The 41,030-nt window shown below is 61.3% G+C and carries 35 protein-coding genes (1 of these 35 cut by a window edge); 18 read left to right on the top strand and 17 right to left on the bottom strand.

What is annotated here, in order from left to right; genetic code table 11:
* Positions 1–195 precede the first annotated feature (195 nt).
* Entirely contained in the window at positions 196–1,128 is a 933-nt protein-coding gene (locus PspCFBP13528_RS21950; RefSeq protein ID WP_137201489.1) for an iron-sulfur-binding ferredoxin reductase, read from the bottom strand.
* Between the two features lie 214 nt (positions 1,129–1,342).
* On the opposite strand from PspCFBP13528_RS21950, the gene PspCFBP13528_RS21945 reads away from it, so the two are divergent.
* The 5 genes from PspCFBP13528_RS21945 to PspCFBP13528_RS21925 all read left to right on the top strand — a co-directional run bounded on the left by PspCFBP13528_RS21945 (position 1,343) and on the right by PspCFBP13528_RS21925 (position 8,545).
* Positions 1,343–2,866: a fumarate hydratase gene (locus tag PspCFBP13528_RS21945; RefSeq protein WP_065951345.1), complete on the top strand. Its 1,524-nt coding sequence runs from the start codon at positions 1,343–1,345 to the stop codon at positions 2,864–2,866.
* A 236-nt stretch (positions 2,867–3,102) separates the two neighbouring features.
* Positions 3,103–4,869 carry an ATP-binding protein gene (locus tag PspCFBP13528_RS21940; protein ID WP_065951344.1) on the top strand — a complete coding sequence of 589 codons (1,767 nt, stop codon included), beginning with the start codon at positions 3,103–3,105 and terminating at the stop codon, positions 4,867–4,869.
* Positions 4,863–6,188, top strand: a complete 1,326-nt coding sequence (locus PspCFBP13528_RS21935; RefSeq protein ID WP_065951343.1) for a sigma-54 dependent transcriptional regulator — start codon at positions 4,863–4,865, stop codon at positions 6,186–6,188. Before PspCFBP13528_RS21940 ends, PspCFBP13528_RS21935 begins: the two co-directional genes overlap by 7 nt.
* A gap of 272 nt (positions 6,189–6,460) precedes the next feature.
* Entirely contained in the window at positions 6,461–7,780 is a 1,320-nt protein-coding gene (locus PspCFBP13528_RS21930) for an MFS transporter (RefSeq protein WP_065951342.1), read from the top strand.
* Between the two features lie 132 nt (positions 7,781–7,912).
* Positions 7,913–8,545, top strand: a complete 633-nt coding sequence (locus tag PspCFBP13528_RS21925) for a flavin reductase family protein (RefSeq protein ID WP_065951341.1) — start codon at positions 7,913–7,915, stop codon at positions 8,543–8,545.
* Positions 8,546–8,651: 106 nt separating this feature from the next.
* On the opposite strand, the gene PspCFBP13528_RS21920 is transcribed toward PspCFBP13528_RS21925, so the two are convergent.
* Together PspCFBP13528_RS21920 and PspCFBP13528_RS21915 are read right to left on the bottom strand one after the other, a co-directional pair.
* Positions 8,652–8,897: a hypothetical protein gene (locus tag PspCFBP13528_RS21920; protein ID WP_065951340.1), complete on the bottom strand. Its 246-nt coding sequence runs from the start codon at positions 8,895–8,897 to the stop codon at positions 8,652–8,654.
* A 41-nt stretch (positions 8,898–8,938) separates the two neighbouring features.
* Positions 8,939–9,280 (bottom strand): antibiotic biosynthesis monooxygenase family protein, encoded by a 342-nt coding sequence (locus tag PspCFBP13528_RS21915; protein ID WP_137201488.1) that lies wholly within the window; start codon positions 9,278–9,280, stop codon positions 8,939–8,941.
* A gap of 328 nt (positions 9,281–9,608) precedes the next feature.
* Here PspCFBP13528_RS21915 and PspCFBP13528_RS21910 point away from each other — a divergent pair, with 328 nt between their 5' ends.
* Positions 9,609–10,538: an AraC family transcriptional regulator gene (locus PspCFBP13528_RS21910; RefSeq protein WP_065951338.1), complete on the top strand. Its 930-nt coding sequence runs from the start codon at positions 9,609–9,611 to the stop codon at positions 10,536–10,538.
* Between the two features lie 122 nt (positions 10,539–10,660).
* Here PspCFBP13528_RS21910 and PspCFBP13528_RS21905 read toward each other — a convergent pair whose 3' ends face one another.
* The 4 genes from PspCFBP13528_RS21905 to edd all read right to left on the bottom strand — a co-directional run bounded on the left by PspCFBP13528_RS21905 (position 10,661) and on the right by edd (position 15,758).
* The gene (locus PspCFBP13528_RS21905) at positions 10,661–12,130 is read right to left on the bottom strand and encodes an ATP-binding protein (RefSeq protein ID WP_137201487.1); all 1,470 of its coding nucleotides are present in this window, start codon (positions 12,128–12,130) and stop codon (positions 10,661–10,663) included.
* A complete protein-coding gene (locus PspCFBP13528_RS21900; protein WP_101219743.1) occupies positions 12,120–12,854 on the bottom strand; it encodes a response regulator transcription factor in 735 nt (244 codons plus the stop codon). The genes PspCFBP13528_RS21905 and PspCFBP13528_RS21900 overlap by 11 nt, the downstream gene beginning before the upstream one ends.
* 124 nt (positions 12,855–12,978) lie before the next feature.
* Positions 12,979–13,935, bottom strand: a complete 957-nt coding sequence (locus tag PspCFBP13528_RS21895; RefSeq protein ID WP_101219742.1) for a glucokinase — start codon at positions 13,933–13,935, stop codon at positions 12,979–12,981.
* Positions 13,932–15,758 carry a phosphogluconate dehydratase gene (gene edd, locus PspCFBP13528_RS21890; protein WP_137201486.1) on the bottom strand — a complete coding sequence of 609 codons (1,827 nt, stop codon included), beginning with the start codon at positions 15,756–15,758 and terminating at the stop codon, positions 13,932–13,934. Before edd ends, PspCFBP13528_RS21895 begins: the two co-directional genes overlap by 4 nt.
* Positions 15,759–15,980: 222 nt before the next feature.
* Here edd and gap point away from each other — a divergent pair, with 222 nt between their 5' ends.
* The 7 genes from gap (at position 15,981) to PspCFBP13528_RS21850 (ending at position 25,001) form a co-directional block, all read left to right on the top strand.
* Entirely contained in the window at positions 15,981–16,982 is a 1,002-nt protein-coding gene (gap, locus tag PspCFBP13528_RS21885) for a type I glyceraldehyde-3-phosphate dehydrogenase (RefSeq protein ID WP_057704386.1), read from the top strand.
* 192 nt (positions 16,983–17,174) lie between these two features.
* Positions 17,175–17,693, top strand: coding sequence for a sigma-70 family RNA polymerase sigma factor (locus PspCFBP13528_RS21875; protein WP_065951333.1), 519 nt, complete (start codon positions 17,175–17,177; stop codon positions 17,691–17,693).
* 76 nt (positions 17,694–17,769) lie between these two features.
* Positions 17,770–18,738 carry a FecR domain-containing protein gene (locus tag PspCFBP13528_RS21870; protein WP_065951332.1) on the top strand — a complete coding sequence of 323 codons (969 nt, stop codon included), beginning with the start codon at positions 17,770–17,772 and terminating at the stop codon, positions 18,736–18,738.
* A 117-nt stretch (positions 18,739–18,855) separates the two neighbouring features.
* Positions 18,856–21,423: a TonB-dependent receptor gene (locus PspCFBP13528_RS21865; protein ID WP_137201485.1), complete on the top strand. Its 2,568-nt coding sequence runs from the start codon at positions 18,856–18,858 to the stop codon at positions 21,421–21,423.
* A 135-nt stretch (positions 21,424–21,558) separates the two neighbouring features.
* Positions 21,559–22,167, top strand: a complete 609-nt coding sequence (locus PspCFBP13528_RS21860) for a biliverdin-producing heme oxygenase (protein ID WP_101219739.1) — start codon at positions 21,559–21,561, stop codon at positions 22,165–22,167.
* Between the two features lie 155 nt (positions 22,168–22,322).
* On the top strand, positions 22,323–22,724 hold the full coding sequence (locus PspCFBP13528_RS21855) for a YbaN family protein (RefSeq protein WP_065951329.1): 402 nt from the start codon (positions 22,323–22,325) through the stop codon (positions 22,722–22,724).
* A gap of 138 nt (positions 22,725–22,862) precedes the next feature.
* Entirely contained in the window at positions 22,863–25,001 is a 2,139-nt protein-coding gene (locus PspCFBP13528_RS21850) for a methyl-accepting chemotaxis protein (RefSeq protein ID WP_065951328.1), read from the top strand.
* A 124-nt stretch (positions 25,002–25,125) separates the two neighbouring features.
* On the opposite strand, the gene PspCFBP13528_RS21845 is transcribed toward PspCFBP13528_RS21850, so the two are convergent.
* Positions 25,126–25,689, bottom strand: a complete 564-nt coding sequence (locus tag PspCFBP13528_RS21845) for an NAD(P)H nitroreductase (RefSeq protein WP_065951327.1) — start codon at positions 25,687–25,689, stop codon at positions 25,126–25,128.
* Between the two features lie 139 nt (positions 25,690–25,828).
* On the opposite strand from PspCFBP13528_RS21845, the gene PspCFBP13528_RS21840 reads away from it, so the two are divergent.
* The 5 genes from PspCFBP13528_RS21840 to PspCFBP13528_RS21820 all read left to right on the top strand — a co-directional run bounded on the left by PspCFBP13528_RS21840 (position 25,829) and on the right by PspCFBP13528_RS21820 (position 33,929).
* On the top strand, positions 25,829–27,268 hold the full coding sequence (locus tag PspCFBP13528_RS21840) for a di-heme oxidoredictase family protein (RefSeq protein WP_137201484.1): 1,440 nt from the start codon (positions 25,829–25,831) through the stop codon (positions 27,266–27,268).
* A gap of 31 nt (positions 27,269–27,299) precedes the next feature.
* The gene (locus PspCFBP13528_RS21835) at positions 27,300–28,364 is read left to right on the top strand and encodes an imelysin family protein (RefSeq protein WP_137201483.1); all 1,065 of its coding nucleotides are present in this window, start codon (positions 27,300–27,302) and stop codon (positions 28,362–28,364) included.
* A gap of 2 nt (positions 28,365–28,366) precedes the next feature.
* On the top strand, positions 28,367–29,467 hold the full coding sequence (locus PspCFBP13528_RS21830; protein WP_101219736.1) for a DUF1513 domain-containing protein: 1,101 nt from the start codon (positions 28,367–28,369) through the stop codon (positions 29,465–29,467).
* Positions 29,468–29,727: 260 nt separating this feature from the next.
* Positions 29,728–30,885 carry an efflux RND transporter periplasmic adaptor subunit gene (locus tag PspCFBP13528_RS21825; RefSeq protein ID WP_137201491.1) on the top strand — a complete coding sequence of 386 codons (1,158 nt, stop codon included), beginning with the start codon at positions 29,728–29,730 and terminating at the stop codon, positions 30,883–30,885.
* Positions 30,882–33,929 (top strand): multidrug efflux RND transporter permease subunit, encoded by a 3,048-nt coding sequence (locus tag PspCFBP13528_RS21820; RefSeq protein WP_137201482.1) that lies wholly within the window; start codon positions 30,882–30,884, stop codon positions 33,927–33,929. The genes PspCFBP13528_RS21825 and PspCFBP13528_RS21820 overlap by 4 nt, the downstream gene beginning before the upstream one ends.
* A 52-nt stretch (positions 33,930–33,981) precedes the next feature.
* Here the strand turns inward: PspCFBP13528_RS21820 and PspCFBP13528_RS21815 are convergent, their stop codons facing one another.
* The 9 genes from PspCFBP13528_RS21815 to PspCFBP13528_RS21775 form a co-directional block, all read right to left on the bottom strand.
* A complete protein-coding gene (locus PspCFBP13528_RS21815; RefSeq protein WP_101219734.1) occupies positions 33,982–34,209 on the bottom strand; it encodes a hypothetical protein in 228 nt (75 codons plus the stop codon).
* Positions 34,206–34,925, bottom strand: a complete 720-nt coding sequence (locus PspCFBP13528_RS21810; protein WP_065951322.1) for a lipopolysaccharide kinase InaA family protein — start codon at positions 34,923–34,925, stop codon at positions 34,206–34,208. The genes PspCFBP13528_RS21815 and PspCFBP13528_RS21810 overlap by 4 nt, the downstream gene beginning before the upstream one ends.
* Before the next feature lie 4 nt (positions 34,926–34,929).
* Positions 34,930–35,610, bottom strand: coding sequence for a class I SAM-dependent methyltransferase (locus PspCFBP13528_RS21805; RefSeq protein WP_065951321.1), 681 nt, complete (start codon positions 35,608–35,610; stop codon positions 34,930–34,932).
* Between the two features lie 188 nt (positions 35,611–35,798).
* Positions 35,799–37,079, bottom strand: coding sequence for a HAMP domain-containing sensor histidine kinase (locus PspCFBP13528_RS21800; protein WP_065951320.1), 1,281 nt, complete (start codon positions 37,077–37,079; stop codon positions 35,799–35,801).
* Positions 37,069–37,752, bottom strand: a complete 684-nt coding sequence (gene colR, locus PspCFBP13528_RS21795) for a two-component system response regulator ColR (protein ID WP_003208587.1) — start codon at positions 37,750–37,752, stop codon at positions 37,069–37,071. Before colR ends, PspCFBP13528_RS21800 begins: the two co-directional genes overlap by 11 nt.
* Positions 37,753–38,074: 322 nt before the next feature.
* Positions 38,075–39,721, bottom strand: coding sequence for a chaperonin GroEL (groL, locus tag PspCFBP13528_RS21790; RefSeq protein WP_065951319.1), 1,647 nt, complete (start codon positions 39,719–39,721; stop codon positions 38,075–38,077).
* Between the two features lie 50 nt (positions 39,722–39,771).
* Positions 39,772–40,068 (bottom strand): co-chaperone GroES, encoded by a 297-nt coding sequence (locus tag PspCFBP13528_RS21785; protein WP_017846112.1) that lies wholly within the window; start codon positions 40,066–40,068, stop codon positions 39,772–39,774.
* Positions 40,069–40,317: 249 nt separating this feature from the next.
* Positions 40,318–40,794, bottom strand: coding sequence for an FxsA family protein (locus tag PspCFBP13528_RS21780; RefSeq protein WP_065951318.1), 477 nt, complete (start codon positions 40,792–40,794; stop codon positions 40,318–40,320).
* A gap of 66 nt (positions 40,795–40,860) precedes the next feature.
* Positions 40,861–41,030 carry the 3' end of a HugZ family protein gene (locus PspCFBP13528_RS21775; protein ID WP_065951317.1) on the bottom strand. It continues 562 nt past the right edge of the window, so only the last 170 of its 732 coding nucleotides appear in the window; its start codon lies off the right edge, out of view — the gene reads right to left on this strand; the stop codon is at positions 40,861–40,863.

Below are 41,030 nucleotides of genomic sequence, written 5' to 3'. Positions count from 1 at the left end.
CCCATGTGGGTGAGTCATACCGGCAAGAGCGTTTTGCTTACTTTTGCGCTTTTCAAAAGTGAGCCGCCGTCAGGGCGGAACCCTAAGTGGCCGTTACCGCAGAAACGGATATGTACTCGGTCCAATCCAACATCCTGGTCGGCCCAGAGGCCGCCATCGGGAGCAAGCCCCCTCCCACAGTCAATCGCGCCCCCCTCAACCACGAGGCACAAACACATCAGCCAGCAGCTGATTACGCGGCAGCCCCGCCAAAAACAAACGCTTGGCGAACACCTCGACGCTGCCAGGGTGCCCGCACAGTAAAGCCAGCGTTTGCCGCGAAACAAGCCGCAGTTGTGCCAATGCCTGGTCCAACTGCGCCGCCGTCCACAGCTCCACCGTCAGGTTGGAATGCTGCGCGGCGAGCTCTGCCAAGGGCCCGGCCAGATAATGCCCGTCAGCATCATGGGCCAGGTGAATCACGCGAATGGCGCCTTGGTGATCCTGGCGCAACGCTTCACGCAATACCCCCCACAACGGCCCCAGCCCAGTGCCGGATGCGAGCAGCCACAGCGGTCGCATCTGCCAGTCCGGATCGTAATGCAGCGCCCCGCCCCGCAACTCGCCCAGGCGCAGACAATCACCCCTGTTCAACTGTCGCGCCGCATCGCTGAATTCGCCGGGTAAACGGCAATCCAGATGAAACTCCAGGTATGGCTCCTCCTGCGGCAAACTCGCCAGGGAATACGGCCGCGCCACCTGCCCCGCCCATAACACCAGGTGCTGCCCCGCCCTGTACCGCAGGCCGCGCTCCGGTTGCAGGCGCAGACGCAACACCGATGCCGTCAGCCAATCGGCCCCCACCACCTGCGCCGCCAAACCGTCGCGCACAGGATCAAAGGCTTCGACCTGCAGATCGCCAACCACCTGGCACTGGCACGCCAGGCGCCAACCGTGCTGGCGTTGCTCCGGGCTCAACGCGTCAGGTTGGCGGTCCTGAACCTCGCCCTGGCAACGTACCAGGCAGGCATGGCAACTGCCGGCGCGGCAACTGTAGGGCACGGCCACACCTGCCTGGTTCAAGGCATCCAGCAGGTTGCTGCCGGTGGCGACCGACCAGTGGCGTTCGCCGACGTGCAGTTCAGGCATATAAAGGCTCTATCAGAAGGGACGTGCACAGGGAATCATGCCTGCGACAGTTTGACCATAGTCGGGTGTATCGGCCACCGCCACGGGTTATACTGCCGCGCCTTTTTAGCGTCGCGCCTGCACCAATGGCGTGCCTGTGGAAGGTGGCTTCAGCCGACCGATGCAACACTGAAGCCACCTTTATTGAATGTTCCCTTATAGAGGAGCGCGACTCATGACCGTGATCAAGCAAGACGACCTGATTCAGAGCGTTGCCGACGCCCTGCAATTCATTTCCTACTACCACCCGGTTGATTTCATCCAGGCGATGCACGAAGCCTACCTGCGCGAAGAATCGCCGGCCGCCCGTGATTCCATCGCCCAGATCCTGATCAACTCGCGCATGTGCGCCACCGGCCATCGCCCGATCTGCCAGGACACCGGTATCGTCACCGTGTTCGTGCGCGTGGGTATGGATGTCCGTTGGGATGGCGCCACCATGGGCCTGGACGACATGATCAACGAAGGCGTGCGTCGCGCCTACAACCTGCCGGAAAACGTACTGCGCGCCTCCATCCTCGCCGATCCGGCAGGCGCGCGCAAAAACACCAAGGACAACACCCCGGCCGTGATCCACTACTCCATCGTGCCGGGTAACACCGTGGAAGTGGACGTCGCCGCCAAGGGCGGTGGTTCCGAAAACAAGTCGAAAATGGCCATGCTCAACCCGTCCGACTCGATCGTCGACTGGGTGCTCAAGACCGTTCCGACCATGGGTGCCGGCTGGTGCCCACCGGGCATGCTGGGTATCGGCATCGGCGGCACCGCCGAGAAGGCCGCGGTGATGGCCAAGGAAGTGTTGATGGAATCCATCGACATCCATGAGCTGAAGAAGCGCGGCCCGCAGAACCGTATCGAAGAGATGCGCCTGGAGCTGTTCGAGAAGGTCAACCAACTGGGCATCGGCGCCCAGGGCCTGGGTGGCCTGACCACCGTACTCGACGTGAAGATCATGGACTACCCGACTCACGCCGCTTCCCTGCCGGTGTGCATGATCCCCAACTGCGCCGCCACCCGCCATGCGCATTTCGTGCTCGACGGTTCGGGCCCGGCATCGCTGGAAGCGCCACCGCTGGACGCCTACCCGGAAATCGTCTGGGAAGCCGGCCCATCGGCCCGTCGCGTCAACCTCGACACCTTGACTCCGCAAGAAGTGCAGAGCTGGAAGCCGGGCGAAACCGTGTTGCTCAACGGCAAGATGCTCACCGGTCGCGACGCCGCGCACAAGCGCATGGTCGAGATGCTGAACAAGGGCGAAACCCTGCCGGTAGACCTCAAGGGTCGCTTCATCTACTACGTCGGCCCGGTTGATCCGGTGCGTGAAGAAGTGGTGGGCCCGGCAGGCCCGACCACCGCGACGCGGATGGACAAGTTCACCCGTCAGATCCTCGAACAAACCGGCCTGTTGGGCATGATCGGCAAATCCGAGCGCGGCCCCACCGCCATCGAAGCGATCAAGGACCACAAGGCCGTGTACCTGATGGCCGTGGGCGGCGCCGCGTACCTGGTGGCGCAAGCCATCAAGCAATCGCGCGTCGTCGCTTTCGCCGAACTGGGCATGGAAGCGATCTACGAGTTCGACGTGAAGGACATGCCGGTCACCGTTGCGGTGGACAGCAACGGCGAGTCGGTACACATCACCGGTCCAGCCATCTGGCAGAAGAAGATCAGTGAGAGCCTCGCGGTGGAAGTGCAGTAAGCACCTCCCTCCAAGGATAAAGGCGACTGCGGCCCCACGGCCCAGTCGCCTTTTTTCATGATGAGTGCAGTCAAATGTGGGAGGGGGCTTGCTCCCGATAGCGGTTAGTCAGTTCCAGATAGGCTGACTGGCATACCTCTATCGAGAGCAAGCCCCCTCCCACACCAGTCCTCTGACTGCACTACCCAATGGCTCATGGTATGGTGCTCGCCCCTTACCGGCCTGTTGATCATCGTATGATCGCGATCCCTCGCTCCCTGCGCCTGACCTTCTATTCGCTGCTGATCATCGCCGGTGCAGTACTGGCTGCCGCCCTGGCTACGCGCCATGCCGAACGCCAGGCTTTGGTGGACGATGCCGCCCGCGCCAACCAGCAGCTCGCGCTGTATGCCAACTCGCTGCACACCCTGATCGAACGCTACCGCGCCCTGCCCGCCGTGCTGGCCCTGGACTCGGAGATGATCAACGCCTTGAAAGGCCCGCTGGATGCCAGCACCCAGGACCTGCTCAACCGCAAGCTGGAACGCATCAACAGCGCCGCGCAGTCGTCCACCCTGGAACTGATGGACCGCACCGGCCTGGCCGTGGCCGCCAGCAACTGGAAGCTGCCCAGCAGTTACGTGGGGCACAACTACGCCTTTCGCCCCTATTTCAGCCAGACCTTGAGCCAGGGCACCGGGCGCTTTTATGCCGTGGGGGTAACCACCGGCATCCCCGGCTACTTCCTTTCCAGCGCAGTGGTCGATGAACACGAGCAGTTCCTCGGCGCCATGGTGGTCAAGCTGGAGTTTCCCGAACTGGAACGCGAATGGGCCCAGGGCAATGACTTGCTGCTGGTCAGCGATGCACGCGGCATTGTGTTCATCGCCAACCAGCCGGGCTGGCGCTATCGCAACCTGCGGCCGCTGTCAGGGAGCGACCTGGCTGAACTCAAGGCCACTCGTCAATACGACAAGAAGCAACTGCAGCCGCTGGAGACCAGCACCCTGCAACGCTTTGACGACAACAGCCACTTGATGCGCGTCAACGGCCCCGACGGCAGTGCCAACTACATCTGGGAGTCGCTGCCGCTCAAAGCCGAAGGCTGGACCCTGCACCTGCTGCGCAAACCCCAGTTCCCGTTTGAAGACCAGCGCAATGCCGGCCTGGCCGCCGCCGGGTCCTGGCTGGCCCTGGTGTTCCTTGTGCTGTTCCTGAGCCAACGCTGGCGTCTGGCGCGCCTGCGTCAACGCAGCCGCGAAGAGCTCGAACAATTGGTGGAGGAGCGCACCCGGGCCCTGCGCACCGCTCAGGATGGCCTGGTGCAGTCGGCCAAACTGGCGGCACTGGGGCAGATGTCCGCCGCCCTTGCCCACGAAATCAACCAACCACTGACCGCGCAACGCATGCAATTGGCGACGCTGCGACTGTTGCTCGACCACGGCCGCGTGGACGATGCCTACAAGGCACTCACACCGCTGGATGACATGCTCACGCGCATGGCGGCGCTGACGGGCCACCTCAAGACCTTCGCCCGAAAAAGCCCCAGCGGCCTGCGCGAACGCCTGGACCTGGCCACCGTGGTCGACCAGTCCCTGCATCTGCTCGATGCGCGCCTGCGCGATGAACACATCGGCGTAGCGCTGGACCTGACCCGCCCTGCCTGGGTAAGGGGCGACGCGATTCGCCTCGAACAAGTGTTGATCAACCTGCTGCGTAACGCCCTGGATGCCATGGCCGACAAACCGCGCAAACGCCTGGAGATCCGTTTGCACGCCGACCAGCAGCTCTGGCAGTTAAGCGTCAGCGACAGCGGCGGCGGGATTGCCGAAGAACACTTGAACAACGTATTCGACCCCTTCTTCACCACCAAGCCAGTGGGTGACGGGCTCGGCTTGGGGTTGGCGGTGTCCTACGCTATCGTGCATGAACTGGGCGGACGCCTGATCGCCGGCAACCGAGGCGACGGCGCAGTGTTTACCTTGACCTTACCCGTCGCGCTGGAGACGCCCGACCTATGTTGAACGCGGTGATTGTGGTGGATGACGAAGCCAGCATTCGCACGGCCGTCGAACAATGGTTGAGCCTGTCGGGTTTCGCGGTGCAATTGTTCAGCCGTGCCGAAGAATGCCTGGCGCAGTTGCCCAGGGACTTCCCCGGCGTGATCCTGAGCGACGTGCGCATGCCCGGGCTCAGCGGCCTGGAGTTGCTGGCCGAAGTGCAGCGTCGTGATGCCGACTTGCCAGTGATTTTACTCACCGGCCATGGCGACGTGCCAATGGCCGTCGAAGCCATGCGCGACGGCGCCTATGACTTTCTGGAAAAACCTTTCAGCCCGGATACCCTGCTCAATAGCCTGCGTCGAGCGCTCGACAAACGCGGCCTGGTCCTGGAAAACCGCCGCCTGCATCAGCAGGCCGATCACCGCGCCCAACTGGAATCCAGCCTGCTGGGGGTGTCCCGCAGTTTGCAGCACCTGCGCCGCCAGGTGCTGGACCTGGCAGCGCTGCCGGTCAATGTGTTGATCCGTGGCGAAACCGGCAGCGGCAAGGAACTGGTGGCCCGCTGCCTGCATGATTTCGGCCTGCGGGCGAAGAAACCGTTTGTCGCGCTCAATTGCGCGGCCATTCCCGAACAGCTGTTCGAGGCCGAGTTGTTCGGCCATGAAAGCGGCGCGTTCACCGGCGCCCAGGGCAAGCGTATCGGCAAGCTGGAATATGCCCACGGCGGCACGCTGTTCCTTGATGAAATCGAAAGCATGCCCCTGGCCCAACAGGTGAAATTGTTGCGGGTGCTGCAGGAGCAGAAGCTTGAGCGGTTGGGCTCCAATCAAAGTATCCAGGTGGATTTACGCATCATTGCCGCCACCAAGCCGGACCTGCTGGAAGAGGCCCGTGCCGGGCGTTTTCGCGAAGACCTGGCGTATCGCCTGAATGTCGCGCAACTGCGCTTGCCACCGTTGCGCGAGCGGCGCGAAGACATCCCGTTGCTGTACGAGCATTTTGCACAAAGCGCCGCCGAGCGTTTGGGCCGCCAGGTCGAACCCTTGAGCGGGCCGCAGTTGGGGCGCCTGCTCAGCCATGACTGGCCGGGCAATGTGCGTGAACTGGCCAACGTCGCTGAACGCCAGGTACTGGGGCTTGGAGAGCCTGAACCTGAGGGTGTCGAGGTCGGGCAATCGTTGGCGGCGCAACAGGAAGCCTTCGAGGCGCATTGCCTGAAAGCTGCGCTGACCCGACATAAAGGCGATATCAAGGCGGTGCTGGCGGAACTGCAACTGCCCCGCCGCACCTTCAATGAAAAGATGCAGCGGCATGGGTTGGCAAGGGAGATGTTTCTCTAGCGGCCTTCCGGTCGCTATCGGGGGCAAGCCCCCTCCCACACTTGGATGTGTTCACAAATCAAAATGTGGGAGGGGGCTTGCCCCCGATGACGCCCGCAGCCATAAGCGGATTTCCGCTCATCGCTCCAGAACCATCAGCAACTTTCCGCTCAAAAAAACCTTGAAACCCTTCTACCCCGGGCCTTCATCCACCTGGCACAGCTTCTGCTATAGCCCAAGTCAGGCAGTGCTCAAGCACGCTCCATAAAAACAACTAGATGAAGGATCCTTCAATGGATAACTCCAATACCTTGCCTCTGGGGTCGGCAGCTGCGCCGGCGAAAGAACGCACGACCTCCAGCCGGATCAAATCGATCTTCAGCGGCTCCGTCGGCAACATGGTCGAGTGGTATGACTGGTACGTCTATGCCGCATTCTCGCTGTACTTCGCCAAAACCTTCTTCCCCAAAGGCGACACCACCGCCCAATTGCTCAACACCGCCGCGATCTTCGCCGTGGGCTTTTTGATGCGTCCTATCGGCGGCTGGCTGATGGGCCTTTACGCCGACAAAGTCGGGCGTAAAAAAGCCCTGATGGCCTCGGTCTACCTGATGTGCTTCGGCTCACTGTTGATTGCCCTGAGCCCAAGCTATGAACTCATCGGTATCGGTGCCCCCATCCTGCTGGTGTTTGCCCGGTTGCTGCAGGGGCTGTCGGTCGGTGGCGAATACGGCACCTCCGCCACGTACCTCAGCGAGATGGCGACCAAGGAACGTCGCGGTTTCTACTCCAGCTTCCAGTACGTGACCCTGATCTCCGGCCAGCTCATCGCGCTGGCGGTGCTGATCGTGCTGCAACAACTGCTGACCACCGAGCAACTGTACGCCTGGGGCTGGCGCATTCCGTTCGCCATCGGCGCCCTGTGCGCAGTGGTTGCGCTCTATCTGCGTCGCGGCATGGAAGAAACCGAGTCGTTCACCAAAAAGGAAAAAGCCAAGGAAAGCGCGATGCGCACCTTGATGCGCCACCCCAAGGAACTGCTCACCGTGGTGGGCCTGACCATGGGCGGCACCCTGGCCTTCTACACCTACACCACTTACATGCAGAAATACCTGGTGAACACCGTCGGCATGAGCATCTCCGACTCCACCACCATCTCGGCGGCGACGCTGTTTCTGTTCATGTGCCTGCAACCCCTGGTGGGCGGCCTGTCGGACAAGATTGGTCGGCGCCCGATCCTGATCGCCTTCGGCGTCCTCGGCACGCTGTTTACCGTGCCGATCCTCACCACCCTGCACACCATCCAGACCTGGTGGGGCGCGTTCTTCCTGATCATGGCCGCGCTGATCATCGTCAGCGGCTATACCTCGATCAATGCGGTGGTCAAAGCCGAGCTGTTCCCGACTGAAATCCGCGCCCTCGGCGTGGGCCTGCCGTATGCCCTGACCGTGTCGATCTTCGGCGGCACCGCTGAATACATTGCCCTGTGGTTCAAGAGCATCGGCATGGAGACCGGTTATTACTGGTACGTGACCGCGTGTATCGCGGTGTCGTTGCTGGTCTATGTGACCATGAAGGACACCCGCAAGCATTCGCGGATTACCACCGACTAAAAATGTGGGAGGGGCTTGCCCCCGATAGCGGTGTATCCGTCATCTATACAGTGACTGAACCACCGATATCGGGGGCAAGCCCCCTCCCACATTGGATATGATGTGGGCTCCAGAATTGAGAGCAGACAGGCTATGTCCGACGATATCCACTTCTACGAACCCGCCAACGGCCACGGCCTGCCCCATGATCCGTTCAATGCCATCGTCGGCCCGCGCCCGATCGGCTGGATCTCGTCACACGACCGCGAAGGTCGCCTGAACCTGGCGCCCTACAGCTTCTTCAACGCGTTCAACTACATTCCGCCGATCATTGGGTTTTCCAGCGTCGGGCGCAAAGACAGCCTGAACAATATTGAACAGACCGGCGAGTTCGTGTGGAACCTGGCGACCCGCCCGCTGGCCGAGCAGATGAACCAGAGTTGCGCGGCTGTTTCGCCGGACGTGAATGAATTCGAGTTGGCCGGCCTGACGCCGATGGCTTCGAAAATCGTCGGCGTCCCGCGGGTGGGCGAGAGCCCGGTGTCGTTCGAATGCAAGGTGACGCAGATTATCCAGCTGCAACGCGCCGACCAGCAGTTGGTCCCCAGCTGGCTGGTGCTGGGCGAAGTGGTCGCGGTGCACATCGCCAAATGGCTGCTCAAGGATGGGATCTACGACACGGCCGCCGCCGAGCCGATTCTGCGCGGTGGCGGCCCGGCGGATTATTTCCAGTTAGGCCCTGAAGCGCTGTTCAAGATGTACCGGCCAGGCGCCACAAAACCCTGACTGAAATGCAATCAAACATGTGGGAGGGGGCTTGCCCCCGATCACTGTGCATCAGCTGCAAATTTGCTGGCTGACCCACCGCTATCGGTCAAGCCCCCTCCCGCATTTAGTCAGCGGCAGGCGCCCAAACCAGTTGGCCGTCTGCATCCACATCAACCAGGCACTCAAGCTGCACAGCCGCCGCATCATCGGCATCGGACGCGGTCTTGAACGTCTGACCGTCCAGGATCTTGTGAAATCGCGGAGCGCCCATGCCATCGAGTGCCTTGACGGCAACGGCGGCGCTGTAGCCACTCTCTCCCGGTACGACGGCGGAAACGGCTTCGTGGTGGGCAAATTGTTTACGTGCCATGTTGCAGGTCCTGGCCAATGAAAAGTCGGCCATTCTAACCCCTAACCGGCCAGTTGCAGGTACTCGCCGTAGGCGTTGACGGCGGATGCGTCGGTGAAGGTCTGGAAATCCATGCTGCGCACGACCCTGTCGTTCAACAACTCGGTGAAGATGATCAGGGCCGGGGAATTGAAGTAGGCGCTCATCGCCTGCTCACTGCTCCATAAACCCGTGACCAACCACACATCGGGGTCGACCTGGGAATGCTGCAACGAAAATTGCAGGCAACCCTGAGCCTGTCGGCCCGGTTCGATCAAACTGCTCAAGCGTGCACCCAGCTCGGTGCTGCACCCGGTACGGGCACGGATAAAGGCCATATGGCTCGCGGGAATGGGGGTGGACATGTTCGACTCTCCCGTTGAGAAGTGATGCTCGGCAACCACGGTGAGGGCGTGTTGCCACAGGATCAAAGATAGCCGCGCAGGGTTGGGCGCGGTTAGTCGATTCCTGCAGGCTTCTTGCACAATCCTGCCAGAAGCGTAGGCAGGACGTTCGCGCAGCCGTTTTATTCCACGCCCGAGCGGCGTGTTTCAGGGAGATGACAGCGGCTTTGCTTGCCTGATTCACGACAGGGCGCAGGATCAGGCAAGGATTGTGCAGAATTGACGTAACACTGTTTGAAACTCCACCGCTAAGCTGAGCCCCATCAAACTCGCGTGTAGAGGACGCCTCATGTCGTCGCCTGACCTCAAGCCCACTCCCCTCGATGCCGAGATGGAAAAGCAGCGTGCCGAACTGGCCAGCATCGTGCACCGCCATACCTGGGAAGACGGTTCCTACGGTACGGCGATCACTTCGCTGTACCTGAACCGCCATAACACGCCGCGCGACTTCATGCCGGTGCTGGTGGAGCCGGCATTGTGCATCCTCGCCAGTGGCAGCAAGGAAGTGCGCCTGGCCGACGAAATCTTCGCCTACGACCCGCTCAACTATTTAGTGTTCTCGGTGGCCATGCCGGTGGCCGGGCGGATTATCGACGCCACCCCGGAAGACCCCAACCTGTCGGTGCGCATCAATATCGACCCGGCCCAACTCACCGCACTGATTGCCGAAGCCGGCCCGATGGGCGTGCCGTCGCGTCCTACGTCCCGTGGCATGTACGTCGACCGCATCGACAATCAACTGCTCGATGCCGTGCTGCGCTTGAGCCGCCTGCTGGACACGCCCAAAGACATCGCGATGCTTGCGCCGCTGATCAACCGCGAAATTCTCTACCGCTTGTTGCGTGGTCCCCAAGGCTATCGCCTGTATGAAATCGCCGTCGCCAACAGCCAGAGTCACCGGGTGAGCCAGGCGATCAAGTGGTTGAACGGCAACTACGAACAGCCGCTGCGCATCGATGACCTGGCCCGGGAAGTGAACCTGAGCGTGTCGACCTTGCATCACCGCTTCAAGGCGATCACCGCCATGAGCCCGCTGCAGTACCAGAAACAACTGCGCCTGCAGGAAGCGCGGCGGCTGATGATTGCCGAAGGGCTGGAGGCCTCGGCGGCGGGGTATCGGGTGGGGTATGAAAGCCCGTCGCAGTTCAGCCGGGAGTACAGCCGGTTGTTCGGCGCGCCGCCCTTGCGCGACTTGGCCCGCTTGCGCCAAAGCATCTGACTCAATGAGTTTCAAAATGTGGGAGGGGGCTTGCCCCCGATTGCGGTGTATCAGTCAGCTCATTTGCAACTGACCCACCGCTATCGGGGGCAAGCCCCCTCCCACATTAGATCCGAGTTCAGTCAGTCTAGTCCGCGCGGCAGCTGCAAGGTAACGCGCAGGCCGCCTTCGCGCAGGTTCTGCAAACTCACTTCGCCCCCATGGCTATGGGCGATATTGCGCGCAATGCCCAATCCCAAACCGTAGCCCTGCTGCTGCCCGGCCAGGCGAAAGTGTGGCTCGAACACCTGCTCCAGGCGCTGTTCCGGCACGCCGGGGCCTTCGTCGTCCACGTGCAGGATGAACTCGGCGCCATCGTCCTCGATGTGCAAATGCGCGTTCTGTCCGTATTTCAACGCATTGTCGATCAGGTTGCCGATGCAGCGCTTGAGCGCCAGCGGCTTGCCCGGATAGGTGGTCAGGGCCTGCCCATGCTGGGTCACTCGTCCGTTGCCGTTGGGCGCAAGGTAGGGTTCCACCAGGCATTCGAGCACGTGGTTGAGGTCCACCGGCTGAATGTTTTCGTGGATATCGGTGTCTTTCACGCACTGCAGCGCGCCCTTGACCAGCAATTCCAGCTCATCCAGGTCACGCCCGAATTTGTTTTGCAGGTTCTCATCGTCGAGCAATTCCACGCGCAGGCGCAGGCGCGTGATGGGGGTGCGCAGGTCGTGGGAGATCGCGCTGAACAGCTGGCTGCGCTCGGTCAGGTAGCGGCTGATGCGCTCACGCATGGCATTGAACGCACGCCCCACTTCCACCACTTCACTGCCGCCGCCTTCGGCCACCGGCTCCACGTCCGCCCCCAGGGACATGTCCCGCGCCGCCCGGGCCAGGCGCTTGAGCGGTCGGCTTTGCCAATGCACCAGCAGGCCGATAAACAGCAGCAGGAAGCCGCTGGTCAACACGATAAACCACACCTGCTGGGCCGGCAGGCCCTGCTCTTCAAGGCTGGTGTAGGGTTCGGGCAACAGCGAGGCGATGTACAGCCATTCACCCGGCGCCAGCTGAATCTGGGTGACCAGTACCGGTGGGTTGACCGGCTCCAGGGTCAACGCGTAGTGGGCCCAGGAGCGCGGCAGTTCGTCGAGCTTGAGGCCGGCATTGAAGATGCGCAGGTCTTCGGCGCTGACGAACTCCACCGAGATATGCACATCGGCGCCGAGGGTCTGGCGCAACACGTCGTCCACAGCCACCAGCACCGCCTGCTTGCGCGGGGTTTCGGGCAATACCTGCATGTCCAGCGGACGATCATTGAGGGTCACCACAAAACGCGTGCCGCCCATGCTGCGCAACTGGTCGAGCACCAGTGGGCGATAGGCCACCGGCAATGAACGGAAGTAACTCACGCTGGCGGTCATCGAATGCGCCAGGCTACGGGCGCTGGTGACCAGGCCTTCCAACTGCGTGGCGCGCAGCTGCGAGACCCAGATCACGCTGGACAGCGCCTGGGCGAACAACACGGCGAGCAAGGTCAGCAGCAACATGCGCCCCAGCAGCGAGCGTGGCACGGGAAAACGGCGGCGGCGTTCGCTCAGGTGTTCAGTGGGCATTGCCGGCAACCACGCTGGCTGCCAGTTGATAGCCGCTGCCGCGCACGGTGCGGATCAGCCGCGGAGGTTTCTCGGTATCGCGCAGGCGTTGGCGCAAGCGGCTGACGGCCATGTCGACGATGCGGTCCAGCGGCATCAGGTCGCGGCCACGGGTGGCATTGCCGATGGTGTCGCGGTCGAGGATCTGTTGCGGGTGGTCGAGAAACAGCTTGAGCAAGGCAAAGTCGGCACCGGAGAGGATCACCTCTTCGCCGTCCACATGAAACAGACGGTGGCTGACCGTATCCAGGCGCCATTCGTCGAACACCAGCACCTCGCCGGCACCGCTACGCTCCTGGCCGAACTGACAACGACGCAACAGCGCCTTGATCCGCGCCTGCAATTCGCGGGGGCTGAACGGCTTGCCGATATAGTCATCGGCGCCCAGCTCCAGGCCGATCACGCGGTCGGCTTCGTCGGAACTGGCGGTGAGCATGATGATCGGCACCTGCGCCTGGCGCGGGTGCTGGCGAACCCAGCGGCAGAGGCTGAAACCGTCTTCGTCCGGCAACATCACATCGAGGATCACCAGGTCGCACGGCGCCTCGCTCATCGCCTGGCGGAACCCCGCGCCATCGGCCACGCCACGCACCTGGAAGCCGGCGCGACTGAGGTAGGTCTGCAGCAATTCGCGGATTTCCTGGTCGTCGTCGACGAGGAGAATGGATTTACTGATTACGCTCACGGGGCCTCCTTGTTGTTGTGGGGTGTTCTTGATGGCCTCATCGGGGGCAAGCCCCCTCCCACATTTGAAGGTATTCACAAATCGATAGGTGGGAGGGGCTTGCCCCCGATGAGGCCATCACAGCCTAAGCAAATGCCTGCTCAAGCGCCACACCCGCCCCGGTCAAGCCGGAGTACGGCGCCGTCACCAACCACACCGGGATGCCCTTGAAGTAGTCGCTCATGCAGCCTTTATCGGCAAAGCTCTTGGCAAAACCGCTGTTGATAAAAAAGTCGGCAAACCTCGGTATCACCCCGCCCACGATGTACACGCCACCACGCCCGCCGGTGGTCAGCACATTGTTGCCCGCCACCCGGCCCAGCCAGATGCTGAACTGGTCCAGGACTTCCATCGCCACCGGATCGCCCGCCAGGCCCGCTGCCGTGATGGCCTCGGGCGTGTCCAGCACCGGTGTGTGCCCGTCCACCGCGCAGATCGCCCGGTACAGGCGCGGCAAGCCGCCGCCGCTCAAGGCGGTTTCGGCGCTGACATGGCCGATCTCGCTGTGGATGTGCTGCCACAACTGGGTTTCGCGCGGGCTGCCCAGGGGCAGGTCAACATGGCCACCCTCCCCCGGCAATGCCGCAAAGCGCCCTGCGCCAAGGTCCAGCAGGGTACCGACGCCGAGGCCGGTGCCGGGGCCGATCACCACTGCCGGGCGCAACGGCTCCGGGGTGCCTTCGCAGACTACCCGGAATTCGTCGGGCTGCAGGCGGGTCATGCCCAGGGCCATGGCCGAAAAATCGTTGACCAGCAGCAGTTCGTCCACCTGCAACGCCTGGCAAAACGCCGTCTTGCTCAGGCGCCAGTGATTATTGGTGAACTTGAATTCATCGCCGCTCACCGGCCCGGCAACCGACAGGCAAACTGCCCCGATATCGCCGATATTCAAGCCTTCTTCCGCCAGATAGAACCTGATCGCGTCTTCAGGGCTGGGGTAGTCCGCCGTGGCATGCACACGAATAGAGTGCAGTGCCTGATCCCGCCACAACGCAAAACGGGCGTTGGTACCCCCGATATCACCGACCAGCGCTAACTTCACTTAAGCGTCTCCAAGGCAGAGGTAAAGGCGCTGGCGCCCTGCTCTGCGGAGCTTGCGGCCAAGCGCATGAATGCAAACAACTCGCGACCAGCGCCCACGTTATTGCCCAACAGGCCAGTGGCAGGCGTGCGCGCTGCAAATACGTCGGCGTCCACCTTAAGCTCCAGGGTGCCGGTCACGCCATCGACGCGGATGATATCGCCATCCTGGACCCGTGCCAGCGGCCCGCCGCTCTGGGCTTCGGGGTTGACGTGGATCGCGGCGGGAATCTTACCCGAGGCGCCGGACATGCGCCCGTCTGTTACCAACGCGACTTTGAAACCACGGTCCTGCAATACGCCGAGAAACGGGGTCATCTTGTGCAATTCGGGCATGCCGTTGGAACGCGGGCCCTGGAAGCGCATCACCGCAACGAAGTCTTTTTCCAGCAGGCCCGCCTTGAAGGCATCGGCCAGGTCCTGTTGATCCTGGAACACCACCGCCGGCGCTTCGACCACCTGATGTTCCGGTGCGACCGCAGACACTTTCATCACGCCACGGCCAAGGTTGCCTTCCATCACACGCAAGCCGCCTTCCGGCGAAAACGCACGGGCCACGGGGCGCAGGATGGTTTCGTCGAGGCTTTCGATGGGGCCGTCGCGCCAGATCAGTTCGCCATCGACCAGGAACGGCTCCTGGGTGTAGCGGCTCAAGCCTTTACCCGCCACGGTGTTGACGTCTTCGTGGAGCAGGCCGGCTTCGAGCAGTTCACGGATCAGGAACGACATGCCGCCCGCCGCCTGGAAGTGGTTGATGTCAGCCTTGCCGTTCGGGTACACGTGAGACAGGGTCGGCACCACCTCGGAGAGGTCGGCCATGTCCTGCCAGGTCAGGATGATACCCGCCGACATGGCGATGGCCGGCATGTGCAGGGTGTGGTTGGTGGACCCGCCCGTGGCGTTGAGGGCGACGATGGAGTTGACGATGGATTTTTCGTCGACGATCTCGCCGATGGGCGTGAAGTTGCCGTTGGCCTTGGTCAGGCGCGTGACCTGGTGCGCGGCCTCGCGGGTCAATGCGTCACGCAGCGGCGTGTACGGGTTGACGAACGAAGCGCCCGGCAGGTGCAGGCCCATGACTTCCATCAACAGTTGGTTGGTGTTGGCGGTGCCGTAGAAGGTGCAGGTGCCGGGGCTGTGATAGGACTTCATCTCCGACTCCAGCAACTCTTCGCGGCTGGCCTTGCCTTCGGCGTAGCGCTGGCGCACATCGGCCTTCTGCTTGTTGGAGATACCCGACGGCATCGGCCCGCCGGGCACGAAGATCATTGGCAGGTGACCATAGCGCAGCGCGCCCATCATCAGGCCGGGAACAATCTTGTCGCAGATGCCCAGCATCAACGCGGCGTCGAACATGTTGTGGGACAGCGCTACCGCCGTGGACATGGCGATGACTTCACGGCTGAGCAGGCTCAGCTCCATGCCCGGCTCGCCCTGGGTGACGCCGTCGCACATGGCGGGCGTGCCGCCGGCGAACTGGCCGACCGAGCCGACTTCGCGCAGGGCTTTCTTGATTTGTTCAGGGAAATGTTCGTACGGCTGATGCGCCGAGAGCATGTCGTTATATGAAGAAACAATTGCCACGTTGGCGGCATTCATCATGCGCAGGCTGTTTTTGTCCTCGGTGCCGCAACCGGCCACGCCATGGGCGAAGTTGGCGCATTGCAGCTTGCCGCGCATCGGACCGTCGCTGGCGGCGCCGCGAATGAGCGCAAGGTAGGCCTCGCGGGTGGCGCGGCTGCGGACGATAAGCCGTTCGGTGACCTCAAGAACGCGGGGATGCATGTATAGAACTCCAGGCTAACGGATGTGGCGACCTGAGAGTCTATGCTGATCAAACGCCCACGGCTCATGGGATGGCAGGGGGTCGTTTGAATCATCGGACCAGTTGATTCAGGTCACTCGTTGTAGATTGAACAAAATATTGCCACTAAAAAGGCTTGTTTTCTATTTTTATGCGAATAATCTTGTAATTCTTACAACAAATCGACGACAGGCACTTTTCCAATGACTCTACGTATCGCAATCAATGGTTTTGGCCGTATCGGCCGTAATGTCCTGCGCGCACTGTATACCCAAGGCTATCGCCAGGATCTGCAGATCGTCGCCATTAACGACCTGGGCGACAGTTCGATCAATGCCCACCTGCTCAAATACGACACCGTACATGGCACATTCGACGCAGAGGTCGCCCACGATCAGGAAAGCCTGACCGTCAACGGTGACCGGATTGCCGTGAGTGCCATTCGCAACCCGGCCGACCTGCCGTGGGCCGCGCACAAGATTGACGTGGTGTTCGAATGCACCGGCCTGTTCACCGACCGTGACAAGGCTGCCGCGCATATCAGCGCCGGCGCGCGCAAGGTGATCATCTCCGCGCCGGCCAAGGGCGCGGACGCGACCGTGGTCTATGGCGTAAACCATGACATTCTGCGTCAATCGCACCAGATCATCTCCAACGCTTCGTGCACCACCAACTGCCTGGCACCCGTCGCCCAGGTGCTGCACCGGGAGCTGGGCATCGAAAGCGGCCTGATGACCACCATTCACGCCTATACCAACGACCAGAACCTGACCGACGTCTACCACACCGACCCGTACCGCGCGCGTTCGGCCACCCAGAACATGATCCCGAGCAAGACCGGCGCCGCCGAAGCCGTCGGCCTGGTATTGCCGGAGCTGGCGGGCAAGCTGACCGGCATGGCCGTGCGCGTGCCGGTGATCAACGTGTCGCTGGTGGACCTCACCGTACAGCTGAAAAAAGAAGCCACCGCCGACGAAGTCAACGCACTGTTGAAGCAGGCCAGCCAGCACTCGAAAATCCTCGGCTACAACACCCTGCCGCTGGTTTCCAGTGACTTCAACCATAACCCGCTGTCGTCGATCTTCGATGCCAACCACACCAAGGTCAGCGGTAAGCTGCTCAAGGTACTGGCGTGGTATGACAACGAGTGGGGCTTCTCCAACCGGATGCTGGATAACTGCCTGGCGCTGTGTAACGCCGAGTAATCCTCGGACTGTAGGAGCGAGCTTGCTCGCGAAGAACGCATAAACACCGCGTTCATTCAGGCTGCCAGCGTTATCGTTGACGACCTTCGCGAGCGAGCTCGCTCCTACAGGATTAACGCTTAGCAAAGTGCCACTTGCCATTTCAGTTGATGATAAGCATTATCATTAACTGCATGTCGGTCTGGTATCACTGTGAGCCTATCTCGCTTCAACCACGTCTTTCTCGCCCAACGGGTGATCCTGCTGCGCACGCTGCAGCGCATGGTGAATAACCACAGCACCGCCGAGGACCTGTTGCAGGAAACCTACCTGCGGGTGACTCGGGCCTTGAGTGAGCGGCCGATCGACCACCTTGAACCCTTCGTCTACCAGACCGCGCGCAACCTGGCGCTGGACCATTTGCGTTCGCGCAGGATCCAGGCCCGCACCCTGCAGGAAGATGTCCCGCTGGATATCCTGCAAAGCGTCGCCGCCCCCATCAGCACGCCCGAAGACGCCACCCAGGCCGAGCAATTGCTTGAGCACCTGAGCGTCAGCCTGGGCCAGTTGAGCGCGCGCCAGCAACGGATCTTCATCCTCAGCCGCCTGCACGGTTGCAGCTACCAGGAGATTGCCGATCAGTTGCAAGTGTCCTTGAGCACGGTGCAGAAGGAACTGAAATTGATCATGGCCATCTGTGTAGGTGTAGCCGAGCGGTTGGATCAGCCTTAAGCTCCATCAGACAGAGGTTATCGATCCAGCCTGTAGGAAATAATGAATAAAACGTGGCGAAGACCCGAGGAACACCGTGACGGACCCGAATAGACTGCGCCCCCATGAGCTGGCTCATGAGGTGCTGCAAGACACGGCCATGGACCAAGCGCTCGATTGGCTGATCGCCTTGCAGTGCCCGCAACCCGGCCAACAAGCCGCCTTCCAGGCCTGGCTGGCGCAGGACCCGGCGCATGCCCACGCGTTCAGCAAGGCCCAGTCCGCCTGGGGTGGCGCGCCGGTGCACAGCGCCGCCGTGGCGTTGGCCGCGCCGCGCAGACCGAGCGCCTGGCGCCGGGTCAAACCGCATTGGAAACCCCTGGCCACCGCTGCCGTGCTGCTGCTCGGTCTGTTCAGCTTCAGCGACCTGCCGGTACGCCTGCAGGCCGACCACCTCACTGTGGTCGGTGAGCGCCAGCGTCTGCAACTGGATGACGGCTCCCATGTCCTGCTGAACACCCATTCGGCGTTTTCCAGCCGCATCCAAGACCACCAGCGCATCGCCCGCCTCTACCAGGGCGAAGCGTTTTTCGACATCGCCCCCGCCCGTGGCCTGCCGCTGGAAATCGACGCTGGCCCGGTGCGCGCCAGCGTGCGCGACACTGCGTTTGCCGTGCGCTATCTCAACGGCGAAGCCCAGGTGCAAGTGCAACGCGGTGATGTCGACCTGAGCAATACCTTCGACGACGCCCGGGTGCGCCTGAGTGCCGGCGAAAGCATCCGCATCGGCCCCAGGGGCTTCGGCCAGCCGGCCAAGCTGGACGCCGGCAAGGACCTGGCCTGGGTCCAGGGCCGGCTGGTGTTCGAAAACTGCCCGATGAGCGAAGTGCTGGCGGAGTTGCGCCGCTATTATCCGGGCTGGATCGTCAACACCAACGACAAGCTCGCCAGCGTCGCCGTCACCGGTAACTACCGCCTCGACCAACCATTGGACGTGGTGCGTTCCCTGGCCCACATCACCTCGGCCAAGCTGTCGGAATACCCGGCGCTGGTGATTTTGAACTGAATGAGAAATATTTTTACTCGATATTAACCGGCGATACGTCTCGTTATAGCCAATGCAACTGATTCCTATTTGATTTCGGTTCGCAACTATAAGATTCGTATTTCCGGAGCGCTCTCGATGTCCTCTCGTTTCAACCGCCGGTCTTGTTCGCCCGTTCTGTCCTTGCTGACCGCTGCCATACTGATGGCCGGCGTGCCGGCGGCAATGGCCGCAACCGCCGCGGAACCCGCGCCGCGCAGCCACGGCAACTACAACTTCAGCATCGAACAGCAGCCGCTGGTGGCGGCGCTGAACGCGTTCACCGGCGTGACCGGCTGGCAAGTCGGCCTGCCGGCCGAGCTGGGCCAGGGTGTGTCGTCGCCGGGCGTGCGCGGGGCGTTGTCGCCGGAGAAGGCGCTGGAGCGGCTGTTGGTGGGGACCAACCTGAGCTACCGCAAACTGGGCAACAACACCATCGTCCTGGAGAAACGTGCCGCCGGCAGCGCCCTCAACCTGCAGCCAGTGACCATCAGCGCCACCCGCACCGAGCAGGCTGTCGACAGCGTACCGAGCATGGTCAGCGTGCACGACCGCCAGGAACTGGACCGCCAGAACGTCAACAACACCCGTGAGCTGGTGCGTTACGAACCGGGCGTGTCCGTGGGCGGCGCCGGCACCCGCTCGGGCAACGCGGGCTATAACATTCGCGGGATCGACGGCGACCGCATTCTTACCCAGGTCGATGGCGTGGAAGTGCCGGACAATTTCTTCAACGGCCCCTACGCCAAGACCCGGCGCAACTACGTCGACCCGGAAATCGTCAAGCGCGTGGAGATCCTGCGCGGCCCGGCCTCGGCCCTGTACGGCAGCAGCGCCATCGGTGGCGCGGTGAGTTACTTCACCCTCGACCCGGATGACATCATCAAGCCCGGCCAGGACGTTGGCGCACGCCTGAAAACCGGCTACAGCTCCGCCGACGAAAGCTGGCTGACCTCCGCCACCGTCGCCGGCCGCGTGCAGGATGTCGACGGCTTGCTGCACCTGAGCCAGCGCAACGGCCACGAAACCGAATCCTATGATGGCAACAACGCCACCGGCCTCGCCCGCACCGGCGCCAACCCGGAAGACGCCCGCACCACCAACGTGCTGGCCAAACTGGGTTGGAATTACGGGGACGACAACCGTCTGGGCCTGACCTACGAGAAGTACAAGGATGATCGCGACGTCAACCTCAAGAATGCGGTGGGCGGCCCGTTCATCGGTGGCCGTGGTTTCAACCTGTACCGTGACCGTCGCGGCAACGACACCATTACCCGTGAACGCTTCGGCCTGGAAAACAGCTTTGCCCTCGAGTCGCCGATCGCCGACCGCATCAAGACCAGCCTCAATTACCAGATCGCCAAGACCGACCAGACGACCGCCGAAATCTATCAGTCCGGCCGCCGTGTGCTGCGCACCCGCGACACGCTGTACGAAGAAAAACAGTGGGTCTTCGATGCACAGCTGGACAAGGCCTTCAGCCTCGGTGCCACCGATCACCAGGTGACCTACGGCACCACCCTCAAGCAGCAGAAAGTCACCGGCTCGCGTGAAGGCGGCGCCACCTGCCTGGCGGTCGGCAGCGGCTGCACCGCCATCGGCGCGCCCAGCCCATCGGCCAGCGACAGCGTGAAGAAATCCAGCGACTTCCCCGACCCGACCCTCAACACCTATTCGCTGTTCGCCCAGGACCAGATCACCTGGGACAACTGGACCTTCCTGCCCGCCGTGCGCTACGACTACACCCGGCTCAAGCCCAAGCTGACCGAGGAATTCCTCAGCACCGTGAACCCCACCGGAGAGTACGCGGTCGACGGCAAGGACAAAACCTGGCACCGCGTCACGCCCAAGTTCGGCCTGACCTATGCCCTGACCGATCAATACACCTGGTTCGGCCAGTACGCCGAGGGTTTCCGCACACCGTCCGCCAAAGCGCTGTATGGCCGCTTCGAAAACCTCAACCTGGGCTACACCGTGGAGCCCAACCCCGACCTCAAGCCGGAAACCAGCAAGGGCATCGAAACCGGGCTGCGCGGCAAGTTCGACGAAGGCTCGTTCGAAATCGCCGTGTTCTACAACAAATACCGCGACTTCATCGACGAGGACAACGCAGTGGTCGGTGGCACCGTCGAGCAGTTCCAGGCGGTGAATATCAAACGCGCCACCATCAAGGGCGCCGAGGCCAAGGGCCGGCTGAACCTGGATGCGTTCGGCGCGCCGCAAGGTCTCTATACCCAAGGCGCGGTCTCCTACGCCCATGGCCGCAACGACGACAACGGCGAGCCGCTCAACAGCGTCAACCCGCTCAAGGGCGTATTCGGCCTGGGCTACGACCAGGACAACTACGGGGGCCTGGTGAGCTGGACCCTGGTGAAGAAACAGAACCGCGTCGACAGCAGCACCTTCCACGCCCCCGACGGCGACACCCGCGGCCCGTTCAAGACGCCGGGCTTCGGCATTCTTGATCTGACCGCCTACTACAAGGTCACCCACGACGTGACCGTCAACGGCGGCCTCTACAACCTCACCGACAAAAAGTACTGGAACTGGGATGACGTGCGCAGCTACGACAGCGTCGGCGAAGCCGCAGTGACCGGCCCGGCCAACCTCGATCGACTGACCCAGCCGGGGCGCAACTTCGCGATCAACCTGATCTGGGACATCTGACGCGCCCTGCCGCACCTCGCCGCAATGATCGTGCGGCGAGGTGAGGATTTTTTACTGTGCCGCGTCTTCCTGTTCGTCTAGTTGATAACGGCTCCCTTTAGAGCCACAAGGCGCTCCCCCCTCAAGGATTTTGTCATGACCGCTTCTCCTACTGCAGAACGTCCAGGCCTGCGCTCCCAGCGCCTGAACCAGATCACCAACGAGCCGCACACCAAGCTCGACGCACTGGTCAAGGCGCACGCCCCGTTTGAGACCCAGGCCAACTTCGCCCGCTTCGTGGTGGCGCAGTACCTGTTCCAATCGGAGTTGGTCGCGCTGTACAACGATGCCGAACTGAACCGGATCATCCCGGACCTGGCCGAGCGCTGCCGCGCAGAAGCAGCCAGGCTCGATCTGGGCGACCTCGACACCGACGTACCCGCGCCGGTCGCCGGTGCCGTGAGCAACCCGGGCCAGGCCGAAGCCCTGGGCTGGCTGTTCGTCTCGGAAGGCTCCAAACTGGGCGCTGCCTTCCTGATCAAACGGGCCGTGGGCCTGGGCCTGAGCGAGACCTTCGGCGCGCGCCACCTGGCCGAGCCGGTCGGTGGACGCGCCGAAGGCTGGAAGCGCTTCACCCGCATTCTCGACGGCCTGCCGTTCAGCGCCGAAGAAGAAGCCGCGGTAGAAAAAGGCGCAATCGATGCGTTTGTACGCTTCACCGTATTGCTGGAACAGGCGTACGCTACGGCCCCTGAACTGGCCTGACCTACTGATTGAAATGCAATCAAATGTGGGAGGCGGCTTGCCCCCGATGCGGTGTGTCAGCAAAGAATTTATTGACTGATACACCGCTATCGGGGGCAAGCCCCCCCCCACAGTTGGAACGCATTTCACATTGTTTTTCTGTGATAACCCTACCTATGACCGGCAAAACCCAATCCACCTCCAGAATCGCGCAGATCCTCTACGGTCTGCTGGCCTACGTCAGCCTGGGGATCGGCCTGGTGGCGATTGTCATACCGGGTTTACCCACCACCGAATTCATCCTGCTGGCCGCCTGGGCCGCGACTAAAAGCTCGCCGCGCCTGAGCGCCTGGCTGGAAAACCACCGCCTGTTCGGGCCGATCCTGTTCAACTGGCGCAATGGCAAGATCATCGCGCGGCGGGCCAAAGTCAGCGCCACCGTCAGCATGCTGCTGTGCGCCGTCCTGATGCTGGTGATGCTCGATCACGGCTGGCCGATCTACCTGGCAATCGCCGGCATGGGCCTGGGCAATCTGTGGATCTGGTCTCGCCCCGAGCAGCTTGCACCGCCCGTATAACACTGCGCGTAGGCGTTTTCCTACCGCTCATCGTCTGTCGCTCATGAATTGATTTGTTACGCCGATGTTTCAGACATGGCGCCGAATGGACTTGGCTCTGCTGCGCGCATCTCAACAAGTCCATTCGTGAGTGAACCTATGTTCGACACCCTCTCCATCCGCCTGAAAATCGTGCTGCTGTCCGGCCTCTGCCTGGTAGGGGTCATTGCACTGGTGGTCGGCATCAACATCTACAACACCAACCAGAACGATCAACTGGTCAGTGACTCAAGCTCACGCATGCTGACTGCCGGCGTGGAACAGTTGCTGCAAGCCAAGGCGGCCGAACAGGCCGTGCAGTTGCAGAAAACCTTCAACGAAAACCTGCTGGCGGTCACCGCCCTCGCCGACCAGATCAAAGACCTGCGCAACCTCGGGGCCAAGCGTTCCCTGGAAGCCGGCGCCCTGCGCGAAGAACTCAACCAGAGCGTCAAAACCGCTTTCGACCGTAACACCAAGGTGCTGGGCATCTGGCTGTCGTTCGAACCCAACGCACTGGACGGCAAGGACAGCGAGTTCATCGACGACAAGGCCCGCGTCTCCAACGAAAAAGGCCGTTTCTCCAGCTACTGGAGCCGGGCCGGCGGCGAAGGCCTGAACACGGTCATGGTCGAGGCTGACCTGACCAAGACCACCCTCAACCTCAGCGGTACGCCCTACAACATTTGGTACACCTGCCCGCGCGACACGCGCACCACGTGCCTGCTGGACCCGTACGAAGACACCGTGGCCGGCAAGCCCGTGCTGATGACCACCATCTCCCTGCCTTTGATCGTCGATAACAAGGTGATCGGCGTCGTCGGTGTCGATATCGCCCTCAACGCCCTGCAAGCCGACACCGATGCGGCGCAGAAGGGCGTGTTCAACGGCGCCGCACACGTGGAGGTTCTGTCCAGCACCGGGGTGATCGCCGCCTACAGCGGTGAGCCGGCCAAAGTGGGCAAGAACCTGATCGACACGCTTGGCGCCGAGGGCAAAGAGATCGTGCAACTGCTCGCCGATGATCGCCCGATGATCCGCGAACAGGGCGAGACCATTCGTGCCGTATACCCCGTCAAGCCGATTGCCGACGCCAAATCCTGGGGCGTGGTGATCAAGCTGCCCAAATCGGTGATGCTGGCCGATAACGTGAAACTGCAAGCTGTGCTTGACCAAGCCCAGGCGACAGGCACCCTCAAAGCCTTGCTGGTCGCCGCCGCCGCGGCCCTGCTGGGCCTGCTGCTGATCTGGCTGACCGCCACCGGAGTAACGCGTCCGATCAACAGTGTGGCCGCCATGCTCAAGGACATCGCCAGCGGCGACGGCGACCTCACCCAGCGCCTGGCCTATGCCAAAAAAGACGAACTGGGCGAGCTGGTGAACTGGTTCAACCGCTTCCTCGACAAACTGCAACCGACCATCGCGCAGATCAAGCAAAGCATCACCGAGGCGCGCGGCACGGCCGACCAGTCCTCGGCCATCGCGCGCCAGACCAGCGAAGGCATGCAGGTGCAATTTCGCGAGATCGACCAGGTGGCCACCGCGTCCAATGAAATGAGCGCCACCGCCCATGACGTCGCCAACAGCGCCTCCAATGCCGCCAGCGCGGCACGCGGCGCGGATCAGTCGGCGCGCGAAGGCATGTCGATCATCGAGCAAAGCACCCGCGATATCACCTCGCTTGCCCAGGAAGTCAGCAAGGCCGTCGGCGAAGTCGAGGCGTTGGCCGTCAATAGCGAACAGATCGGTTCAGTCCTGGAAGTGATTCGCAGCATTGCCGAACAGACCAACCTGCTGGCGTTGAACGCGGCGATCGAAGCGGCACGTGCCGGGGAAAGCGGACGCGGTTTTGCGGTGGTGGCCGATGAGGTGCGCAACCTGGCCAAACGCACCCAGGATTCGGTAGAGGAAATTCGTCTGGTGATCGAACGGATCCAGAGCGGCACCCGGGACGTGGTGGCGACCATGCATTCCAGCCAACAACAGGCCCAAAGCAATGCCGGGCAGATCCATCAAGCGGTGCAGGCCCTGGGCAAGATCAGCGACGCCGTGACCGTGATCAGCGACATGAACCTGCAGATCGCCAGCGCCGCCGAAGAGCAGAGCGCGGTGGCCGAAGAGGTCAATCGCAACGTCTCGGCGATCCGCACCGTGACCGAAACCCTCACCGGCCAGGCCACCGAGTCGGCGGCCATCAGCAGCCAGCTCAATGCCCTGGCCAGCCAGCAGATGAAGTTGATGGATCAGTTCAGGGTTTAAGACACACTGCAGGTCCAATATGGGAGGGGGCCTGCCCCCGATGGCAGAGTGTCAGTCACTTATCTGTAGCTGACTTTACCGCTATCGGGGGCAAGCCCCCTCCCGCATTTTGACCGTGCACCGCTTAAAGACCGGTCCAGGCCTGGACGAACGCCGCAACATCTTCCTTGGGCGCCGTACGCGGCGGGTTCTGCGGCGTGCCCAGGTACAGGAAGCCGATCACTTCTTCATCTGCGGTCAGCCCCAGCCCTTTGGCCACATGAGCCGAGTAAGACAACTCGCCCGTGCGCCACACCGCGCCGATCCCTTGCGCATAAGCCGCCAACAGAATGCCATGGGCCGCGCAGGCGGCTGCCAGCAATTGTTCGGACTTCGGCACTTTGAAATGCTCCTGCAGGCGGGCGATCACCACCACCACCAGCGGCGCCCGCAACGGGCCGTTCTGGGCCTTGTCGATAGCGGCTTGCGGGGCATCCGCATCCTGCAAACGCGCCGCTTCGGCCAACAGCGTGCCCATGCGCTCACGGGCCGGGCCTTCCACGGTGAGGAAACGCCACGGGCGTAACTGGCCGTGGTCGGGCGCGCGCATGGCGGCGGCGAACAGCACGTCGCGCTGCTCCTGGGTCGGTGCCGGTTCCAGCAAGCGCGGCACGGAAACACGGTTGAGCAAAGCGTCGAGAGCCTGCATTGGCCACCTCCAGAAAAAAATGTGCGGTCATTCTAGCGGAATGCATCGGGATGCCACCAAACGATAATTGCTCTTATTCAAACTGCCCTGCCCTGTTAGACTTTGCCACCGGATTTTTCGCCTTCGTTCAGGAAACCCGATGTTCCGTTCGCTACTACGCCTGTGCGCAGCATTGATGGCCCTGGGCCTGACTGCCTGCGACGACGCCCCAAGGTTTACCCATGCTGAGCCGGGTGAAGCGCGGGCCGGCGGCGCGGCGACCGTGAACAAGCGCGACCAGAACGCGTTTTCCCTGCCCTCGGCCAACCTGGCGCCTACCCGCCGCCTGGACTTCAGCGTCGGCAACAGTTTCTTTCGCAGCCCCTGGGTGATCGCGCCCTCGACCACCACTGCGCGTGACGGCCTGGGCCCGCTGTTCAATACCAACGCCTGCCAGAACTGTCATATCAAGGACGGCCGGGGCCACCCACCGCTGGCCGATGCACCCAATGCCGTGTCGATGCTGGTGCGCCTGTCCATCTCCCCCCCAGATGCAGAGCTGGCGCCTTACGCCAAACTCATCGAACAGCTTGGCGTGGTGCCCGAGCCGGTGTACGGCGGCCAACTGCAGGACATGGCCGTGCCGAGCGTGGCACCGGAGGGCAAGGTGCGCGTCGACTACACGCCGGTCAACGTCAGGTTCACGGACGGCACGGTGGTCGAGTTGCGCAAGCCCGCGCTGCAGATTACCCAGCTTGGCTATGGCCCGATGCACCCCGACACCCGCTTTTCTGCGCGCGTCGCACCGCCGATGATTGGCCTGGGTTTGCTTGAAGCCATCAGCGACGCCGACATCCTGCGCAACACCGACCCGAAAACCGCCGACAGCGAAGCCATCATCGGCCGGGCGAACCAGGTATGGGATGACGCCGAGCAAAAGACCGTTTTAGGGCGCTTTGGCTGGAAAGCCGGGCAACCCAACCTCAATCAACAAAATGTTCACGCATTTTCGGGTGATATGGGCCTCACCACTTCCCTGAGACCCTTCGATGACTGCACCGACGCCCAGGTGGCCTGCAAACAGGCACCCAACGGCAACGGCCCCGAGGGCGAGCCGGAAGTCAGCGACAACATTCTGCGCCTGGTGCTGTTCTATACGCGTAACCTCGCCGTGCCGCTGCGCCGCGACGTCAACGCGCCACAGGTGCTGGCCGGCAAGAACCTGTTCTACCAGGCCGGTTGCCAGGGCTGTCACAAGCCAACGTTCACCACGGTCGCCAACGCCTCCGAACCCGAACTGGCCAATCAGGTGATCCGCCCCTACAGCGACTTGCTGCTGCACGACATGGGCGAAGGCCTCGCCGACAACCGTACTGAATTCAAGGCCGGTGGCCGCGACTGGCGTACCCCGCCGTTGTGGGGCATCGGCCTGACGCAAACCGTGAGTGGTCACACCCAGTTTCTGCATGACGGCCGCGCCCGCAACCTGCTTGAAGCCGTGCTCTGGCATGGCGGGCAAGCGCAGGCGGCGCAGCAGCATGTGTTGTCGTTCAACGCCGAGCAGCGTGCCGCGTTGCTGGCATTCCTGAATTCTCTATAAGCTTTGCCCCAATTACAGAAGGGAGCTCGACATGTTCCGTCCCAAGTTGTTGTTCACCAGCCTGGCCGCCCTTGCCCTCGGCGCCTGCTCGCCCCAGGACCCGCAAGCGGTGACCTCGGCGGCCATCGCCAAGCAAGTCATCCTGCCGACCTACAGCCGGTGGGTCGAGGCCGACCGTCAGTTGGCCGTCAGCGCCCTCGCCTATTGCCAGGATAAAGAAAGCCTGGACACCGCCCGTGCCGACTTCCTCCACGCGCAAAAAGCCTGGGCCGAGTTGCAACCGCTGCTGATCGGCCCGCTGGCCGAAGGCAACCGCGCCTGGCAGATCCAGTTCTGGCCGGACAAGAAAAACCTGGTGGGTCGTCAGGTCGAGCAACTGGTCAGCGCCCAGCCGCAGATCGATGCGGCCGCCCTCGCCAAATCCAGCGTGGTGGTGCAAGGCCTGTCGGCCTACGAATATATCCTCTACGACGCCAGGCCCGACGTTGCCGACGCGGCCCAGAAAGCCCGTTACTGCCCGCTGTTGATGGCCATCGGCGAACGCCAGAAAGCCCTGGCCGAAGAGATCCTGGCGAGCTGGAACAGCACCGACGGCATGCTTGCGCAGATGACCAAGTTCCCGAACCAGCGTTACGCCGACTCCCACGAAGCCATCGCTGATCTGCTGCGCGTGCAAGTGACCGCCCTGGATACCCTGAAGAAAAAACTCGGCACGCCGATGGGTCGCCAGACCAAGGGCATCCCGCAGCCGTTCCAGGCCGATGCATGGCGCAGCCAGTCGTCCCTGCAAAGCCTGGAAGCCAGCCTCGCGGCGGCCCAGACCGTGTGGGTGGGCGTTGACAACAAAGGCCTGCGCGGGCTGTTGCCGGCCGATCAGAAAGCCCTGGCCGACAAGATCGACGCCGCCTATGCCGCGTCACTCAAACTGTTTGCCAGCAACCAGCGTACCCTCAACGAACTGTTGAACGACGACGCCGGGCGCCAGCAGCTCAACGACCTCTACGACAGCCTCAACGTGGTCCATCGCCTGCACGAAGGCGAGCTGGCCAAGGCGCTGGGCATCCAGCTGGGCTTCAACGCCAACGACGGTGACTGATGATGCTCAGGCGACAGGCTTTGGCGGTTGGCAGCGTACTGCTCAGCGCACTCACCTTGGGCGGCTGGACGCTGTTCAAGCACAAGGACAAGAGCCCGCTGCTGCTGTCGGCGCGCGATGACGCAGACGGCAGGCACTACGCCGTCGGTTATCGCCTGGACGGCAAGCAGGTGTTCGCCACCCAGGTCGGCCAGCGCTGCCACGACATCATCAACCACCCGACGCTGCCGATTGCGTTGTTCGTCGCCCGCCGCCCGGGCACCGAGAGCTACCTGATCGACCTGCGTGACGGCGCGCTCCTGCAAACCATCACCTCGAACGCCAATCGCCACTTCTATGGCCACGCGGTGATCCACAAGAGCGGCGACTGGCTGTATGCCACCGAGAACGACACCTCCGACCCCGGCCGTGGCCTGTTGGGTGTGTATAAGTTCGAAGGCGAGCGGCTGGTGCACAGCGGCGAGATCTCCACCCACGGCATCGGCCCGCACCAGGTGTCCTGGATGCCCGATGGCGAAACCCTGGTGGTGGCCAACGGCGGCATCCGCACCGAAGCCGAAAGCCGCGTGGAGATGAACCTCAACGCCATGGAGCCGAGCCTGGTGCTGATGCACCGCGACGGCAGCCTGATCAGCAAGGAAACCCTGGGCCAGCAGATGAACAGCGTGCGCCACATGGGGATCGCCAGCGATGGCACCATCCTCACCGGGCAACAGTTCATGGGACCGTCACAGGAGCGTTCCGAATTGCTCGCCATCAAGCGTCCGGGTCAGCCTTTCGTGGCGTTCCCGGTGGCCGATGAACAATGGCAGGCAATGGGGCACTACACCGCCAGTGTCGCGGTACACAGCGAGCTGCGGCTGGTGGCGCTGACGGCGCCGCGGGGTAATCGCTTCTTTATCTGGGACATGGACAATGGCGAGTTGCGCCTGGACGGCCCGCTGCCCGATTGCGCCGGAGTGGGCGCGGTGGCGGACGGGTTTGTCGTGACCTCGGGCCAGGGTCGCTGCCGCCTCTACGATTGCCGCCAGAAACAGCCAGTAGCGACGCCGCTGACCTTGCCCGCAGGATTGTGGGATAACCACCTGCATCTGATGACGTAACCTCCCGCTTCGATCTCAACGCTCCTGGGCTGACACCCAGGAGCCTATTCGCCGACAGCTGCTTGGCACATTCCCCCACACAATCTGTAGAACTGTCTCTCAATCGCCTTCCAGTATTCTCACAACAACTTGCGAAACGACTACTTATCCCCGTCCTTGTCCTGATCAAGACTGCGGCGCTCCGTGCCGCGCCGCTTGCTCCTGCGTGCTCGCGCGCCGTTCACAATCTGCACACGTCTCACAAGGACCCCACTATGACCATGCCGGCCCGCCGGATGATTATCATGCTCAGCCTCGTTCTTTCAGTCGTCCTGATGCTTGCCGGCTACAAGACGTACTGGATTTATCAGCAGTTGCAGCTTTTGCATGGGCCCAAACCACCGGTCAGCGTGGCGACGTCCAATGCCTTTGAAATACCCTGGCAGCGCCAAATGCCGGCGGCGGGCACGCTCAAGGCAGTGCAAGGTATCGACCTGAGCACTGAGGTGCCCGGCGTTGTGACACAGCTGCACTTTGAGTCCGGGCAAATGGTCGAAGCTGGACAGCCCTTGCTGCAGCTTGAGCACCAGACCGAGCAGGCCGAGCTGGACGTGGCAAAGGCCGACCAACGCCTGGCCCGTCAGAACTTCGAGCGCGGCCAGAAACTGGTGGAGATCAGCGCCATCTCCAAAGGCGAATTCGATCGGCTCGGCGCTGAATTCAATCGAAACACTGCCGTCGTTGCACAGCGCACTACAGCGCTGGAAAAGAAGCACATCGTTGCCCCCTTCACCGGCACCATTGGCATCCGCCAGGTCAATGTGGGCGATTACCTGCAAAGTACCCAGGTCATCGCCAGCTTGCAGGACAGACGCCAGCTTTATGTTGACTTTTATGTGCCCGAGCAAGCCGTTCAGCTGATCAGGATCGGGCAGTCGGTTCAGGTTGAAGTCTCGGCACGCCCCGGCAACTTCAGCCTCGCCAAAGTGAGCGCCATCAACCCGATCGTCGATGACAGCACGCGAAACGTGCTGGTACGTGCGACGCTGCCCAACCCTCGCGACGATCTGCTACCGGGAATGTTCGCCAATCTACGGGTGCTGCTGGACGAACCGACGGCACAAACCGTCATCCAGGAAAGTGCGATCGCCTTCAGCCCCTATGGTCAGTACGTTTTCGTAATAACACCTGATAACAACGGTGAGCCGCAGACCGCCGATGCCAGCGATACGCCGCCACTGATCGCCGAGCAGCGCCTGATCGAAACGGGTGAGCGTCGCCATGGCCTGGTGGTGGTTTCCAAGGGGCTGAACAAGGGCGAACAGGTGGTCACTGCCGGCCAGCTCAAACTGAAACACGGCACCCCTGTGCGCATCAGTATCGACCGAAGCCAGGCGGATGGGCCGCGGCCGATGCCTGATCGGGAGGGCACGCAATGACCTTCACCGACCTGTTCATTCGTCGCCCGGTACTGGCGGTGGTCGTCAGCCTGCTGATCGTGCTGCTTGGATGCCAGGCTTACAAAAAACTGCAACTGCGCCAGTTTCCACAAATGGAAAACGCGCTGATCACGGTCACCACGGTCGCCCCGGGCCTGAGTGCGCAAACCATCCAGAGTTACATCACCCAACCGTTGCAACAAAGCCTGGCCAGCGCGCAAGGCATCGACTATATGACGTCGTCCAGTCGTCAGAATATATCGATCATCTCCATCTATAGTCGGGTCGGCGCCGACAGCAACCGCTTGTTCACCGAACTGCTGGCCAAGTCCAATGAAGTCAGAAACCAGTTGCCCAGCGGCATCGAAGAACCGGTACTGAGCAAGGTTGCAGTGGATAGCACTGCGCTGATGTACCTGAGTTTTTCCAGCAACACCATGAACAATGCGCAGATCACCGACTATCTGCAGCGGGTCGTCCAGCCTCGGCTGGTGACACTGCCGGGCATGGCGCAAGCGCAGATTATCGGCAGTCAGAACTTCGCCATGCGCCTGTGGCTCGACCCGATAAAACTCGCGGGGTTTGGCCTGAGCGCCAGTGACGTAACCCAGGCCATCAGGCGCTACAACGTACAACCTGTCGCGGGGGACCTGACCGGCGAATATGTCGTCACCAGCGCGACCACCAACACCGAACTCCAATCGGCCGAGGGATTCAGTGCGATCCCGGTGAAAACCGACGGCGACAACCAGGTACGTCTGGGAGACGTGGCGCGCGTGGAATTGGGCTCGCGAAATTACGACAGTTTCAGCACGTTCAACGGTATCCCGGCGGTTTATATCAGCATTCAAGCCACGCCCGATGCCAACCCACTGGAGTTGGGCAAGCGCGTCCGCCAATTGATGCCCCAATTGCAGACGCAGGTGCCACCCGACCTGCACACGGATATTGCTTACGATTCGACGCTGTATATCAACGCTTCGATCGACCAGGTGCTGTCCAGCCTGCTCGAAGCCGTACTGATTGTGGTGTTGGTGGTGTTTTTGTTCCTGGGTTCCTTACGCTCAGTGATCATTCCAGTCATCACCATTCCACTGTCGCTGCTAGGCACGTTGTTCCTCATGCAACTGCTGGGCTATTCCATCAACGTGCTGACGCTGCTGGCCATGGTCCTGGCTATCGGCCTGGTGGTCGACGACGCCATCGTGATGATGGAAAACATTCACCGGCACATCGAAAAAGGCAAATCCCCGCTTGAAGCCGCGATCAAGGGGGCAAGAGAGGTTTGCATTCCGGTGGTGTCCATGACCATCACGCTGGCCGCGGTTTTTGCACCCATCGGCTTCATGCAGGGCTTGACCGGGGCGTTGTTCAAGGAGTTTGCCCTGACACTGGCTGGTGCTGTAGTGATTTCCGGGATCGTGGCGTTGACGCTGTCACCGATGATGTGCGCCATTCTGCTGCTGCCTGAAGAACAGCCAAAGGGCCTGTCGCGGGTTCTGGAGCGCTTCTTCAATGCCTTGAAAAAACGCTATCAGCGCCGCCTGCGCCAGATCATGCAAGCGCAGTCGGTGGTAATGGTTTTCGCCACGCTGGTGCTCTGCCTGATCCCGGCCATGCTCACGTTCACCCTCTCGGAATTGGCGCCCGACGAGGACAAAGGCCTGATTTTCATCCTGTCCAATGCCCCCCAGGCAACAAACCTGGCCTACCTGAACCGCTACACCCAGGACTTTATCGAACCGTTCAAAACCCTGCCCGAATACCAGGCATCCTTCCAGATCAATGGCCTGGATGGCGTACACTCAGGCGTCGGCGGCTTCCTGCTCAAAACCTGGGGGGAACGTGAGCGCACACAGATGCAAGTGCTGGAGCCACTGCGCGAAAAACTCGACAACAACCCCGGCCTGCAAGTTTTCGCATTCAACTTGCCCTCCCTGCCGGGTACCGGTGAAGGCCTGCCCTTTGGCTTTGTCATCAGTTCACAGCAGGACCACAGTTCGATGATGAGCGTAGCCGAGCGCATCAAACAACGCGCGATCGACTCGGGAAAGTTTGCCTACGTGGATATCGACCTGGCATTCGACCGCCCTGAAGTCATGGTCGAAATTGACCGGACCAAGGCCGCCCAGATGGGCGTATCCATGGAGGATCTGGACCTGACCCTGACCACCCTCCTGGCTGAAGCGGAAATCAATCGATTCAGTATCGACGGTCATCTCTACAAAGTGATTGCGCAAGTCGAGCGCGACTACCGAGACAACCCCGACTGGCTGAACCAGTACGCGGTAAAAAACGCCAAGGGCCAATTATTACCCTTGTCGACGCTGGTCACCGTGTCCAGCCCTCAGGTTCGGCCACAGCGGTTGAATCAGTTCCAGCAGCTCAATTCAGTCACGGTATCGGCGTTTCCGATCGTCGGCATGAGCAACGCATTGCAGACCTTGCAAAACATCGCACAGGAGGAAGCGCCAGCGGATTACACCTTCGATTACCGCAACGCTACACGCCAGTTTGTGCAGGAGGGCAATACGCTATGGGGCACGTTCGGCCTGGCACTTGCCATCATCGCGCTGGTGTTGGCGGCGCAGTTTGAAAGCCTGCGTGATTCCCTGGTGATACTGGTGACGGTGCCGCTGTCGATAGGCGGCGCATTGATCGCGCTGTTTCTGGGGTGGTCCACCCTGAATATCTACACGCAGATCGGCCTGGTCACGTTAATCGGTTTGATCAGCAAACACGGGATTCTGATCGTCGAGTTCGCCAATCAACTGCGCAAGCAACAAGGCCTGTCCGCGCGGGCTGCGGTCGAGCAAGCTGCCGCGATCCGTCTGCGGCCGATTCTGATGACCACGCTGGCCACCGTCATGGGTGTCGTGCCGTTGATTTTCTCCAGCGGCGCGGGCGCGGTCAGTCGGTTCGATATCGGCATGGTGATCGCCACCGGCATGTCGATCGGTACCTTGTTCACCCTATTCGTCCTGCCCACGGTGTACACGACACTGACCAAAGCGGACACCCCAGCCAGGGCACTGACCCGATAGCGCAAAAAAAAGGCCTCGCATCGCGAGGCCTTTTCCGGGGGTTTCAATCGTTTCAACTCTGCGGCCTCATCGCTTGAGACATCCCGAACATGAATAACAGCAACTCATGATCGGGTTTGGCCGCCACACTGACCTTGGCCACACGTGGCAGCAGGCATTGCCCACCGCCTTGGGTCGCACTGAGTACCTGTGTGCGAGGCTGTTCCCAGGCAGCCAGGGCCAGGGCTGTAACCCCTAGCGCCCCGACCAGGAACAAACCTCGTGCTATTTCTAGCTTCATCTGGTTAAACCCTTGATAGCGCTGCCAAACGCCGTCTCGTAAAAGTAGCTGAGTTTTTTCCAGTCGGTATCATTCCACGACGAATGGCGGCGCAATTGCAGCATGTCATGGGAGGCGGCTCGATAAGCGGTCAAACGCTGGCGACATTTTTCAAAGTCCAGCAGTGCCACTTCAACGTTCACCGCATCGCCCTCGCCGGTTACCCGGACGAAGATGTGCTTGATATACAGGCAACCATGCTGCCAGCGGCCTTTGTGCATACGCGCCAGGGTAGCGGCCAATTCCTCGAGCAAGCGCTCGTGGACCGCCTCGCCATATTGCTCACGGCCACCGGCGGCGTACCAGTTTTCGATTTCATCGAAACCGTCCAGCGAAGCGGTGACCAGCAATGCTTTCCACTGATGCTCGGGGTCGCGTCGCGCCTCGCAGAACACCAACTCCGGCACCCGTACATCCAGCAAGCGCAGGCCCTTGAGGGCATCACGCTCACGCAACACGGTCGGACGTCCAAACGGATGCAACCAACTGCGGTAGATATGACCCGTCTGGCGTTTGCAATAGAGCAATCGCCCGTTGGGACTGATCACCCGCTGTACGCCACTTTCACCGCCACGCCGACGGTTGGGCTCTTCCACCCACTCACCCTGCTGACGCCAGAAAAAATCAAATCGTTCTTCGGGAGCTATATGACTGCCGACTACGCACTCAACTGCCATCCTGTTACCTCTTACGCAATACATAGACTCGCCACATGGCGTAGAGCGGCATGAAGTCCAGGGATTCCTGAACTCGGAAACCGGCCTGCTCGAATTCTGCCTCGACAGTAGCAGCCGGTAACACAAACCGGTTTTGGTAACCTTCCTGCTCACCTTTCTTACGACGCCGCACCTCGGCGCGCCTGCGCTTCCAGGCCTTGAAATTGCCATCCACCCACAGCGAGATAATCACGCTGTCACGGCTAACCCGCTGAAACTCCCGAAGTATTGTCATCCTGTGCGCCGGGTCACCGATGTGGTGCATCAAGCGCATGCAGAAAATACTGTCGACCGAGTTGTCTGGCAAATCGATATCAAAGGCGGAAGTCTGCAAAGGGCGTACCCGTTTTACCACTTCCGCCGGCTGGGCCGCCGTGGCGACCTTCAGCATCGACGCCGAATTGTCGGCCCCGATGATCACACGATTGGGTTTCTCGGCCAGCAATGGCCAAAAGCGTCCGGCACCACACGGCAAGTCCAACACCAGGCCCGGCTCACCGGCCATGGCCAGCGCACCACGCGCCAGTTGCTCATCGCGCTTGTGGGACAACCGGCGAGCCAGATTGTCCCGATGCTTGAGCAGATATTGCCGCGCGTGTTGATCGTCGTACTTTTCTGAAAATTCCAACTTGATCGGGGAAGGCATCTTGAGTCTCCGGTAACTGATGCCTACAACCCTAAGCAGCGAACTGTGATCAAGAGGTCAACTCGTTGTGAAAAACTTGTCCTGTCCAATCCCATACATTTCAAGACTTTACAGAAACATTCAGTAGCATCGGGCCATCTTCGCCGAAAAGCAGGCGTCGTGCAGCAGCAAATTGACAGACTGAACGGTCAGGTTCTGACTTGACCCAGTTCCACATGAAAACGGCAGCCATTGGGCTCCATGGTGCTCAGGGTGACGCTCCAGCCCTGGCTTTCACAGATACGCTGCACCAGTGACAAGCCCAACCCCAAACCCTCGCCGCGCTTCTCGCTGCCACGCACGAACGGCTCGAACATCGCTTCGCGCTTGTCTTCAGGAATGCCCACACCCGTGTCCTCCACCACAAAGCCGCTGGGCTCCAGGGTCAGGCGGATAAACCCTTGCTCGGTGTAATGCAGTGCATTGCGCAACAGATTGCCCATCACCGCATGCAGGAACGTCGTGTTGTAGCGTGTCTCCAGCGGGGTACCTGGGCAGTAGATCAACTCAAGGCCTTTTTGCTCGATGGGCCCGCGCCAGATTCCGAGCAGGTCCTCGGCAACCTGGGTCAGGTTGACCTGGGCCGACATGGCGGCATCGTCATGCTTGGCGCGGGCCAGCATCAGAAAAGTCTGCACCAGTTCGCGCATCTCTTCACAGGCCCGGGCGATGCGCTGGACCTGATTACGCCCGCGCTGATCGATCGCCGGATTCTCCAGCAGCAATTCGCAGGAACTGGCCAACACCATCAAGGGTGTACGCAGTTCATGGCTCACATCGCTGGTAAACAACTGTTCGCGAGACAGCGCCTGGCGCAAGCGACCCAGGGTGGCGTCGAACGCCACCGCCAATTCGCCCACTTCGTCGGCCGCATAATCCGGCGCCAACGGTGGCGCAAGTCCAAGCAACTGGTCGCGATGGCGCACCTGGCGGGCCAGGCGCACCACCGGCGCCATCACCTTGCGCGCCAGCACCCAACCCAGGAACACCGCCAGTGCCAGGCTGAGCACAAAGCCCACCAGCACCACGGCAAACAGCACACGCTCGCGCTCTTCGAAATCGCTTTGGTCCTGCAGCAGCACATAACGCCGGCCATCGATCACTTCGACCATGGCATGGTAGGACAGCGACTCGCGAAACACCTCATGAAAGCCCGGGTCCAGATGCCGCAAATCCTTGGGCAGCTCGAAATCGCCGGGGCCGCCGCTGAAATAGAACAACTGGTCAGGCTCGGGCCGATGTCGCCAGTCTTCCATGCTGTCCATCAACAGCAGACGTTGCAGGTCGCCGCCCAGGCCCGCCGAAATCAACTTCTCTTCCACCAGGTGCACGGTCGCGACAATGCCCATGGCGAAGGCCCCCGCCACCAACGCACTCATCAAGGCAAAGGCGATGATGATCCGCTGGGCAAGGCTTTGCTTAAACTCCATCACGGCCCTCGGCCAGGCGATAACCCACACCGTGTACCGTTTGCAGCAACGGCTTGGCGAAAGGTTTGTCGATCACTTGGCGCAGTTGGTGAACGTGACTGCGCAGGCTGTCGCTGTCCGGGCAATCGTCGCCCCACAAGGCTTCTTCGAGGATTTCCCGACGCAATACGTGCGGGCTTTTCTGCATCAGCACCGCCAGCAACTTCAGGCCGACCGGGTTGAGTTTCAGCAGGCGCCCTTCTCGGGTCACCTCCAGCGTATCCAGGTCATAATTCAGGTCGCCCACTTGCAGGGCACGACGCCCGCCACCTTGGGCACGGCGCAACACCGCTTCGATACGGGCGGCCAGCTCCGACAAGGCGAACGGCTTGAGCAGGTAGTCATCGGCGCCGGACTTGAAGCCCTGCAGCCGGTCATCCAACTGGTCACGGGCAGTCAGCATGATCACCGGCGTGTCGCGGCGCGCATCTTCGCGCAGGCGTTTGCACAGGGTGTAGCCATCGATGCCAGGCAGCATGATGTCGAGCACGATCAAGTCGTAGTGCTCGGTGGCCGCCAGGTGCAGGCCCGACAGACCGTCCTGCGCACAATCCACTGTGTAGCCTTTGAGCCCCAGGTAATCGGCCAGGTTGGCCAGAATATCGCGGTTGTCTTCAACCAATAAAATTCGCATGGGCAGTGCTCCGTACGCGGTAACAGCCGTGTTGGCTCGCGCAGCTTAAGGCCAAGTGTCGCTCAGGGATAGACCTGCACAGGTCATCGATATAGGTTTTCAACCGATATTTATATTGAACGAGATTTTCACTATAACTTCACAGACTCGCTACGCTAGTGCGTGGAAAATCATCGCCCATTGAAATGAAGATCAAGCCCCCTCCCACATTGTTTAACCGAGTACACCGGCCCCCTCACCGGTCGGCCAGAAGGCCGAAACAACAAAAAACCCCGCCTGCATCACTGCAGGCGGGGTTTTTCAGTAGCCGGGTGAGGCTGGCTTACATCATGCCGCCCATGCCACCCATGCCGCCCATGTCTGGCATACCGCCGCCGCCTGCGCCTTCAGCCTTTGGCTTCTCAGCGATGGCAGCTTCGGTGGTCAGGATCAGGCCGCCGATGGAAGCAGCTGCCTGCAGTGCGGAACGAGTCACCTTGGTTGGGTCCAGAATGCCCATTTCGATCATGTCGCCGTAGACGCCAGTCGCAGCGTTGTAACCGTAGTTACCTTTGCCGTTCTTGACTTCGTTGACCACAACGCTTGGCTCGTCGCCGGAGTTGGCAGCGATCTGGCGCAGCGGTGCTTCAACGGCACGGCGCAGTACAGCGATACCGACGTTCTGGTCAGCGTTGTCGCCGGTCAGATTGGTCAGGGCTTCCAGAGCACGGATCAGCGCAACGCCACCGCCAGGTACCACGCCTTCTTCAACGGCTGCACGGGTTGCGTGCAGGGCGTCTTCAACGCGGGCCTTCTTCTCTTTCATTTCAACTTCGGAACCGGCGCCAACCTTGATCACTGCAACGCCGCCGGACAGTTTGGCCAGACGCTCTTGCAGTTTTTCACGGTCGTAGTCCGAGGAAGTCTCGGCAACCTGGGTACGGATCTGAGCGATACGCGATTCGATGTCGCCTTCAACGCCAGCACCGTCGACGATGATGGTGTTTTCCTTGGAGATGGTCACGCGCTTGGCGCTACCCAGGTTTTCCAGGGTGGCGCTTTCCAGGCTCAGGCCGATCTCTTCGGAGATAACGGTACCGCCGGTCAATACGGCGATGTCCTGCAGCATGGCCTTGCGACGGTCGCCGAAGCCTGGAGCCTTGACGGCTGCGACTTTGACGATGCCACGCATGTTGTTCACAACCAGGGTCGCCAGGGCTTCGCCTTCAACGTCTTCGGAAACGATCAGCAGCGGACGGCCGGCTTTGGCAACGGCTTCCAGTACAGGCAGCATTTCGCGGATGTTGGAGATCTTTTTGTCGACCAGCAGGATCAGCGGGCTGTCCAGCTCGGCAACCATGGTGTCCGGCTTGTTGACGAAGTACGGGGACAGGTAGCCACGGTCGAACTGCATGCCTTCTACAACCGACAGTTCGTTTTCCAGGCCCGAGCCTTCTTCAACGGTGATCACGCCTTCCTTGCCGACTTTTTCCATGGCTTGGGCAATGATGTCGCCGATGGAGCTGTCGGAGTTGGCGGAGATGGTGCCTACCTGAGCGATAGCCTTGGTGTCAGCGCATGGCTTGGACAGGTTTTTCAGCTCGGCAACGATGGCGATGGTCGCTTTGTCGATACCGCGCTTGAGGTCCATCGGGTTCATGCCGGCAGCGACGGCCTTGTAGCCTTCGTTGACGATGGCCTGAGCCAGGACGGTAGCGGTGGTGGTGCCGTCGCCGGCGTCATCGTTGGCACGGGAGGCAACGTCTTTGACCAGCTGCGCGCCCATGTTCTCGAAACGGTCTTCCAGTTCGATTTCCTTGGCTACGGAAACGCCGTCCTTGGTGATGGTCGGAGCGCCGAAGCTTTTCTCGATGATCACGTTACGGCCTTTAGGGCCCAGGGTCGCCTTTACTGCGTCAGCCAGGACGTTGACACCGGTGAGCATTTTCTTGCGGGCGGAATCGCCGAATTTAACTTCTTTAGCAGCCATGATCGATATTCCTTAAATACTTTGTAGTAACGGGAAAATGAGCGGGAAAATCAGCCTTCCAGTACAGCGAGAATTTCGTTCTCAGCCATTACCAGCAGGTCTTCGCCGTCGACTTTCACAGTGTTGCTGCCGGAGTAAGGGCCGAAAACAACCTTGTCACCCACTTTCACGGCCAGCGCACGTACTTCACCGTTTTCCAGGGTCTTGCCTGGGCCAGCAGCGACGATCACGCCGTGGTTGGCTTTCTCAGCAGCCGAACCTGGCAGGACGATCCCACCGGCGGTTTTCTTTTCTTCTTCGCTGCGACGGATGACGACGCGGTCGTGCAGAGGACGAAGCTTGCTCATTGTCGATCTCTCCTAATTGTGTTTTTCATCGGCCGGTATCAATTCCGGCGGGTTAAATTCCGGCGGTGCCGGTCGCGGCTCGCTGGGCGAACCGCGGAAGTCTGTCTAGTGTCACCACCAGAAACCTTGCGGTGACCGTTACATAAGGGCGCCCAGGCTTATTACAAGGGGCAGCGAACGAATTTTTTTTGTGTGTTGATCAGGAATGAATGCAACACGGCACCCGAAGGTGCCGTGCCGGTGAGGTCTTTATTTGCTGTCGCGGTGTTCGAACTCGCCTTCGATCACATCGCCTTCCCGCCCCAGGGGCTGGCGCGGGGCCGGACCGCCACGGGGTTGCAGGTCTTCGGCAAACGCGCGCTGGCGCATGGCCGCTTCTTCGGCACGCTGGCGCATCTTGCCGGCCAGCAGTTTGCGCGTGACCGGCAGCAGCATCACCAGACCGACTACGTCGCTGATAAAGCCCGGCAGGATCAACAGGCCACCGGCCAGGGCCATCATCAGGCCTTCAAGCATGGTCTGGGCGGGCAGCTCACCGCGGTTCAGGCTTTCACGGGCGCGCAGGGCCGTCGCCAGGCCGGCGACGCGCAGCACCAGAACGCCGAGCATCGAGCCGAGAATGATCAGTAACAGTGCCGGGAAAAATCCGATCGCACCGCTGACTTGAACGAATACGAACAGCTCCAGCACCGGGAACAATAGAAAAAGCAACAAAAAAGGGCGCATCAAATGGTTCCTCAACGCAAGAATGCCTTGCTAGTTCACCTTAGATGACGTCGCCTTTTCGTGAATTCAAGCGCGAACGTCTGATTTTTTCGGCCAGGTCTGCGCGTGAGCCAATGAAACCAGGGCTTCGCGTACTTGTGTCGGTGTGTTGCAAGACTCGGCAAACGGCAACCAGTGCAGGGACTGGCCAATGCGCAGGTGCATGCCTTCGCTGTCGATGCCGGCCAGTTGCGCGG

Source organism: Pseudomonas sp. CFBP13528 (assembly GCF_005233615.1).
In the GTDB taxonomy this organism is placed as follows: domain Bacteria; phylum Pseudomonadota; class Gammaproteobacteria; order Pseudomonadales; family Pseudomonadaceae; genus Aquipseudomonas; species Aquipseudomonas fluorescens_AM.
Note: the sequence above shows the minus strand (reverse complement) of the source record. Positions and strands in the feature narration are given on the sequence as shown.

Coding starts and splice junctions, on each gene's coding strand:
- PspCFBP13528_RS21800 (WP_065951320.1), bottom strand. CDS start 37,079: ATGGAGTTTAAGCAAAGCCTTGCCCAGCGGATCATCATCGCCTTTGCC.
- PspCFBP13528_RS21835 (WP_137201483.1), top strand. CDS start 27,300: ATGTTCCGTCCCAAGTTGTTGTTCACCAGCCTGGCCGCCCTTGCCCTC.
- PspCFBP13528_RS21935 (WP_065951343.1), top strand. CDS start 4,863: ATGTTGAACGCGGTGATTGTGGTGGATGACGAAGCCAGCATTCGCACG.
- PspCFBP13528_RS21815 (WP_101219734.1), bottom strand. CDS start 34,209: ATGAAGCTAGAAATAGCACGAGGTTTGTTCCTGGTCGGGGCGCTAGGG.
- PspCFBP13528_RS21830 (WP_101219736.1), top strand. CDS start 28,367: ATGCTCAGGCGACAGGCTTTGGCGGTTGGCAGCGTACTGCTCAGCGCA.
- PspCFBP13528_RS21920 (WP_065951340.1), bottom strand. CDS start 8,897: ATGGCACGTAAACAATTTGCCCACCACGAAGCCGTTTCCGCCGTCGTA.
- PspCFBP13528_RS21780 (WP_065951318.1), bottom strand. CDS start 40,794: ATGCGCCCTTTTTTGTTGCTTTTTCTATTGTTCCCGGTGCTGGAGCTG.
- PspCFBP13528_RS21945 (WP_065951345.1), top strand. CDS start 1,343: ATGACCGTGATCAAGCAAGACGACCTGATTCAGAGCGTTGCCGACGCC.
- PspCFBP13528_RS21840 (WP_137201484.1), top strand. CDS start 25,829: ATGTTCCGTTCGCTACTACGCCTGTGCGCAGCATTGATGGCCCTGGGC.
- PspCFBP13528_RS21820 (WP_137201482.1), top strand. CDS start 30,882: ATGACCTTCACCGACCTGTTCATTCGTCGCCCGGTACTGGCGGTGGTC.
- PspCFBP13528_RS21915 (WP_137201488.1), bottom strand. CDS start 9,280: ATGTCCACCCCCATTCCCGCGAGCCATATGGCCTTTATCCGTGCCCGT.
- PspCFBP13528_RS21905 (WP_137201487.1), bottom strand. CDS start 12,130: ATGCCCACTGAACACCTGAGCGAACGCCGCCGCCGTTTTCCCGTGCCA.
- edd (WP_137201486.1), bottom strand. CDS start 15,758: ATGCATCCCCGCGTTCTTGAGGTCACCGAACGGCTTATCGTCCGCAGC.
- colR (WP_003208587.1), bottom strand. CDS start 37,752: ATGCGAATTTTATTGGTTGAAGACAACCGCGATATTCTGGCCAACCTG.
- PspCFBP13528_RS21925 (WP_065951341.1), top strand. CDS start 7,913: ATGTCCGACGATATCCACTTCTACGAACCCGCCAACGGCCACGGCCTG.
- gap (WP_057704386.1), top strand. CDS start 15,981: ATGACTCTACGTATCGCAATCAATGGTTTTGGCCGTATCGGCCGTAAT.
- PspCFBP13528_RS21855 (WP_065951329.1), top strand. CDS start 22,323: ATGACCGGCAAAACCCAATCCACCTCCAGAATCGCGCAGATCCTCTAC.
- groL (WP_065951319.1), bottom strand. CDS start 39,721: ATGGCTGCTAAAGAAGTTAAATTCGGCGATTCCGCCCGCAAGAAAATG.
- PspCFBP13528_RS21805 (WP_065951321.1), bottom strand. CDS start 35,610: ATGCCTTCCCCGATCAAGTTGGAATTTTCAGAAAAGTACGACGATCAA.
- PspCFBP13528_RS21860 (WP_101219739.1), top strand. CDS start 21,559: ATGACCGCTTCTCCTACTGCAGAACGTCCAGGCCTGCGCTCCCAGCGC.
- PspCFBP13528_RS21785 (WP_017846112.1), bottom strand. CDS start 40,068: ATGAGCAAGCTTCGTCCTCTGCACGACCGCGTCGTCATCCGTCGCAGC.
- PspCFBP13528_RS21950 (WP_137201489.1), bottom strand. CDS start 1,128: ATGCCTGAACTGCACGTCGGCGAACGCCACTGGTCGGTCGCCACCGGC.
- PspCFBP13528_RS21810 (WP_065951322.1), bottom strand. CDS start 34,925: ATGGCAGTTGAGTGCGTAGTCGGCAGTCATATAGCTCCCGAAGAACGA.
- PspCFBP13528_RS21825 (WP_137201491.1), top strand. CDS start 29,728: ATGCCGGCCCGCCGGATGATTATCATGCTCAGCCTCGTTCTTTCAGTC.
- PspCFBP13528_RS21910 (WP_065951338.1), top strand. CDS start 9,609: ATGTCGTCGCCTGACCTCAAGCCCACTCCCCTCGATGCCGAGATGGAA.
- PspCFBP13528_RS21845 (WP_065951327.1), bottom strand. CDS start 25,689: ATGCAGGCTCTCGACGCTTTGCTCAACCGTGTTTCCGTGCCGCGCTTG.
- PspCFBP13528_RS21850 (WP_065951328.1), top strand. CDS start 22,863: ATGTTCGACACCCTCTCCATCCGCCTGAAAATCGTGCTGCTGTCCGGC.
- PspCFBP13528_RS21940 (WP_065951344.1), top strand. CDS start 3,103: ATGATCGCGATCCCTCGCTCCCTGCGCCTGACCTTCTATTCGCTGCTG.
- PspCFBP13528_RS21930 (WP_065951342.1), top strand. CDS start 6,461: ATGGATAACTCCAATACCTTGCCTCTGGGGTCGGCAGCTGCGCCGGCG.
- PspCFBP13528_RS21865 (WP_137201485.1), top strand. CDS start 18,856: ATGTCCTCTCGTTTCAACCGCCGGTCTTGTTCGCCCGTTCTGTCCTTG.